Source organism: Pseudoalteromonas sp. PPB1, assembly GCF_015356275.1.
GTDB classification, from domain to species: Bacteria; Pseudomonadota; Gammaproteobacteria; order Enterobacterales; family Alteromonadaceae; genus Pseudoalteromonas; species Pseudoalteromonas rubra_D.
Genome location: NZ_JACEQV010000012.1, coordinates 115,343 through 173,013 on the forward strand (window position 1 = coordinate 115,343; position 57,671 = coordinate 173,013).

Consider the following 57,671-nt stretch of genomic DNA (forward strand, 5'->3'; position numbering starts at 1 on the left):
CTTACTTTCTGTGGTACCCCATGTGGCGTACCAGGCGCCTTACGACCCTATTTCCAGTTGGCCTGACAAGGTACGTTTGCTGGAAGCTCAGCAAGGTATTTTGGCCGCCGCCCCTGAAATATCTGTCACTGCTATGGTCCAGTTTCGTGGTGAGCTAAAAGCGGCTGAAGTGAAGGGAATAGATTTTCTCTCTCATCATAAGGTGTCAGATGTGGGCCAGTTTATCACTGACACTTCACTAAGCGAGTTGACCGACAATGATATCGTTTTAGGTCGGCATATTGCGACAGAGTTGGGTTTAGAGCGCGGGGATAAAGTCACACTGTTAGTGGCAAATCCACAAGCCGCTTCTCCTCTGGCTGCCCCAAAGCGGCTTAACTTTGTGTTGGCGGATGTGATTAGTATGGGAGGACCTATTGATCGGTCGTTGGCTTTGGTTTCTGTGAAGAGGTTGCAGCAGGCAATGGGCCTGTCGGACGATGAAGTGACCGGGCTCCGTGCCAAAGTTGAGGATGTATTCTCTGCTCATCAGGTCGCAATGGCAGCAGGCCGGGCTTTACCTGATCTGGTCTACGTCAATAGTTGGTTTCGTACGCAGGGGAGCCTTTATCAGGATATTCAAATGGTCAGGACGATAGTGTATCTGGTCGTGTTTCTGATCATCGCTGTCGCCAGTTTTAATATCGTGTCGTCTATGGTAATGGAAGTGAAAGAAAAGCAAGCGGATATTGCGATTTTAAAAACCATGGGTACCAGAGACAGCACTATTTTTGCGACCTTCGCGATACAGGGGGTCAGCTATGCCCTAATAGGTGCCCTGGTTGGTCTGTTTGTCGGCATTTTGTTGGCGCTGAATATTTCCGACTTATTCCGTGCCTGGATTGAGCTTGATGGTGATAATCCATTGCAGGGCGTTTATTTTATTGAATTTTTGCCCAGCCAGTTGGATTGGATCGACGTGGTTTCAGTGTTGTCTATTACGCTTGTTATTTCGGTACTATCTTGCCTTTATCCGGCCTGGCAGGCCGTAAAAGTAGATCCAGCCAGGGTTTTGGGTGGTTAGCTTAGGTAACGCATACCACGGTGTATGCGCTACTCTTCAAAATGCAGATAGCTGGATTTGTCGGCGACAACATACTCGACAAAATCGTTAATACTCAGCGGCTTGCTATAGTAATACCCCTGTATATATTCAACCCCTTTGGCTTTGGCATAGATCATCTGGTCTAATTGTTCTATGCCTTCTGCGACCAGCGGTTTATCGAGATTTTTTGCCAGCGACACAATGGAATTGAACAGCGACTGCATTTTTCCATCACTGACGACATTGGTGACAAAGGCACGATCAATTTTAATTTCATCAAAATGCAGTTTACACAAGTAGCTCAGGCTGGAGTAGCCGGTACCAAAATCATCAATCGATATCATCAGTCCTTCGCTTTGTAGTTTTTGCAGTATCTCATTAATATAATTAAAGTTATCGATCAGGGCTGATTCAGTGAGCTCCAGCTTAATTTTGGCGGGGTTAAGCGACAGCTTTTCCAGCGTTTGCAGCAATCGGGTGGTGAAGTTAACATCGAGAATTTCAACAACACTAATGTTGATTGCAAAACGAAACTGGCGCGCCTCAATGTGCTCTTGTGCAAGTAAACTCTTTAACTTATTAATCTGACTGAGCGTAAATAGCGTTAGCTTGTTAATCTCTCCCGTACTTTCAATGATTGGAATAAATTCGGTAGGAGGAATAGGCTGACCGTCAAGCTCCCAGCGCATCAGGCACTCAGCCCCAATCAGACGTTCTGTTTTGGTGTCATGAATTGGCTGGAATACTACTTCAAAGCTATCCGCCAGGTTATCCTGGTAAAGGGCGCTGCGCAGACCGGTTTCAATTTTATTCTGTCGTTCAATTTGCCTGGCCAGCGTTTCTTTGAATTCGACCAGACGATTGTGGTCTGATAGCGCATCAAAAGTTGCCATTTCCGCTTTGTTAAGACTTAATTCATGGTCGTCATTGGGCTGTTCTTTATAGTAGCCCAGTGAGACATTGCTGTAGAAACTGTTGCCGTTAAAATTAAAAGGCTCATTCAGTTGCTTGTATAAGGTTTCGATGTTCAGTGGAACCGTATCGGGAATAAACACGCAGTAACAGTCGGAAGAGTGTTTAGAGAATATCCCTTTATCAAATTCTCCCTGGAATCGTGCCAGGATCTCCATAAATACCAAGTTGGCAACACCAATATTCCAGACTTCGGAAATACGCTGAAAATTGCAGATCCGGACACAGCAAATAGTGCCCTGATGAGGTTGCTCTTTAATTTTGTTAATGAAGGCATCCCGATACAGTAATCCGGTGTGGGGATCACGGATTGCGAGCTGCTTATTAAGGCGCCTGACGGAGATCAGCTCTTCGACAGGCTCAAGCCTGATGTAATATTGGTCATCTTGTCTGAAGCTGTAGAGTCTGACCCAGGTAACGCTGCTATTATCGATACTGACGCCCAGCTCAATTTGGTCAAATATAGGATCGAACAGAATTTCACTGAGATTGAGCTCAATAAAGTCCTCATCAATAAAAACCAGCTTTTGTGATAGTATGTCGCCGGACTTTAGGCCTAGCATGCGCTCGGCAGCATCCGAGATGGAGATGATCTGCCCCTGCTTGTCATAGCTAAGATAAGCAATGTGCAGTAGTTGACTCAGTTGGTTTTTCATACAGATCACCCAAGCGCTTTTTGGATCTGGTAAGGGAGGTTACTCAGCGCATAGATTTTATCGACGGCCCCCCTCGCGATGGCTTCTTTTGGCATACCAAACACCACACAACTGGATTCACTTTCTGCAAAGGTCACAGCCCCCTTTTGCTTCATTTCCAGTAAACCACTTGCACCGTCATTGCCCATGCCAGTTAGAATAATACCAAGGGCATGATTGCCTACCGACTGGGCTACGGAGCGAAACAACACATCAACCGAAGGCTTGTGACGGCTGACAAGTGGTCCATCGCGTATCTCTAAATAGTAGTCCGAGCCTTGACGTTTTACCAACATATGCTGGCCTCCCGGGGCGATATAAACATGGCCGTGGCGGATGCGAGTGGCAGTTTTTCCTTCTTCTACCTTGTGTGGTGTGATGTCATTGAGGCGTTGGGCGAACGCAGCCGTAAACTTACCTGGCATATGCTGTACGATAACAATCGGCGGTGAATGGGCTGGCAGCTGCTGTAAAAGCCGGGCGATTGCCTCTGTACCGCCTGTCGAAGCACCAATAGCAATCACTTTTCCCGCACTGTCAGGTGGCTGCGCTGTTTTGTGGGCAGGTAGCACTTCTTCTGTCGTATGTAGTTCACGAAAGGTGCCTTCTTCGAGGTATTTGAGTTGACGAACTTTGGCTTTAGTCGCCCCTTTGATAGCGTCAATGATTTGTGATACTGAGTCACTGTGTAAAAAGTCTCCCAGCCCGTGAGTGGGTTTGGCAATCACATCTACAGCGCCACAAGCAAGCGCTTCCATGGCGGTGGTGGTTTTTTCCTGCGCCAGTGCCGAGCAGATGATCACCGGCGTAGGGCGTTCCTGCATAATTTTCTTCAGGAAAGTGATGCCATTCATTTTGGGCATTTCCACATCCAACAAAATGACATCCGGCCAATTCAAATTCATTTTTCGTTCTGCAATGATTGGGTCAGGGGCTGTACCGCTGACAATTAAGGTACGTTCATGGGCTATGATCTCACTCATGACTTGGCGCATCAGGGCGGAATCATCGATGATGAAGACGCTGGTCATAAGGTCACCTTTTTGTATATGCAGGGGCTCAGAGTTTGCAGACAAGCAGGCTTATCTCGCATGGCTTCCGAATGTCCCAAAAAGAGTAAACCGCCATGGTTTAAACGTTTGATGATATTATTCAGGATGGCTTGTTGTTTGGATTTGTCAAAGTAGATGAGTACATTACGCAGAAAAATCACATCAAATGAAAAATCAACCGTGGTCAACTTCAACAGGTTGTCTTCCTGAAAGCTACATTGTTTTTTTAGCGTCGAGATCAGCGTGAAGTTATCGGCATTTTTGCCCGTTCCTTTCATGCAATACCGGATCCGGTAGCGTTTGGGAATTTTGCCTACGGTAGATATGGCATAGCGCGCATCTCTGGCCATCAGCACAGACATTTCAGAAATATCTGTGCCGATAACATGCCATGGCCGGTTATAGAATAAATCGTCCAGTATCATCGCCAGTGAGTAAGCCTCTTCTCCGCTCGAGCAGGCGGCGCTCCAGGCCCGAATGGGAGAGTGTCGTGGACGATTGTGCTGATAATAGTGATAAAGAAACTCAAACTGGGCCTGTTCCCTGAAAAAGTAGGTCTCATGTGTGGTGAGTTTATCAATAAAGACTTGCAGCTCATCTTGTCCCTCGGGTGTCATTAACAAGCGATAATACTTGCTGAAAGAAGAGCAGCGTTTAGCGCGCAGGCGACTGGCAAGGCGACTTGCCACGATATCCGCTTTGTTTTTACCCAGACTGATCCCGGTATGCTGCTCAAACAGACGATTAAGTTGCTGAAACTCCACAGTTGAAATCGCCATTGCTGCCTAACGCTGACAAAATCGGGTGAAGAATTCAGTCTGAGAGGACTTCAGTTGCGTATTTATCTCACTGATATTGAGCACACTGTTCATGTCCAGCAAAATAGTGAGCTGATTATTAATTTTAGCCATTTTCCAGACAAAGTGACGGGGGATATTGGCCCCGAAAGAGGGGGAGTCCTCCAGCTGAGTGCAATTGATAAACTGAATAGACATCACGCTGCTGACTAGCATGCCGAGGGTCATAACTTCGTCCAGACTGGGATCATAAAAGTCATATAACACGATACAACTGTATTTGTTGTAAGGCTGAGGATTTTTCAGCATCAGGCGGCGCTGCATATCCAGAACCGGGATAACACTGCCCCGGACGTTGATAACGCCCCGGATCACCTGATTGCACATAGGGACCATCGTCGTGTCGGTCAGCTCAATGACTTCTTTAACGGATTCTATTGGAATGCCAAAGGTATCATAGCCGATCGATACTAACAGTGAATGAAGTTCTTCGTTGGTCTTATTGTTGTCCGTCAGAGTGGGCGCTGAATTCATATCACCTTTCCTCGTATGAGTGTGCGGGGTCAGAGTCGAGTGTCAGTTCCAGTGCAAGTTGTTTATTATGTTGCTGTAAGTCGTCAAACAACTGCACATCATCTAGCGTCAGTATTTTGGTTATGTCCAGTATTGTCATCAGATTGTCTGTTAGTTTTGCCAAACCATACACAAAACGGCTATGAAACTGACCAGCAATACTAGGCACCTGGTCAATTTCATGTGCAGGAATATCCAGCACCTTAGTGACCATATCGACTTTCAGGCCGACAGTAATATTCTGCGCTTTATAGTTGCACTCAGCAACGATAATACAGGTACGATTGGTATTAGGTTGTGCAGGTTTGTTCAGTCGAACGGATAAGTCAAAAACAGGTATGACTAACCCTCTGAGGTTGATGGCACCGATAATGAAATCAGGTGCCATGGGAATTTTATCCACTTCGATATATTCCATGATCTCTCTGACAATGGAAATACTGATTGAATACGATGCGCCATTGAGCTCAAAAGCCAGATACTTATCAAGATCATAGGCTGCGGTGACTGGGTCATGGATCAATTCACTCATCGCACATTACTCATCAAATGGGGTGTAACCATCTTCGCGGCTATGGCTACTGTCGTGAATGACATGAGACTGACGCCCTTTGTGGCTGCGGCCATTGTTACTCAATTTAAAGTAACCTACGGTCGAGCGAATATCTCCGGTTTGATCCTGAACCATTTTGGCAGTTGAGGCGAGCTCCTCTGATGCGGATGCATTTTGTTGCGCAATTTCATCAAGCTGAGCCACGGTACGATTAATCTCAGCCACACTGGTACTTTGTTCCGTCGATGCAGCGGTGATCTCCTGTACCAAATCTGCGGTCTTGCCAATGTTGGGTACCATTCTGTCCAGCATGGCGCCTGCGTGTTGTGCGATTTTAACGCTGTTGTCGGCAAGTGTACTGATGTCTTGTGCGGCCACCTGAGAACGTTCTGCGAGCTTACGTACTTCATCAGCCACCACCGCGAAGCCCTTACCGTGTTCACCGGCTCTGGCCGCTTCAATGGCGGCATTCAAAGCCAGGAGATTGGTTTTATATGCGATGTCTTCGATGATGCCGATTTTCTCTGCTATCTGGGTCATGGCCTGAACAGTGTCTTTTACAGCCTGGCCACCATCGTTTGCCTCGCTGCTGGATTGCTTGGCAATGTCATTGGTCATTTTAGAGTTTTCGGTATTCATTGAAATGGACGAACTCATTTGTTCCAGTGATGCTGAAGTTTCTTCCACACTGGCTGCCAGTTGATTGGAAGTGGAACTGAGCATGCGAGAAGTGGTGCTCACTTCATTAGTACTGTGGGCAATGGACTCTACAGATTCCTGGATATCCAGCAGGATATTTTGCAGTCGTTCGATAAAGCCATTGAAGCTTTGTGCGGTTTGGCCTATTTCGTCATTACCAAAATCCGGTATACGACGGGTCAGATCGCCTTCGCCTGAACGCAGGTCTTCCGCTGCTTCTGCCAGCGCATTGATAGGCAGCACTATGCCTCGTATCAAAAAAGCGGCGGTGGCGACGGCGAGGACGATGGCAACGATAAGTAAGCCCCAGACAAGCCTAATACTGTCCCGGGCGGCAGACATAAGATCGTTGAGTGAAGTGGTGCTCTCTGCTATCGCTTCGTTGGAGATCTTTTCCAGTATCTCTTCTATTTTACTAAAGATATCGTGCTCCAGTCGGTCCACATCTTTGGAAGCCTGGATCTTTTGTTTTGGGTCATACATAGCGAAAATTTCTTTACCACCGTTGTAGAGACCCAGATACATACGCTCTATGTCACCAATGGCTTTAATTTCCAGTGGTTTTCTTTCCAGAGGTTTGAGCTCTGATAGAAAATTAGAAAAGGTACGGGCGTCTTTTTCAAAGGCAGCGGTTGCACCAACTCGGCCACGCATATAAGCATTCAGTGACCCCATCATGTCGCCTTGTTCGTCAATCAGCTCCAAATAGTAGCGTACCCCGGGCAAATCATCGTTGACCACTTCGGCAAAGTCGCCACTGCTGCCGGCATCAGCCACTTCGGCCTCTTTTTGGGAGTCAAGTAAACTTTCAAGCGGCTCCGCGAATTCGCGATTGATGTACTCATATTTTTCGACTGCTTTTTCTTCCTGAAGGGGGTCAAATCGGTCAAAAATCAGCTCCTGATTCTCGCTGGCATAGCGACGTACTAAATCTTCCAGCTGACGAATGTAGCTGGTATCAACAGAATTGAGTCGCTTAAGATCTTCAAGGTAGTTAGTGAATTCACTGTAGTTTGACAAAAAATCTGCTTTTTCGTCGGCCTCACCGGCAATGTATTCCAGCACATTGCTGTTCATGTCCCCCAGTTCATCCAGCATATTCAGCGCATAAATGGCTTCAGGTATGTCGTATTGCCCGACATTGGTGGCAAATCCTTCAATCCGGCCGTTTTTCATTTGCACAGACATGGCAATCACCAGCAACAGCAGCCCCATGGTAAACATGGCCAGAATGATCTTGTTTTTAATGGTCAGATTTTTAAACATCTTTACGCTCCGGTTTTATCTGACTAATGCTTGAGCTCTAATTGCTCATACATCGTAATTGCGGTGCGGATCAGGGCAGATACATCCAGAATAATGGCAACTTTGCCACTGCCGAGTATGGTTGCTCCGCTGATACATTTGAGGCCTTCGAACAGCCTCCCCAGGGGTTTTACAACGGTCTGAAACTCTCCTTGCAATGAGTCGACGACCAGACCGGCTCTGAGCGTGCCAAACTGGACGATAACCAGTGATTCCTTCGTATGTTCAATTTGCTGCTCTATCCCAAACAGGGAGCGCAGACGAATAAAAGGCAGGACCTCAGTTCTGAGGTTGATGTAGTTTTTATCCTGAATGTCGGACTCGGAGACCACCTCGTGGAGCTCCAGGCACTCAACCACAGTATCTAGGGGGATCACGTAATCCTCGTCGCCAACGGTAAACATAAACCCGTCAATAATGGATAAAGTCAGCGGCAGGCGAATAATAATTTTGGAGCCCAGCCCTTTGGTACTGTCGACTTCCACGCTGCCCCGCAAGCTTTCAACATTGCGTTTTACCACGTCCATGCCCACGCCACGACCCGAGATACTGGTCACGGCTGCAGCGGTTGAAAAGCCAGGTTCAAAGATGAGCAGGTTAATTTCTTTGTCCTGCAAAGAGTGCTCTGCGCTTATTAAACCGTTTTCGATTGCGCGAGCCAGGATTTTGCTCTGATCTAACCCCTGACCATCATCCTGGATCTCTATCACAATTGAACCAGAGTCATGATAGGCCTTCAGCGTTAGCTGGCCACAGGCAGGCTTGCCTGCGGCGACACGCTCGTCAGGTGTTTCGATACCATGGTCTATAGCATTGCGGATGATATGCATAAGCGGATCGCTGACTTTCTCAACAAAGGTTTTATCCAGCTCGGTATCCGCGCCAATAATATTGAGCTCCACCTCTTTACCCAGTTCGTCAGATACATCCCGGACAACGCGTTTGAATTTATTAAAGGTTTCGCCAATTTGCACCATTCTGAGTTTAAGTGAGCTGTCACGAATGTTCTCAACTAACCTTTCAAGTAGTGCCATGGCTTCTATCAGGGTTTCGTTGCCTGTTTCGTGGGCAAGCAGATTCGTTCTGGCACCGGTAATGACCATTTCCCCGACTTGATCAATCAACCTGTCGAGCTTCATTGCTTCGACCCGCAAGGTTTTGCTGCTGTGTACTTTGTTTTTCTTCTTATCTTTGGGGGAGGTTATAGGGTTATCATCCAGTGCTGATGCGGGCGATTCTTTCGGTAAAAGTGACTGAGTGAGCTGTGACAGGGTTGACTGGAACTGAGATGGTTCCGGAAAGTACCGTGCGCATGCCTGGATTGCGTCGTAACTGCACTGATCAGGCGGTAAAATCTCTATAGCTGCATCGTTTTTGATAAACTCGAAGACCTCTTCTATCGCCTCTTTGTTTTGACTTGTACGAAACAGCATCAGGAACGCCAGGTAGCAGGACTCGGGGTCATAAGGGGTTTGGGCATTCAGAGGAATAACATTGGTGGCGACTTCAAGTTCGGTCACTTCGTTATTAAGAAAATGAATAAAAGGGAAGGGGTCGAGGCCATTACGCAGTACATTTTCGTTTGGAACAAAGCAGATAAACCAGATGCCATTTTGCGGCTGCATGTGGATGTCTGAGGTGGCAATGTTATCCTGGGGAAGAGCAGCATCGTCGATAAACTCACTGAACTGGCCGCTCAGAGCAGCAAGTTGGGTCAGCTGGTGTGCACTGGGTTCATTGTCCGACGCGGCGAGCAGGATCAGTTCCTCGCATAAGTCACCCGTTTCGAGGTATAGAGAGAGCAGAGGTTTGCTCATTTCCCGATTGCCGTTTCGAACATCGTCCAGTACTGTTTCTGCAATATGGGTCAGGCTTACGACGTAGTCAAAACCAAACAAGCCTGCACTGCCTTTAATGGTGTGAATGGCGCGGAAGATGGCGTTGATGGTTTCTTCCTGATCGGCACCAGCGTCACTGGCTTCCATATCCAGCAGAGAGTTTTCCATGTCGGCCAGAAGCTCTTTGGACTCACTGACAAAGGTGGTAATGGCCGCGCTTAAATCAACAGACATAGTTAAGGTTCGCTTTTATTTGGAGCGGCCAGGGACACATTCAACAGGGTTAGCCTGGCTGTTAGCAGATCTGACAGGGTGAGGGCATTAATCTGTACCCCTGTTGTCCGACAGTGATTCACCAGCCAGACTGTCAACTGGATCCCTGCGCTGTCGAGCTCTTCGACCTGGCTTAAGTCGAGCTCTACCGTCTGTTTGCCCTCTAAAAACGCACTGAGCTCGATATGCACATCTTGTACTTCGTAGATGGTTAATTCTGCTGGGAACTTAAAACACTCAGACATTACGATCACATCATCAATAACTTAGAGACGGCTTGAAGCATTTGTGCTGGCTTAAATGGTTTGACCATCCAGGCTTTTGCGCCTGCTTTTTTGCCTTCTTCCATCATGCTCTGTTGATTTTCAGTGGTCAGCATAATGACGGGTGTAAATTTGTATTGTGGCAGCTGTTTGACATTTTTGACGAACTCAATGCCGTTCATATTGGGCATATTGACGTCACTGATTATCAGGTGAACTTTGCTACCGGTGAGTTTACTGAGTGCATCTTTGCCATCGCAGGCTTCAATAACCTGATAGCCAGCCCCTGTCAGCGCAATATTTACGACCTGTCTTAAAGAATCAGAATCATCTACAACTAAAATGGTTTTACTCATAATGTACCCTCAGGCTGCATGTCAGAAAAAAGTAAGGTCGTCCACAGTGTCATCGTCCTTGCGATTGTTGCCGCTATGGCTAGATGCCAGAATATGTCGTTGCTCTCGGGTCGCAGCAGTACGAGACAGTGTGTCACTGATCCGCTGATGATTAAATCGGGCGGTGTCGCTTTGGCGGCGCTCTTCAATGAATTTATCCAACTCTTGTGTCATGATCTCCAGCGCAATCGTCACGCTGTCCTGGATCTGATCAACTCGGTCCTGAAACTGCAGGTCAACCAATATCTCCGAGATTTTTTGTCGATTATCTTCGTTAGAGGTCTGAAGTATTTGTGCCTGTTGCTCTACGTTTTGAGATAATGTGAGCCAGGTATCAATCACCTCGTTAATTTGGCGCTGATACTTTTCCGTCAACGCCTGGCGTTCGCTTAATTCACTTTCCATCATTGTCATGGAGCTTTGCATTGCCTGCGCGATAGACTCGACCATTTTGTTTATTTTGACCCCAGTGTCTCCACTTGAATTGGCCAGCGCGCGTACTTCATCTGCTACAACAGCAAAGCCACGACCATTGTCTCCGGCACGCGCTGCCTCTATGGATGCATTCAGAGCCAGTAAATTGGTTTGCTCTGCAATTTTCGCAACATCGATAGACATTGCTTGTAATTCTTTGCTCTGCTCGACCATGGTTTTAAATGTTTCGGTTCGTTGCTGTTGGCTGGTATTGGATTGTTCAAGATAAGCCAGGATTTGATTTAACTGGTCGCGGCTGTGTTGAGAGGTTTGCTGCAAGGTATTGGCACTGCTGTTATCCAGGTTGCTTAAGGTTGCAGTGATATTGCTCACTAACTGGGAGAACTCACCAGACATATTGTCAACCGCCTGCTTGGTTTGCTGACGGGCACTGTTGATTTGCTCCCGCAGCTGCGGGGTAATAGTATGGCCCAATTGCTCCAGGCAAGTGAGATCCGATTGCTGCCCGAGAGCTTGATCTGGTTGTGGTTCTGTTACTGGAGAGGCGTCTGCCCTGGCGGCTCGGATGCTCACATACATGGCTAGTCCAGATAGAGCTGTGATGACTAGCGCAAAGACCAGGTTTGACCCATACCAGGCGATGGCAAAGATGACTAACTGAATAGCAATGGAAAGTGGGATCATAGTTACGACCACTTTGACCTGTTAGATGATCCTTTAATCCTAGTCGAGTCTATTTATTGTGCAAATGCAAATAGTCACCTTGGATATTCCCGCGCTTTTACACCTGCCAGAGTGGGGTCGTACTTGCATCCTGTTCATTTAATTCATACAGTAGGGGAAATTTTCTCAAGAAGTACCTAGAATGACGAAAGACAACACACAAATGAGTAAAGAAGAACAACAAAAAATGCTTGCCCAGTGGCAACACACTTCTTTGCAGGCTGCTCAAAAGTATCTTGCAGAAAAGGGCATAGTAGGTATTAATATTCAAGCCAAAGAGTCCCGTATATTGCCGCCGATCTGTGGTGTCTGGAAAATTAAGGACAACCAGGGTAAAGGGTATTGGGTTATTTCAGGTAAAGTTCCAACAGATGCGATGCCAGTGAGCGGGGCTGCAGATGCCCGCGCTGCACTTAAGCACTTTTCTTATCAATGGCAAATTAAAGCTGATAAAATCTTGGGTGCAGAGCGTCCAGATCCAACCCAGACTGAGTATGCCAACTTTCTTATTCACCATGCCCATGGCGTGTATGATTTGGCCAACAAAGACCAGTTATGGGCTAATGTAGCATCGTAAAAGGCTCAGAGTTCATTTCTTTTACCGGGCATTTCATCCGCTGTCTTGGAATGCCTGCTTCCATAAACACACCGCCTTGTTTGGAAAAGCCGGACTTCAAAAAGGTGGGTACCTCGTCTAAGATGCATTGTACGAAGACGTTTTCATAGCCTTTTTGTTCCGCCAGGGTACTAAGAAAGCTGATCAAAGATTGGTAGGCCTCGCGATTTCTGTGAGCCCGAATGATCGCAATTCGACTGATCAGACCATCACAACATAATCTGCCGGTTCCAATCGGGCACTGATTTTCATCCCGCACGAGAACATGTTCCGCAGTTTTATCGTGTTGATCAAACTCTACTTCCCTTGGAAGGTGAAGTTCGCAAACAAAGACTCGTTCGCGGATTTGGCGCAGTTGTCCCTGAGTTTTTTGCCAACTCACTCTATCGACGTGGTAATTCATGATTGCCTCGCATCAAACATCATAATCACGCCTGATTAGGGGATCAGCCTGTGCTCTTTATTATTGTGGCATCGAATTTATCGATGCCTTATTGTGTGACTAACCCTCAGATTCAGGTAATTACACCCAGTCCTCAATGTAAAAGGACCCATCGTTAATAAGCGTAGTTAATGTTTGTTTAAATTCCAAACATGTAAACTCATCTAATAATGAAGATACGGGCGTACAACTCTGATCTGTCAGCTTTTTAACAGCTGGTAAGACCTCAAGTGGAAGTGTAAAATTTTGCCCATTCACACTCAGTATCACTGCGTGTGTCGTTAATTGATACAGTGCTCTGACGCCACCTGAGCGCACCAGGGTATCTTCGCTTGAAATATCATCTTGTAAGGAGTCAGCATTCAGTGGCGGATCGAGTGGGGCCAGATCCATTTCATGCTTAGGTTCACTGAGTGTCTGCCCCAGCCATTGGTCGAAGATCTCGCTGTCATGCAGTATTGCTTCCAGCATGGTGCGGATCTTCCCTTTGTCCTGACGACTGACCTCGCCGAGAGAATCTCGTAGCGTGAGGTCAGGGTCACTGTAACGGGTTGTACCTGATTCTGAGTCTATCAGGTGATCAGCTAGGCTTGAGAGCAGATCTTTTTGATCAGGGGCCCGAAAACCAACAGAATAGTTCATTGCATTTTCAACGGCATAGCCTTCATGAGGGCAGCCAGGTGGAATGTATAAGATATCACCTGGTTCCAGCTCTGCATCTATGCAGGCTTCAAATTGCTCTACTTGCAGCAGGCTTTTGTTCTGGGCAAATTGTTTTAGGCTGGCATCAGGCATGCCGACGCGCCAGCGCCTTTTCCCCTGGCCTTGAATAATAAATACGTCATATTGATCAAGGTGCGGACCAACGCCGCCCCCTGGCGTAGAAAAACTGATCATCAGATCGTCAATACGCCAGTTTGGAATAAAGCGAAAGGGTTCTAGCAAGCTGGCAGCCTGAGGGTGCCAGTGATCAACGGCTTGTACCAGCAAAGTACTGTGCTGCTCTGTCAGTAAGGAAAAATCTTCAAACGGACCATGGTGCGCATCCCAGTGATTGTCATGGTTGGTGACGATCCTAGACTCAATATTGTCTTCCATTGCCAGGCCAGCCAGTTCTTCTGGTGACAGTGGATCGATAAAATCCTGAAAGCCTTGTTTGATAAGTAAAGGTTTTTTTTGCCAGTACTGGGCGAGAAACGCAGCCTCAGTAAGGGCATTGATAGATAGCTGATACATAAAGTGACTCCAATAAAAAAGCGAAAGTCCGGCACTATGCCACGACTTTCGCTTCTCAGGCTTATATCTGAGTTATACCAATTTGCATAATTAAGCCGCCAATGCTGAGGTCAGGACACCTCGCTTGTCACCGGTCAAAAATGTCTGAACATATCTCTGAAGTATAGGTTCTGAGCGAACATTTTTAACACTATGAGCGGCAGATTTTATCTCTCAAACTGGTTTTTAAAACTTGGTATTAGTTTAGTTCATCAATGAAAGCTTCGGCGCGGCCAATGTAGTTGGCTGGCGTCATTAGCTTCATGTCAGCTTTTACGTGCTCTGGCAGATCCAGGCCATCGATAAACTCAGCCATAATTACCTGATTAACGCGCTTACCGCGAGTCAGCTCTTTGAGCTTTTCGTACGGCTTTTCGATACCGTATTTACGCATGACAGTTTGAATTGGCTCAGCCAGCAGCTCCCAGTTGTCATCCAGTTCAGCCAACAGGCGATCTGCATTCACTTCTAATTTGCTGATCCCTTTAAGGGTGGCTTGGTAAGCAATCAGGGTATAACCCATGCCAACACCCAGGTTACGTAGTACCGTAGAATCGGTCAAGTCACGCTGCCAGCGAGAAACCGGTAGTTTTTGTGCAAGATGAGTGAAGATTGCATTCGCAATACCTAGGTTGCCTTCAGAGTTTTCGAAGTCGATAGGGTTCACTTTGTGTGGCATGGTTGAAGAACCGATTTCGCCAGCAATGGTTTTTTGCTTAAAGTGGTTGAGTGCAATGTATCCCCACACGTCACGATCAAAGTCGAGCAGAATGGTGTTGAAACGTGCAACCGCATCAAACAGTTCCGCAATATAGTCATGCGGTTCAATTTGCGTGGTGAAAGCATTCCAGGTCAGGCCCAGGCTGGTCACAAATTGCTCAGCATGATTGTGCCAGTCGTAATCAGGGTAAGCGCTCAGGTGGGCGTTGTAGTTACCCACGGCACCATTGATTTTGCCCAGCATCTGAACGTTGGCAATTTGCTCACGTTGACGTTGCAAACGTACGTATACATTTGCAAATTCTTTGCCCATAGTCGAAGGAGAAGCGGGTTGACCGTGGGTGCGGGTCATCATCGCAACAGACTTATATTCAATCGCCTTTTCTTTGATAGCAGCCAATAGCTTATCGCAGTATGGCAGTAATACCTGATCACGTGCTTCACTCAGCATCAGACCATGAGAAAGGTTGTTGATATCTTCAGATGTGCAGGCAAAGTGAATAAACTCATTAACAGCCTGAAGCTCAGCGTTGTCTGCGACTTTCTCTTTTAACAGATACTCGACGGCTTTAACGTCATGGTTGGTTGTGCGCTCAATCTCTTTAACTCGTGCGGCATCCGCTTCACTGAAGTTATCAACAATGCTGTCTAGCAGGGCATTCGCCTGCTCACTGAAGGCTGGAACTTCGTTGATTGCAGCTGCGTTGGCCAGGGCTTGTAGCCAACGTACTTCAACCGTCACGCGATACTTGATCAGGCCGAACTCACTGAAAATACTTCTCAGCTCACTGGTTTTGCTACCATAGCGGCCATCTACTGGAGAGATAGCGGTTAACGCTGAAAGCTCCATAACTTCTCCTAACTAATTGGTTTTTGAACGATATTTAAATATAACTTTGTGCAGCAGTAATGATTTTTTTCTTTGCAAAGAAAAATTGACGACGCTTACCACCAAGCTGACGCCATAGTACTGCGCTGCGGATCCCGGCCAGTAACAGGGCCCGGATCTGATGTTGTACATGAGATTGTTTGAGCAACTCGGGCTTACCAAAAATCTGGATTTTTGGACCCACCGGACTTACAACCTGGCTATAGATATCAGCCAGAGCGGCAATGATTTGTTCGTCACCGATATCAAAATGCTGTAGTTGCCTGTCGAGTTGCTCAATGCGCTTACCCAGTTCAGCCAGTGCTTTATCATTGGCTGATAATGCGCGCTCTAACTGCATCAGGCTGCCCACATATTTGACCATTTCCACGTCTTTTTCACCTTGCGCACTCAGCTGATCTGCGAGTGCGCGACAGCCTTGCTTGACGGCACTGGGGTCTTCGTAGACATCCTGAGGGTTTTGCGGTGAAGTAATAGTGATACTTTTTAATATACTGTCCGTTTCGTGGCTGTTAAAAGTGCCATATCGAGCGCATTTCTGAACGAGTTTGGCAATGTGACACATTGCTGCCAGTGGGATCACGACTTCACGTTGCATTATTTGATCACCGACTCAATGATACCACCACCAAGACACACATCATCCAGGTAAAAGACCGCAGATTGTCCTGGTGTCACTGCTTTTTGCGGTTCATCAAATAACACACGTGCCATGCCATCCTGACCCACTAGTAATGTACAAGGGATGTCTTCCTGGCGATAACGGGTCTTGACTGTACAGCGCGTTGTGCCTTGTGGGCCAACTCGGTCAACCCAGTGGAGCTGATTGGCGTTCAGGCCATTGCTGAACAGGCGAGGGTGGTTTTTACCTTGCCCAACGATCAACACATTGCGTTCAACGTCTTTGTCGACTACGTACCAGGGTTCACCGGAGCCTTCTTTCATTCCCCCAATCAATAACCCCTTACGCTGACCCAAAGTGTGATACATCAGGCCTTCATGTTCACCAACATGGTTGCCTTCGCTGTCTTCGATATTGCCAGGTTGAGCAGGCAGAAACTTTTGTAGAAAGTCTTTAAATTTGCGCTCACCAATGAAGCAAATACCGGTACTGTCTTTTTTATTGTGAGTAATTAAATCTTGTTCTTCTGCAATACGGCGTACTTCCGGCTTTTCGATATTACCAACTGGGAAAAGTGTTTGTGCCACGTGCTCGTGACTGAGTGTATAAAGGAAGTAACTTTGATCTTTATTGTTATCCAGCCCACGTAACATGGCAAACTTACCATCTCGTTCCTCACGACGTACGTAATGGCCCGTTGCGATGTAGTCTGCACCCAGTGCTTCGGCGGCAAATTCAAGGAAAGCCTTAAATTTGATCTCTTTGTTGCACATGATGTCCGGGTTTGGCGTACGACCCGCTTTGTATTCGGCAAGGAAATACTCGAATACGTTATCCCAGTATTCTGCAGCAAAGTTAACGGTATGCAACTCAATGCCCAATTTATCGCATACTGCCTGAGCGTCTTTTAAATCTTCAGCGGCGGCACAGTATTCGTCATTGTCGTCTTCTTCCCAGTTTTTCATGAACAGGCCTTCAACCTGATAGCCTTGCTGTTTAAGCAGGTAGGCCGAAACGGAGGAATCTACGCCGCCGGACATACCGACGATGACTTTAATTTGACTGTTATCGCTCATAAACTCGCTGTGTATTTTGATTACAAAAAAGTGAGCTGCATTATAGCATGTAAATCAAGGTGCCCGGAAGTCGCGGGCTGATTAATCCCAAGTTTTTCATCACCGGGTTAAGTGGTTTTCATCACGCGATACTGGCCATTTTCAATCCCATCCAGGGTGTAGGGACCGATCTGGTAACGGATCAGTCGCAAGGTCGGGTAACCAACATGCGCTGTCATGCGCCTTACCTGACGGTTACGGCCTTCAGATATGGTGATCTCCAGCCAGCTAGTGGGAATGTTCTTACGCTCGCGGATAGGGGGGGTGCGTGGCCATACATCGGGAGCTGTGATCACGCGCACTTTGGCTGGTCGTGTCGGACCGTCTTTAAGTATGACACCTTCACGCAATGCCTCCAATGCGGTGTCATCTGGCTCACCTTCTACCTGGACCCAGTAGGTTTTGTAGGTTTTTTTCCCCGGTTCAGTCAGCTTATGTTGTAAGCGGCCGCAATTGGTGAGCAACAGTAGGCCTTCGCTGTCCCGGTCGAGTCGTCCAGCGGCATAAACATCTTTTATGTCAACAAAGTTGGCGAGTGTTTGGCGGTTCTGATCGTCGGTAAACTGGCACAGAACATCAAATGGTTTATTAAACAGAATGACTTTAACCTGATCTGGCGAGAGTTTGGGTTTATTCGTGCGTTGTGTGCCGGGGCGTTTATGAGTAGTGCGCTTGGCAGTGTGTGTTCGGTTTTTTGTGCGCTGTGCAGGCATAGTCACTAGTATAGCTGAGTTGCAATGGCGCGAGTGTAGCAAAGAATGGCGGCAAATAAAAAAGGTGGCTGTGAGGCCACCCTTTTTTTAGAGCAATTAACGCATTAAGCCATGTTAGCTAATACGTTATTCAGTGTTTTGCTCGGACGCATGGCTTCTGCTGCCAGTACATCGTTAGGCTGGAAGTAACCGCCAATATTCATTGCCTGGCCCTGAGCATCGTTCAGTTCCGATACGATTGTTGCTTCATTGTCTGTTAGACCTTTTGCAACGTCGGCAAATTTAGCCTGTAGCTCTGCATCTTGAGTTTGCTCTGCAAGTGCTTGTGCCCAGTACATAGCAAGATAGAAGTGGCTGCCACGGTTGTCGAGTTCTTTCACTTTACGTGAAGGAGACTTGTTCTCATCAAGGAATTTACCTGTTGCTGCATCTAGCGTATCTGCCAGTACTTGTGCTTTGCTGTTACCAGTTACCTGGCTCAGATGTTCAAGAGAGGCCGCTAGCGCCAGGAATTCACCCAGCGAATCCCAACGTAAGTGGTTCTCTTTTTCGAACTGTTGTACGTGCTTAGGCGCAGAACCACCAGCACCTGTTTCAAACAGACCGCCGCCGTTCATGAGTGGCACGATAGACAGCATTTTTGCACTGGTGCCCAGCTCAAGAATTGGGAACAGATCTGTCAGGTAATCACGCAGTACGTTACCAGTCACTGAAATCGTGTCCTGACCATCTTTCATGCGAGCAAGTGAGAATTTAGTTGCTTCAATAGGCGCCAGAATGTGAATTTCCAGACCCGCAGTGTCGTGCTCTGGCAGGTAGGCATTTACTTTTTTGATTAGTTCAGCATCGTGCGCACGGTTTTCGTTCAACCAGAATACCGCAGGTGTGTTAGTTGCGCGTGCACGGTTAACTGCCAGCTTAACCCAGTCTTTGATAGGTGCGTCTTTCACCTGACACATACGCCAGATATCGCCCTGCTCAACATCGTGTTGCAGCAATACGTTTCCTGCCTGGTCAACAACACGGATTTGACCAGCTGATGGTGCTTCGAAAGTCTTGTCGTGTGAACCGTATTCTTCGGCTTTTTGTGCCATCAGGCCAACGTTAGGGATAGTACCCATAGTCCGAGGGTCGAACGCACCGTGTTCTTTACAGAACTCGATGGTTGCCTGATACACGCCAGAGTAACAACGATCAGGAATGACGAAGCTAGTATCTTGTTGCTTACCTTCCGCATTCCACATCTGACCACTGGTACGGATCGCCGCTGGCATAGATGCATCGATAATAACATCGCTTGGTACGTGCAAGTTTGTGATGCCACGGTCAGAGTCAACCATTGCAATACTTGGACGCAGGTCATAAACGGCTGCTAAATCTGCTTCAATTTCTGCGCGCTTTGCATCGTCCAGGTTAGCTAGTTTGTTGTAAACGTCACCAATACCATTGTTTACATCTACACCCAGCTCTTCGAACGTGTCGCCATGCTTAGCAAATACTTCTTTATAGAAGACTTTAACAGCGTGACCGAAGATGATTGGATCAGAAACCTTCATCATGGTGGCTTTCATGTGCAATGAGAAAAGTACGCCTTTCTCTTTTGCAGCTTCTACTTCTGCTTCCAGGAAGCTACGTAGTGCACTTACGCTCATACGAGACGCGTCAATAATTTCGCCTGCCAATAGTGGCGTGCTTTTTTTCAGAACTGCAACCGTGCCGTCTGCGGCAACGTGTTCAATACGAACGTCAGTTGCTTGTGCAACGGTAGTTGATTGCTCAGAACCGAAGAAGTCGCCTTCGCTCATGCTGGCAACATAGGATTGTGAGTCTTTAGACCATGCACCCATTGAATGCGGGTTTTTACGTGCGTACGCTTTAACAGAAGCTGGCGCGCGACGATCTGAGTTACCCTCACGTAATACAGGGTTTACTGCACTACCTTTGATCTTGTCGTAAGTCGCTTTGATTTGGGCTTCTTTGTCGTCTTTTGGCTCTTCAGGGTAGTCAGGAAGGGCATAGCCTTTTTCTTGCAACTCTTTAATTGTCGCTTTTAGCTGCGGGATAGACGCACTGATGTTAGGGAGTTTGATGATATTGGCATTTGGCGTTTTGGCCAGTTCACCTAGCTCAGCCAGAGCATCACCAATGCGTTGCTCTTCGCTCAGAAATTCTGGGAAGTTCGCAATGACACGGCCTGCCAGTGAAATATCACGAGTTTCAACTTCAACACCAGCCGCATTGGTGTAAGCCTGGATAACTGGCAATAAAGAATAAGTTGCCAGAGCCGGCGCTTCATCTGTTTTAGTGTAAATAATTTTTGATGTCATCATCATTCCTAGATAGTTTAGGGCTAAACAGCCGTTCAACAAAGCAAAAGCTTGCTATTCAAGGACGTATCCGCATACACGATCTTTATTCAGCCATCAGCTTGGTGACCTGATAAGGGATCATCAAGCTGATGGCTGAGCTCGGCATATAGCAAGTTTGTTAGGTATTGTTACTCGTGGGCACAATAAAAATATCTAACACACCTGACGCGCCCTGAGGCATAACAAATTGGTTGGCTTGTTTGACATCGGCGGGGATTGTATCAACCAAATGACTAAGTCGCTAATGCAATTTAATAAACATATAAAATTTTATGAACTAAGGTGGAAGAAATGAGACTAATTAACGAAGGGGATTAAGCGAGAAACAAACGTAACCCGCTTTGAGTGTGCCAAAATCTTGCAATGCTACACAACTTCCTCCGCTATCGGCGCGATGTTGGTAGCGTGCAGGCCTTTGGGACCTTCTTGCAGATCGAATGTTACATCCTGACCGGCTTTAAGCGTTTTGTATCCATCCATTACAATCGTGGAGTAATGGGCAAAGATATCTTCTTCGCTGCCGTCTTCTACGATGAAACCAAACCCTTTGGCATTATTGAACCATTTGACTTTTCCGCAAGCCATACTTCTACATCCTTCTATAAGTTGACTAAATTAAGTTAATCTAACCTTTGAAATTTGCTAAGCTGCCCATATGATTAATATGTCCAGCTAGGTAAAGACTGTAGTTTATTTGGCCAGACAGTCAAGTTTTTAAAGCGATTTTTTAACAATTTATTTATTTTTCAATTCAAGTTGCTTGAGTTGATAAGACAAGACTATATTTTATTATGAGTGGGACAAACGAATCTGGTGTGGTTGACGCGGTCCGCGAGGAACAGAAGCAAAAGTTGCAACCGCCGCGCAAGTACAAAGTGATTTTAAACAATGACGATTACACACCAATGGATTTTGTCATTGAAGTTTTAATGACATTTTTCCGTATGGATAGCGAAAGAGCAACTGAAGTGATGTTGAAAGTACATCACGAGGGAAAAGCGGTATGTGGACTGTATCCTGCCGACATTGCCCATACAAAGGCTGAGCAGGTAAATCGATATGCTCGGGATCACGAGCACCCGCTGCTCTGTAGTTGTGAGCAGGAATGACCTTATATATTCTCGTTGGGGGTTGCCAATGCTAAATAAAGACTTAGAAATTACTCTGAATACCGCGTTTCGTGAGGCAAGAAATCGCCGTCACGAATTTATGACGGTAGAACATTTACTGCTCGCATTGATCGATAACCCGTCTGCCAGTGAAGCATTGAATGCTTGTGGCGTTGACACAGAGGGGCTAAAAAAGGAGTTATCCGAATTTATTGATGAGACGACGCCGGTCATTCCAGATTTGGAAGAAGACCGAGAAACACAGCCGACACTTGGCTTTCAGCGCGTATTACAACGTGCCGTTTTCCACGTGCAGTCTTCTGGTCGTAATGAAGTGACTGGTGTCAATGTGCTAGTGGCGATTTTCTCTGAGCAGGAAAGTCAGGCTGTGTATTTGCTGAAAAAAGCAGATGTCAGCCGATTGGATATTGTTAATTATATTAGTCATGGTATTTCGAAATCGGACGACGAAGTTGAGCCGGAAGATAACGAAGAAATCCATGAAGAGAGTCACGAAGCTGCGTCTGAAGAAAAAACCAAATTGGAGAACTTTACCGCCAATTTGAACGTGCTGGCCAAAGCGGGTCAAATTGATCCTTTGGTTGGGCGCGATCAGGAAGTAGAAAGGACCATTCAGGTCCTATGCCGCAGAAAGAAAAACAATCCACTGCTGGTTGGTGAGGCAGGTGTTGGTAAAACGGCGATTGCTGAGGGCTTGGCGTATCGGATTGTTAATGAGCTGGTGCCAGAAGTGATTGCCGATGCTGTGGTGTATTCACTGGATATGGGCGCATTACTTGCCGGGACTAAGTATCGGGGTGACTTTGAAAAGCGTTTCAAAGCATTGCTGAAGGAATTACAAGCAAAACCGAATGCCATCTTATTCATCGATGAAATTCACACAATCATAGGAGCTGGAGCGGCGTCTGGTGGTGTGATGGACGCCTCAAACTTGATTAAGCCTTTACTATCAAGTGGTCAGCTCCGTTGCTTAGGGTCAACTACGTATTCTGAATTTAAAAACATTTTCGAAAAAGATCGTGCCCTGGTGCGGCGTTTCCAGAAAATTGATGTAGTAGAGCCGAGTGTAGCTGATACCGCGAAAATTCTTAGCGGTCTGAAAGAACGTTACGAAGAACACCATGGTATCCGATATACCCAAAAAGCGTTGAAGGCAGCTGCTGAGCTGAGCGCAAAGTACATTAATGAGCGTCACTTGCCTGATAAAGCCATCGACGTGATTGATGAAGCGGGTGCAAATCAGCGTCTGTTGCCAGCTTCTCGACGTAAAAAAACGATTGGTGTTGCTGATATTGAGCAGATAGTGTCTAAGATTGCACGCATTCCTCAGCAGAATGTGTCATCAAGCGACAAAGAAGTGCTTAAGAATTTGGATCGTAATCTGAAGATGCTTGTCTTTGGTCAGGATGAATCCATTGATGCGCTGACTTCTGCCATTCGTTTATCACGCTCAGGGTTGGGCAGTGAGGATAAGCCAATTGGTTCATTCTTGTTTGCGGGCCCAACTGGGGTTGGTAAAACGGAAGTGACTAAGCAACTGGCGAAGTGTATGGGCATTGAGTTTGTGCGCTTTGACATGTCTGAGTACTCTGAGCGCCATGCGGTGAGCAGATTGATTGGTGCGCCTCCTGGATATGTTGGCTTCGAACAGGGCGGTTTGCTGACCGATTCGGTGATTAAGCATCCACACTCTGTAGTGTTACTGGATGAAATTGAAAAAGCGCATCCGGATATCTACAACATCTTATTACAGGTTATGGACCACGGTACACTGACCGATAATAACGGTCGTAAAGCCGATTTCCGCAACGTAATTGTGGTGATGACAACCAATGCGGGTGTTCAGGAAACCGTGCGCCAATCTATTGGTTTCCAGCAGCAGGATCATTCGCACGATGCTATGGTTGAGATCAATAAGGTGTTTACGCCTGAGTTCAGAAACCGTCTGGATAATATTATTTGGTTTAACCACCTTGAGAAAGACGTTATCTTGCAGGTCGTCGATAAGTTTATTGTTGAACTACAGGCGCAGCTTGATAAGAAATCTGTCTGTCTTGATCTGACCAATGAAGCGAGAGATTGGCTGTCAGACATCGGTTACGACAAGTCCATGGGCGCGCGTCCAATGGCCAGGGTGATACAGGACAACCTTAAAAAGCCGCTTGCTAATGAGATTTTGTTTGGTGAGCTGGTTGATGGTGGGACTGTCACTATATCTGTTAAAGATAAGAAGCTGTCGTTTAAGTTCGAGTCTAATGTGGTTGAACCTGCTTAACCTCGACTTAAGATGACAAAAAGCCCGGCAATCGCCGGGCTTTTTGTTTTAATCGTCTCTTTGCATCCGCTTAGTGTGGTAAGCGTTACTGAGCTGGGCGAATTAACGCGCGCGGAAGACGATACGTCCTTTGCTCAGATCATAAGGTGTCATTTCAACAGTCACCTTGTCACCGGTCAAAATACGGATGTAGTTTTTGCGCATTTTGCCAGAGATATGTGCCACAACTACGTGACCATTTTCCAATTCAACACGGAACATAGTATTTGGTAAAGTGTCAAGGACCGTGCCTTGCATTTCAATAACGTCTTCTTTCGCCATGGGGAGCGTATCACCTCTTTGATAAGTTTAACGGTGCAGATTTTGCCGAAAAGCGCGCGATAAGTAAAGGCAGGAGCGCTTATTTTTGTAATCTAAATGTTTACCCAGACATCGCTTTTGAACTGTTGTGCAGGTAAATATTGTTGCTTATAGCGCATTTTGGCGCAGGCATCTATCTGGTAACCAAGATAGAGGTACGCTTTATCATGTTGGCGGGCAAAGTCTAATTGGGCCATGATCATGATAGTCCCCAGGCTCAATTGAGCATATTCGGGGTCAAAAAAAGTATAGATAGCCGATAGAGCGGTGGGCATGGTATCCGTGACTGCAACGGCTATGAGCTGGTCTCTGTGCCACAGCTCTATGAAAGTGATGGGCAGCCAGCGACAAAACAAAAAGCTCTCGTACTGTAGCCGGTTGGGCGGATACATAGAGCCATCGCTGTGGCGCATAGTGATATATTTTTCGTATAACTGATAATAGTCAGGTTGTTCCTGAGTACTGTATTCAAAGCGAAACTCTGGGTTTATTTTATTCCACTTGCGCTTTTGTGAGCGCGAAGGGGTATAAGCATCTGCAAGTACACGTACTGACTGGCAGGCATGACAGGCAGGGCAGTGTGGACGATATATCTGATCGCCACTCCGGCGAAAACCAAATGAGAGCAAGGTCTCAAATCGGGATGGTGTATAACAGTTGCTATCCAGGATAACTAACAACTGCTCTTTTCTGTCTGCGAGGTAACTGCAATCAAACTGTTGGCTCAGTCCAATTTTTGAAGGGAAATGTTCAGTCATATATCGCCCTCAATGGTTGCGGATGCCACATCGATTCAGGCACTTGATAATGGCTTGCTGCTTTAAGTTTAGCTAAAAATTCTCTTCGTGAGATGACTTTTGCACCTAAAGACACCAAATAAGGGTTCTCCAGCTGGCAGTCTATGAAATGGGCATCATGGCGCTTGAGCCAGTTGACCAATGCCCACATAGCCAGTTTGGATGCATCGGGTTTGCGGTAAAACATTGACTCACCGCAAAAAACACCATTTAACATCACTCCATATAAACCGCCAATCAGGGTGCTCTCGTGCCACACTTCAACGCTGTGTACGAACCCTTCATCATGGGCTCTCAGATAAGCATCGAGCATGGCACTGTTAATCCAGGTACCTTCTTTATCAAGCCGTTGTTCTCTACATGCCTTAATAACCTGCTCAAATGCTGTGTTAACAGTAACCTGCGGCGCAAGTTTTCGCAGAGACTTTTTGAGTGAACGGCTGACATGGAACTCATTTAAGTCGAGGATCCCCCGTTCGCTCGGCGTCCACCACATAATGGGCTCTCGTTCATTGAACCAGGGGAAAATACCTTGCTGATAGGCGCGACGCAGCCTTGTGGTACTCAGGCATCCACCTACGGCCAGCAGCCCATCTGGATCTTTGAGTGCAAAATGGCAGGGAGGAAAAATAAAATCGGTAGCAGACAGATGAAACAATTGCTGAGTCATATTCGCGGATCTGAATTACAAACTAAAAACCTCGGGGATGAAGTCAGTCTAACCTATTTTTGCTTAGGCGTGGGGATTTTATATTGGAAGACGTGCGTTAAGTCACACGTCTTCCTGCAGGCGTTACTTAAGGTTGTCTAAGTAACGCTCTGCATCCAGGGCTGCCATACAGCCTGTGCCCGCAGAGGTAATTGCCTGGCGGTAGATGTGGTCAGAGACGTCACCAGCAGCAAAAACGCCTTCAACACTGGTTTGAGTGGCATTGCCGTTTAGGCCTGATTGTACAACCAGGTAGCCGTCTTTCATTTCCAGCTGATCTGCAAACATGTCTGTATTTGGTTTATGGCCGATCGCAATAAACACACCAGCAAGGTCTAGCTGTTCAGTGGCGTCAGAATCGGTATCTTTAATACGGATACCCGTCACACCCATGTCATCGCCCAGGACCTCATCGAGCGTTTTGTTCAGGTGAAGTACAACGTTACCATTGTTTGCCTTTTCCATCAGACGGTCTGACAGGATTTTTTCACTGCGGAAAGTGTCACGTCTGTGGATCACGTGTACTTCTTCAGCAATGTTTGACAGATACAGCGCTTCTTCAACCGCTGTATTACCGCCACCAACAACCGCAACTTTTTGTCCGCGATAGAAGAATCCATCACAGGTTGCACATGCTGACACACCGCGGCCCTGGAAGTTGGTTTCTGATTCCAGACCCAGATACTTAGCAGAAGCACCTGTCGCAATGATCAACGCATCACAAGTATAAGTACCCTGATCACCTGTTAAAGTGAAAGGACGCTTAGTGACATCAACTTTATTGATGTGATCAAAAATGATCTCAGTCTCGAAGCGCTCAGCGTGCTCTTTCATGCGATCCATCAGTGCAGGGCCTGTCAATCCATGCGCATCACCTGGCCAGTTTTCAACTTCAGTAGTGGTAGTCAGCTGACCGCCTTGTTGCATGCCTGTGATCAGTACTGGGTTAAGGTTAGCACGGGCTGCATAGACCGCGGCAGTATAGCCTGCAGGTCCTGAGCCTAAGATCAATAGTTTGCAGTGTTTTGCATCACTCATGTAAACAATTCCTAAAAATAAATTTTATCTTCTCTAGTTAGTGCTGCCGATTCTATGAATTTCAAGCCAGAAGTAAAATAAATTGCAAAAATCGATTTTTTATAAAATGACAAGCTGTCAAATATACTGTACTTGCTGAGAATTTGCGCCACAAGCGTGTAAATGAACGGTATTTCATGACCTGAGAGTTTTTTTTTGCTATGTTCTAGGGAATTTTTCTCTGTCTATTTGACGTTAGTCTGTTTTTAAAGGTAGTTATGGCATTTTGGCAGGATAAACCTGGGTTTTCACTGGAAGCGGAAAGTTGCAGAATACTCACTGACGCGAAACAGTATCATACACAGCTTTTGACACTCATTCGCGGTGCACAGCAACGCATTTATTTAACCGCGTTGTATTTGCAAGACGATGAGGCGGGTCGTGAAATACTCTCTGCTTTACATAAGGTAGCAACAGAGCGGCCACAACTGGAGATCCATGTGCTGGTCGATTTTCATCGTGCTCAGCGTGGTCTGATAGGCGAAGCCAAATCAGAAGGTAATGCGAAGCTGTATTGTGATATGCAAGCACAGTTTGGCTCACAGGTTAAAGTTTACGGTGTGCCGGTCAAAGCAAAAGAGCTATTTGGGGTACTTCATCTTAAAGGGTTCGTGATCGATGACACTGTACTTTACAGTGGCGCCAGCATTAACAATGTCTATTTGCAGTATGGTGATAAATACCGCCTTGATCGCTACTTTGTGATTAAGAACCCCGCACTTGCGGCAAGCTTCTGCCATTTCCTGGATACTTATTTGCTTTCCAGCGAGGCGGTTCCGAGGTTGGATTTACGCCCACTTAAACCGTTTTCAGAGTTAAAGTTGGCGCAAAAGCAGCTGATGAAGCAGCTCAAAAAAGCTCAGTACGACATGAGTGCGGCAACCGCGGAAAAGGGCTTAAATGTGCGTGCTTTTCTGGGGTTTGGTCGCCGTACTAACAAGCTAAATCGACTTATCAAAGCCTTGTTCGACACTACAGAGCGTGAGCTGTTGTTATACACACCTTATTTTAATTTTCCGGCTCCCTTACTGCGCTCATTGCGAAGGTTGCTCAAAGAAGGTAAGACCGTCACCATAGTGATTGGTGATAAAACCGCAAACGACTTTTATATTTCGCCTGATCAGCCGTTTAGTCGTATTGGTGCTTTGCCTTATTTGTACGAGACCATTTTGTACAAGTTTCTTAAATCGCAAAGACGTTATCTCAATGCCGGTCAGTTGAATGTTTACTTGTGGCGCGATGGCAATAACTCATTTCATCTGAAGGGGATTAACCGGGATAATCAGGTACATCTGATGACCGGCCATAATCTCAATCCGCGTGCCTGGGGCCTGGATATCGAAAATGGTATTCTGATAGAAGACCCTGAGCAGCAACTCGAGCAGGCCATTAATCAGGAACGTGATGCTATTCTAGCTAACTGCACCAAACTGGCCGGTCCGCAGGATCTTGAAACTGTGGATGATTATCCATCACCAGTGAAGAAAATACTTGGCCAGGCAAAGCGGGTTAAAGTTGACTTTATTATCAAAAAGTTCATCTAAATAAAAAAGGGCCTGATGGCCCTTTTTTATACGCCACTGTTATGAGTTGGTATTGTCATAGGCATGGCTGTGGACATTGGCTGCACGACCTGAAGGATCCGCGTTTTGCTCAAATGACGCATCCCAGGCCAGTGCTTCGGGCGTGGAGCAGGCGACTGATTTACCGTGAGGCACACATTTGGCTGCCGCATCCCCAGGGAAGTGTGATTCAAAAATACAACGATAGTAGTAAGCCTCTTTGCTATCCGGGGTGTTGATAGGAAAGCGGTACTGGGCGCTGGCTAGCTCCTGATCGCTGACCTTCTCGTCAACATACTCTTTTAGCGAGTCTATCCAGGAATAACCAACACCATCGGAGAATTGCTCTTTTTGACGCCAAAGCACATCGTCTGGCAGGTAGCCATCGAATGCTTCACGAATGATGTGTTTTTCAATGCGTCCTTCTTTACACATTTTATAATCCGGGTTAGTACGCATGGCTATATCCACAAACTCTTTGTCGAGGAAAGGTACTCTGGCTTCCACTCCCCACGCAGCCATGGACTTGTTCGCACGCAGGCAGTCAAACATATGCAGTTTAGAAACTTTACGGTTAAGCTCTTCATGGAATTCCTGGCTATTGGGGGCTTTATGGAAATACAAATAACCCCCAAACAACTCATCAGCTCCTTCCCCTGAAAGCACCATTTTTATCCCCATGGCTTTGATGTAACGTGCCATCAGATACATCGGGGTAGATGCCCGAATTGTCGTGACATCGTAGGTTTCTAGATGATAAACCACCTCTTTAAGTGCATCGATACCCTGCTGCACGGTAAAGTGGATTGGGTGATGAACTGTGCCTATCTGATCGGCGACCTTCTGCGCAGCTGCCAGGTCAGGTGATCCTTCCAGGCCGATGGAGAAGGAGTGTAGTTTGGGCCACCAGGCTTCAGTCGCATCATCGTCTTCAATGCGTCGCGCCGCAAATTTTTGCGTTATGGCCGAAATAACGGATGAGTCCAGGCCCCCAGAGAGTAACACGCCGTAAGGCACATCACACATGAGCTGACGTTTTACGGCAGCTTCTAATGCCTCTTTGACCGTACCAGGTTCCGCCTTATTATCCTTAATCGCATCAAATTGCTGCCAGTCTCGCTGATAATAGGGTCTCAGCGTGCCTTCTTTTGAGTACAGGTAATGTCCTGGCGGAAACTCTTCAATTTGATTGCAGATAGGAGTGAGCGCTTTCATTTCACTGGCGACATAGAAGTTACCATGCTGGTCACGACCTGTGTATAGCGGAATAATACCAATATGGTCGCGACCAATCAGGTAGGCATCCTCTTGCTCATCGTACAGGCAAAAGGCAAAAATCCCGTTCAGATCATCCAGAAATTCAGGGCCTTTTTGCTTGTATAGTGCCAGTAATATTTCACAGTCTGATTGGGTTTGAAAGGTGAAAGGGACGCTTAGTTGCTGCGCCAGTTCCTTGTGGTTATATATTTCACCATTTACGGCAAGAATATGCGTCCGCTCCGGGTTGTACAAAGGTTGTGCGCCACTGGATACGCCAACGATGGCGAGTCGTTCGTGCACCAGGATTGCTTTCTCACTGGCATAAACACCGGACCAGTCGGGCCCGCGGTGGCGTAAACGCTTAGACATTTCTATTGCCTGCTCACGCAGAACGCTTGGGTCGGATTTAATTTCCAACACACCAAAAATTGAACACATAATGGACCTCATTCCTGTTAGCTATTATTGTCGAGCACCTGTATTTTCGGTGTCTCGTGCTCATAGTACTATCAGAAATGGGGTATCAAGTCACATAAAAAACTGTGATTTTGGTGAGTAAATGCCGCCCTATTTTGGTGCAAAAATGAACCAAAATAGGGCGGTGTGGCTAGTGAGTGGTGCCCGCAGCAATCTGCAGGTCAGTATCATGGGTCAGCGCAGAGGAAATCATGACTTTGAGCGCATCAACGACCTGAGGAGCACTCATACTGGGTGCACCGATTTGGTGCGTGGCTTGTTCGGGTAAGTAAGGGATATGAATGAAGCCACCACGACAATTGAGCTGATGCTCATTGATATAGTGAAGTAATCCGTACATGACATGGTTACACACGTAAGTGCCGGCGGTATTCGAAATACTGGCCGGGATCTGTGCTTGTCTGAGGTCATTGAGCATATGTTTAACCGGGAGTGCAGCAAAGTAGGCGGCAGGCCCTCCCGCTAATACCGGCGTATCTATCGGCTGAGCACCGGCATTATCCGGAATACGTGCATCGTTAATATTGATAGCAACACGTTCAATAGAAATATCCGCGCGGCCACCTGCCTGGCCCACACACAGAACCAGCGCAGGGGCATATTTATCTATGGCTCTGTTCAGTTGTGTTAAGGCATGATCAAACTCGCAAGGAAGCTCCTTGGTACGGATTGTGTGTCCTGCTACGTGGCAACCGTCGAGCTGGTGTACAGCCTGCCAGGAGGGATTAATCGATTCACCGCCGAAGGGCTCGAAACCCGTCAACAATACGGTTTTATGCGTTCCTTTAGTCATTGAAGATGACTCCATACATGAGCAAGATGTTAATGATTAACAGCGACAAAGCTGTCGGAATTTGAACTTTGATAACCTGATATTTGTCTTTCAGATCTAATAGTGCTGCCGGAACTATATTAAAATTGGCGGCCATAGGCGTCATCAAAGTTCCGCAATAACCTGAATACATACCGATGGCAACTAACGGGGCCGGACTTGCGCCATGACCCTGAATTAGAAATGGCACGGCAATGCCGGCTGTCATAACAGGGAAAGCAGCAAATGCATTACCCATGACCATTGTAAACAGGGCCATACCGACACAGTAAATAACAACCAGCATGAAGCGGTTGTCGGGAGAAACAAATAATGTGACCAGATCTTGAATGGCAGTGCCGGTATTGGCGACGATGAACACCCCTCCCAGCATCGCGAGCATTTGCGGCAGAATTGCGGCCCAGCCTATGGAATCGACCAGGCGTCGTGATTCCCCCAGAGCCTGAAACGGGCTGCCACCGGTAAACTTCCAGCTGACTAACAGTGCGACTGTACAGGCCAGCGTCAGTGCTGCAAGGGTCACATGACTCTGGTCGAATACAAACAACCCTGCTACCTGAATATCTTTGAGCAGGATAGTACACACCACAGTTACTATGGGGATAAGCACTGCGGGAATAAACAGCTTATTACCGATCCGTCGGGCACTGGCAGTCTGCACTTCGTCACTGGGTACATCGTAGCTGCCCATGGAGACCTTGCCCATTCCGGCCAGTATTGCGATGGCGATGACAAAGCTTCCTACCCAGCGATGGGTCAGGTTTTCTCCCAAATAGGCGGCAGATAAATCACCAAACAGAAACACACTACCAAATAATCCCCAGAACAAGGCGGTAGTTAGTCGTTTTGGGTGGTGTTTATCTTGCAGTGTTTTGACCACCAAAAATAACACCACGAAGCCGATTAGCAGATATATATTATCAATCGACAGGATAGCAGGCTGCGCACTGGCAGAGGAGGCTATTGTGCTCATGCCAATTCCTCCCGGGCAACTGAATTGCTTGTATTGGAGCCGTTTTGCTCGGCATGCAGGGCAATTTGCGTTCGTATCTTGGCTTCCAGTCTGGCCAGTCGAAACAGGTGGACAATCAATGCCGCAATGGCTGTCGGAATAGCCCATAAACCAATATGAAGAGGTTCAATTCCCGTAATGCCATTTTCTCTTAAAAAGGCATCCATCAGTAATACGGCACCAAAGGCGATGAAAATATCTTCACCAAAGAAGACGGCAATATTATCACACGCTGCGGCATGCGCACTGATCATATCCCGGACAGGTTTTGGCAAATCGCCATGCATGTTACTTGCTGCACCAAGCGCCATAGGCGCTAATAAAGGACGCACTGTTTGAGGCTGACCTGCAAGGTTGATGAGCCCAAGTGCGGCACTACATTCACGCACAACAAAATAGACGCTGAGGATCCGCGCTGTGGTGGCACTTTTGATACTGGCTATCCAACTTTTGGCATGCTGCTGTAAGCCATAGCGTTCTAAGATAGCAATCACAGGCAAGAGTAATAAAAAGCTCGCTAACTGGCGGGAGTTAAGAAATTTTTCTCCAAAGGTTTCCAGCAAAGTCAGGTAATCTAAATCGACTGCCCAGCCGGTGACGAGCCCGGCACAGGTCACGACCAGCAGAGGGTTAAAACGAAAGGCAAATCCGAGGATCACCACCAGTATCCCTGTAAGGGGTAAAAAATTAAGTTCGCTCACGAAATACTCCTGTCGCGATGTGTCAGCGCAATGCGCAGTTGGTTGAGATGATATTGTTGTTGTTGTATCTCTTGGTATGCCTGAGCTGGGGTGACGAGCGTGAAGCTAATGCTATCTCCGGCACTCAATTGAGCAAAGTATCTCAGATCCGCCGCAATCACCTGAGCGACCATTGGGTAACCGCCTGTGGTTTGACAATCATTCAGCAATACAATAGGCGCGCCGTTTGGCGGTAGCTGAATGGTGCCAGGTAATACGGCCTGACTGTTGATAGAAACCTGATGAGTGACTAGCTCAGAGCCCGAAAGTCGCATACCCATTCTATTGCTATCTGGCGATACCTGCCATTGCTGAGTGCACAATAGCTGCTGTGTTGTAAGGGATAACCGTTCGCAATGTGGGCCCTGCAATATGCGTATTTTCTTGTGGTAGGGAGGTTGAAGTGCGCCAGCACTGCTTTTTTCTATACAGCTTTCATAGTGCAGCTGATCGCCGGCGGCCAATGCTGAACCATTTATGCCACCAAATCCCGCCTGAATATCGGTCGAGTGTGAGTCCAACGTGGCTTTCAGGCTGAACCCACCTTCGACACTCAGATAGGCACGCAGTGCCTCAGAGCTCGAGGCGAAGCTCAGGATCTGACCTGGCTTGCTAAAATAGCGCCAGCCGGGTGTCAGTGGTGTATCGTCAAGGCGTGCACTCAGGTCTCCCCCGGTCAGTGCAAAATTGGTGGCTGTCGTGAATTTTAGCTGGGCTAGTCCGACCGTGATTTCAAGTACCGCGGTATTTGGCGGGTTATCCAGTAACAGGTTGGCAATCTGCAGTGCCATGGGGTCCATCGCACCACTTTGCGAGACCCCCAGGTGACGATGCCCATGTCGTCCTAGATCCTGGATACATATTTGCACGCCGGGCTTAATGACTTCTAGCATAGGCCCTCCTTCTGTGGCACAAATTTGACGTTATCACCTGGCTGAAACAAGCTGGGGGACTGCGCATTGGCATCGAATAAGCGAGTAATGCTGTTACCCAGCAGCCGCCAGCCGCCGGGAGAGGCGCTGGGGTAAATCGCACTTAAATCTTCAGCGATGGCGACAGAGCCGGCTGGCACATGTGTTCTGGGTGAGCTGAGACGGGCAACCTGAAGCTGCTCTGGCACACTACCCAGATAGGCAAAACCAGGTAAAAAACCCAGAAATTTGACCTGATAAGTCGGTGAACTATGCAGCTCGACGATGTCTTGTTGCGATAAGTTCAGCTGTTCGGCCAGTGGTGCCAGATCTGGGCCTGCTTCTCCTCCATATATAACCGGGATTTTGTGAGTGTTGGGTTGAAAGTCTTCTGCACTGAGTGCATGCCATTGGCTGAGTAATGCCTCTAGCCATTTAGTACCCTGTGTAGGGTCTTGCAAAACCAGGGTAAGAGAAGTTTTTCCAACTACAATATCTGTGTACCCGGCCTGTTTTTGCAGGTAGCGATGTAGGGCAAACAAACGGTTCTGTTGTTCGTTGTCGAGTCGGGCGCAGTTAAGGTCGAGTACAACAGCTTGCTCGCCGAGCAGATAAGTCTGTTCTTGTGTCATGGTTTCTTATTTTCATTTCATTGTCTTCACATGTGGCGGCCCATAAGTGTCGGTTCACTCAGAGGGACACCCGGGCAAAGCATAGCAAGCTTATTGTTGGCTGTCTTGCCAAACCTGTCCAGCGTTGTCAGTCTGAGAGCTGACCACAGCTAAAAAAAAGCCATGCAAGGGTTGCATGGCTCTCATCGGTTGGGATTGAGTTAGTTGCTTAACAACCATTCACTCAACAGGCGTACACCAAACCCGGTGCCACCTGGAGATACTTCACCTTTACCTGTGGTAGTTAGTGCATTTCCGGCAATATCAATATGTAACCAGCGCGTATCACCGGCAAAGTGCTGCAGGAATGAGGCCGCGGTGGTTGCGCCAGGGCCACCGGAACCAATATTGGCAAGATCCGCGATATCGGATTTCAGCATATCTTTGTAGCCCAGAGGAAGTCTCCATAGCGGCTCATTGACGGCTTTGCCTGCAACCGTAAACTCTGTGACCAGCTGGTCATCATCTGAGAAAACTGCTGCATAGCGGTTACCGACTGCACGGATTTTTGAGCCTGTCAGCGTCGCAAGGTCAACCATTACCTCTGGCTTGTAGTAGGTGCGGGCGTACCACATAGCATCACTCAATACCAGGCGGCCTTCCGCATCGGTGTTGAGGATTTCGACACTCAGACCTTCTGCTGTACGCAGTACGTCACCAGGCGCGATAGAGTTTTCAGAAACCATGTTCGCGGCCATGCCCATCACAGCAACAACGTTCACATCTGCTTTTGCCAGTGCCATGGCCTTCACTGTACCCAGTACCGCAGCAGCGCCAGCCATATCTGATTTCATGCGGGCGATAGATTTACCTGTTTTGATGCTATAACCGCCTGAGTCAAACGTGATCCCTTTACCAACCAGTGCGATTGGGGTGTCGTTATTTCCTTTATAATGGGCTACGACCAGGCGTGCGCCTTCTTTACTGCCTCTGCCAACACCTTCTAACGCGTTCATTCCCAGAGACTTAAGTTGCTCAGGTTCCAGGATTTTAACTTCAACACCATATTGCTCAAGTTGTTTTGCGGCATTTGCAAAGTCAACTGGCGTCATTTCAGTCGGGACCTCTGAGGTCAGGTCACGCGCCAGAAAAACACCTTGTTCGATATAGCTTAAAGTTGTGTACTCGGCCTGGGTCTGACGCTGGTCATCAACACTCAGGCTATAGGTCATGCTGTGTGTATTTGGTTCTTTTTTGTATAGTTCAAAAGTGTGGTCGCGCAGATTTGCTCCATGTGCATATTGTGCAGCAAGCGCATGATTGCTTAGCTGACCATTAACGCCTTTAAATGCGACACTAACGGTACCAGCTTCTTTTTTCTCAAGCTTGGCATGCAGGTTACCACCAAGCTTGGCCATTTTTGCGCTATCCAGCTCATCACGCTCGCCAAGACCAACGACCAGAATGCGCTTGTGTTTTGAGTCCACTGGCGCCAATACTTCTACAACCTTGCCGTAATCACCTGTAAATTTGTCTGCTTCAAGTGCTTTGGTAAGCTGTTTACGGGTATCTCTGTCAAGAAATTTAAATGCATTGCTTTGCTCACTATCCTGAAACACAACCAGTGCATCGGTTTTTTCGTTCAGTTTACTGGTGAATTGGATGTCAGCGGCCAAAGCCGAAGCTGAGCCGAAAAGTGCGACGCTGAGTGCGCAAAGACGAGTAGATAATGACATTGATTAAACCCTCAATAACTAATTTGGGTTTTGTTTTACCCTAAACGCTCAGATTAATTAATTAAATGTCGTTGAATGACACAGAATCCTAGTTAAAGTGCGGGATGGTAGGTTTTTTCCCCGAAAGTGAAATTGCAGTTAGGGTTTCGCGGTCTCAGTAGACAACAGATATTTATTTAAAGGATACCGGAGTGAATAAACGACTAATTCTGGGATTTACGCTGATAAGTGCAGTGAATCTGGTGAATGCTGGTGAAGTCTCTGTCAACAGTACGACACCTGAGCAAGCTAGCTCGCATATTAAAACGTTGGTTTTGGGATCTGGGTGTTTTTGGGGGGCAGAAAAACGTTATGAGGCTTTACCCGGTGTGATAGATGCCGAGTCTGGCTATGCTGATGGCCGCGGGTTTAAAGCAAGTTACAAGGCAATTACGGCACCCAGCAGGCGTTTTGATCCTAACAACTATGCTGAAGTAGTACGGGTCACTTACAATGCCAGTCGGCTTTCGACCGCGTCTTTGCTTAAAGCTTATTTTGAAAGCCATGACCCGACTCAGAAAAACCGTCAGGGCAACGACATAGGTACACAATACCGCTCGATAATACTGTACACCGATGAAGCGCAAAAAAAGCAGGCTATTTCGTTAACAGAGCAGTATCAGGTGTTGTTGACGGAAGCGGGATATGGCCAAATTCAGACTGAGCTTAAACCGCTTGCAGCTTTTGTTCGGGCAGAAGAATATCACCAGAATTACCTAGTGAAAAACCCCAATGGGTATTGCCCGGATCACAGTACAGGTGTCACTTTTGTCGATGTGGCAGAGCAGCAAGTTGACAATGACGCTTTGCTAACGGGCAAGCACGTGGTTGTGATTGATGCGCCTTACTGTCCCTATTGTGACAAGTTTAAGCAGCAAGTTGTGAACGACTATCAGGGCAGCATTCCTTTACATTATCGCCGTGCCAGTCAGTTGCAGGGGCTGAGTATCATGTCTGCAACTTGGGCAACACCTACCATTTTATTTCTTGAAAATGGTAAAGAAGTTGCGGGCTTTCAGGGCTATATGAATCGTAAGGAATTCTATCAGGCGCTGGGTGCATTTAAATTGGGTGACAGCGACGCTTTTAAAACCGCATTTGAGCAGGGCACAGACAGGCCGTTTTGTAAGCAATATGACTTGTTCAAGAAAACAGGGGATGGGGTCTTTGTTGATAAGCTCAGTGGTCAGCCTTTATTTGATACGAAAGATAGGTTTAATTCGGGCACTGGCTGGTTGTCATTTAAGCATCCGGTCGCTGACAGTGTGACTTATCATGAGGATAATAGCCATGGCATGCAACGCGTTGAGATCCGCTCCAGTTCATCCGGAATTCATCTGGGTCATGTGTTTGCTAAGGAAGGGCCCGGTGGAAGCGATCGCTACTGCATTAATGCGACCGTATTAGAGTTTAAATCAAGACAAGATTATCAGGCAAATCACGCTTCATCTGACTGAGTAACTTGGTCTGAGCTAAAGGACTAGCACCCGATAGCCTGAGACAGCGGACAATTGTTGATAGACTCTTCCCAGCAAAAGCGGTTTTCGGTAGGCGCACAGTTATTGAAATAGCTTTTTGGACGACCTCCTGCAACCTCTGGCGTCGCTTGCATTGCCAGTGCTTTGTCTGTACTGAGTTTTTTGATGCTCTTTTTGTTTAAATTGAGCTTCATTTTGATATTCCTTTTAAAAAATGCGGGTGTTCATTTGTTGAATAATACTCGCGTTAGTACAGTTGTAATAATATTGTAAAATTGTTTTTCATGTATCTTTGTAAATAATTATGTCACAAAAAAGACATGTGATGAGGAGGTACGGCGGAACGATTTTATAACTATACTGAGAAGACCTGTATTTTGACTTCGGTCTTACTATGCATCGTTTGCTCTGTGTTTTGACTTTGGTGTGGTCGCTATCGCTAAGGGCCGTGCAGCCCGTGCACATCCTCTACAATGACTGGACCAGTCAGCAGGTTCTGTCCCATATTGTTGCAGATATATTTACGGAGCTGGGCTACCAGACTGAGTTTATCGAGGCTAAAACGGATGGCCAATGGTTCTTGCTTAAAGCGGGTATGGCAGACGTACAGGTTGAAGTGTGGGAAGGCACCATGGCGGATAAGTATGCGCAACTGATGCAAAGCCAGGTCATAGTCGACCTGGGGGATTATGCGCTAAAAACCCGCGAAGATTGGTGGTATCCATTGTATGTCAAGCAACATTGCCCCGGGCTTCCCCATTGGCAGGCATTGATCCAGTGTGCAGAAGTATTTGCCCGTCCTGGTTCTCAAGGTAAAGGGGTGTACATTGCAGGGCCATGGGAAAAACCAGACAGAGCCAGGATCCGGGCATTGAAGCTGCCATTTGTTGTGGAGCAAGTCGAAAGTGGGGAGGCCCTGTGGAAAAAGCTGGCCATTGCACACAAAATTAAACAGCCCATTCTCATGTTTAACTGGACGCCTAACTGGGTGGGTGCTGTGTATCCTGGAGAGTTTGTCGAATTTCCGGACTTTGATGAACGCTGTGAAACTGAGCCGGGTTGGGGCGTAAATCCGAAGTTTTTGTTTGACTGCGGCAACCCCAAGTCTGGCTGGTTAAAAAAAGTCGTCAGCACGCCATTTTTTGAACAATATCCTTGCCTGGCAGAAGGCTTGCGTCAGTTCAATATGGACGGCGCAACGCTTGAACAGCTTGCTGCTATGGTGAATCTGGAGAATTTCACCCCAACTTTGGTTGCCAAGCACTGGATCGAAAACAATCAGGCACAATGGCGTAAATGGTTTGCCAGCTGCCGTTAACCTGCGTGATTGAATAAAAAGGCACAACACAACAGGTATTCGTCTAGACTTATAAAACCTGTCGGGATTATAAGTCAGGATGACGCTGGAGGTGCCATGAGCATCAAGTTAAAACTGATCGTAAGCGTCTCAGCTTTGGTAACTGTTGTACTCATCATATTGTCGGTTAGCGTGGGTATCATTACACAAAAAGATGTAGCCAGCACACTAACTATGCAGATCCAACATCGATTAGTTGGACTCAGGGACGCAAAAAAAGAACAGTTAACGGCGTATTTTGATTTTATCAATGGTCAGCTACTGACTTTGGCCCAGAATGAGGCTACCCGCGATGCAGCCGAGCGTTTCACCAGTGCTTTTAAGCAAACAGGAGAAATGCCAGATGAGCGTGTACTTGAACGCTATTATCGTGAAGAGTTCGGGCAGATCTTTGAACGAAGAAATGGTACTCCGATTGATACACGGCGTCTTTTGGGGGCATTGGATACACCAGCCAGATACTGGCAGGACAAGTACATTGCGCAAAACAATCATCCTCTGGGTAGCAAAAATGCCCTGACCAGTTTTAATGATGGCAGTGAGTATGACAATGTTCATCGTCTTCACCACCCCTTCTTTAATCGATTTTTAGCTCAGTTTGGTTACTACGATATTTTTATTGTAGATGCACAAAGTGGCCATGTAGTTTATTCCGTATTCAAGGAGTTGGATTACGCAACGTCGTTGTTGCGTGGTCCATACGCACAAAGCGGACTTGGGGCTGTTTTCAGAGCTGCCAGAACATTGCCAGAGGGCGAATTGGCCTTTGTTGATTTTGAGCCTTATTCACCATCCTATAATGCGGCTGCTTCTTTTATTGCGACACCTATTGTAAGAGAAAATGAAATATTGGCGGTGCTGGTTTTTCAAATGCCGATCGACAGACTTAACGATATCCTCACTTATCAGCAGAACTGGCGGGCGAGGGGATTGGGAGAGTCGGGTGAAACCTACCTGGTAGGGAGTGACTTTAAAATGCGCAGTATGAGCCGTTTTTTATTGGAAGATAAAACGAGCTATTTACGGGTATTGGAACAAGCTAGAGTCGATTATGAAGTTATCGCTGCGATAGACAGATTTGATACATCGGTCGGCTTGCAGAGTGTACGGACGCAAGCAGTAGAAGCGGCATTGTCTGGACAATCCGGGTTTGCCATTATTCAGGATTATCGCAATGTGCCGGTGGCATCAGCCTATACAGACGTTGATATTAATGGCAAAACCTGGGCATTAGTGAGTGAACTGGACCAATCCGAAGCGTTTGCTGATGTCGCAAAAATTACAGGGCAGATCACAACGATAGCCATAGTTATTACAGTTGTGTTGATCGCCATTGCATTGGTTATTGCCTGGGCGATGGGCAATGTCATTGCGACGCCTATACAAAAGATGAGCCGTTTTATTAATCAAGTTGCGACCTCTTTGGATTTAACCAAGCGATTTGATGAATCAGATAATCAGGATGAAATAGGACAGGTAGAGCGTGCGTTAAATTCCATGTTTGAGACCTTTTCAGATACTTTAAATCAAGTTAATACCAATGCAGAAACATTGTCCGACCAGATGGCACAACTTCAATCGAACTTCACTGAATTGACAAACAAGAGCGATAATCAAACGGATCTAACTGTACACATAGCAGCAGCGATGGAACAAATGGCCGCAACGTCAGAGGATGTCGCTAAAAATGCGCAATACACCAGCGAGGCCAGTCATGATGCAGTCAGTGCTTCCCAACAAGGTAAGAGTAATGTGGATAAGAACATGCAATCGTCCCAAAGTTTGGAGCAAGCGATGGAGCTCACCATGCAACAGATGTCCAGTCTACAGGAACAGTCAAACAACATTAGTCAGGTACTTGAGGTTATTCAGACAATTGCAGAGCAAACTAATTTGCTGGCATTAAATGCTGCAATAGAAGCGGCCCGGGCGGGTGAGCAGGGGAGAGGGTTCTCTGTCGTTGCGGATGAGGTTCGATCTCTGGCACAGCGGACACAGCAATCGACTGAGGAAATTAACCGAATGATACAGAGTCTTCAGAGTGGAGCCGCGAGTGCGATGTCAGCAATTCATGAGGCACATGCTTTGACGGAAAATAACCTATCATCGACGGATTGCACACGTGACTCGTTGCAACAGATTAACGAGCAAATTTGCAAAATTGAGGCGTTCAATGAGCAAATGGCCACGGCCGCTACCGAGCAAAGCGCAGTGGCTAAAGATGTCACTCAGCAAATATCGGACATTACAACTTTAGCTCAGGCGAACTGTACCATTCTCACTGAGGTTAATGCAATGGCAAGTGCTGCCGATGAAGGTGCACTATTACTTAAGCAGCAGATTAGCAAATTCCATCTGGAATAAAGGTCATTATGCGGATCGCCGGACAATCAGCTTTGGTGGTAATAGGGTATCTGTGACGGCTTCTCCTTTAATTAAAGAGAGCAGGTTATTGACCAGCATCTGGCCAGCCAGCGTTGTATTCTGCTGTACGGTTGTCAGGGCGGGTGAGATAAAGTTGGCTGCAGCGATATTGTCGAAGCCAATAACGGCAACATCCTCAGGCACGTCTTTACCGGCCTCTTTGAGTGCTTTCAAAGCGCCAATAGCAATGAGATCGCTGGCTGCAAATAACGCATCAAATTGAATGTTGTTAGCTAACAACGAGCGGGTTGCATGATAGCCAGACTCTTCGGTTGAAATCGCATTGGCGATTTGGCGTTCAGACAATGTACAGTTATTGGCTGTCAGGGTGTCTCTAAACCCCTTAAAGCGTGCGAAAAATTCAGGGCTGTGCTCTGACGCGTCGCCTATAAAAGCATACTGTGAGCGATTTTGTTGTAGCAGATGTTCCGCTGCCAGTTTACCTCCGCCATAGTTATCACAGCTGACCGTTAAATCTTCACGCCCATCGACAGTCGCTCCCCAGCAGACAAACTTGGTATTCTGGGTGAGCAATTGCTGAAGGCGAGACTGGTAGTCCATGTAGTCGCCATATCCGAGCAGAATGATACCGTCGGCACGGTGGCTATCCTCATAGTCCGCACGCCAGTCCTGACTGGTGGACTGAAAGGATACCAGCAGATCATAGCCTTGCTTTGCGCATGCACGAGTGATGCTACCCAGCATATTAAGAAAAAACGGGTTTATCTGTGATTCATCTCCGGTGGGGTCTTCAAACAGCAATAAGGCCAGTGTGCTGCTTTGCTGAGTGCGCAGGTTACTGGCATTTTTGTCGACCTTATAATTGAGCTCCTTTGCTACCTCCCAGACGCGACGACGCGTTTCTTCATTGACCAACGGGCTGTTTCTCAGCGCTCGCGATACGGTAGACTGGGAAACACCCGCAAAATGGGCGATATCAAAAGAGGTAGCTTTGCCTTTAGGTTTCATAGTGCACTGGTTTTGAGTGATAACCTGATTATTGTCAGCAAATGAATAAAATTTGCAAGTCTAATATCTCTGTTACTGCTTTGGTAACATATTTGATTGGTTGTTTTTCCACAACATTGTATATGGCAAATAGAATTGACGCGAAAACACGCAGTTGGCAGACGTAGCACTGATCTGGAGAAAATTTTTATTGCCTCCATCTGACACCGGTGTCATAATGTCACTGTTTTATCATTTTGTTGTCAAAACGTATTTAGCTGTCCTTTCGGGGACAGCCTTTTTTCAGCTGAACGTGCAAAGTTATCTAGCTGAATCTTGGCATCATCACCAAGCCAGTTACCTTGGAAGTTGTGCACTCAGTGCACCCAGATAAAAGAGAAAAACAACATGAGCCAGACAACACCTCATAGCTCGAATCACGCAGGACAGGCCTTTGAGCCAATTGTCGTTGCAGATATTGGCGGTACCAATGCCCGCTTTGCTGTCGTAACCCATTACGAATCGAGCAACAATCAGTTTGTTATTAGTCATCAGTCTACGTATCCCAGCGCCGAATTCCCCTCTTTTGAAACTGCCATTAGCCGTTATCTCAATGAACTACCTATAGCTAAGCCAACACGCGCGTGTTTAGCCGTTGCGGGTCCGGTTAAGGCGCAGCAGGTTTATCTGACGAATCTTGGCTGGCAGTTTAACAGTCAGGATATTAAACAGCAGTTTGGTTTTAATGAACTGGCTGTGATCAATGACTTTGCGGCCTTTGCTTACGCTGCGCCTTATTTAGACCCGAAACAAAATATAGAAATTAAATCGGGTCAGGCTCAGGCTGGCGCCAATATCGCGGTAATGGGGCCTGGCACAGGCTTTGGAGCTGCGTGCCTGGCCAGAGACATTAATGGTAGTGCTGTGATGAGCTGTGAGGCTGGTCATATCAGCCTGGCCGCAGTAACCGAATTGGACCAACAATTATTGGCGGCTTTGAAACAGGAAATAGCACATGTCTCTGTTGAAGAGGTGTTCTCGGGTCGCGGATTGGCACACCTGTATCAGGCCATGGCCAAAGTAAAAGGCCAAACAGCAGAAAGGTTAAGTGCCGCACAGATCAGTGAGCGCGCATCAGAGTGTGAGATCTGCGATGCGACGTTGAATCATTTTTGTGACTGGATCGGCAGTGTAGCTGGCGACCTGTCATTAACGTTTGGTGCGCTAGGTGGCGTATTTATTGGTGGTGGGATATTGCCGCGAATGGCAGAGCGACTCAAGTCAAGTCAGTTTGTTGAGCGTTTTGTGACTAAAGGGCCTATGAGCCAGTACGCAGGCCAAATCCCAGTCACCTTAGTCGTGCAGGAAAATATTCCTTTGATTGGTGCCGCAGCCTGTTTACATGAGCGTGCGAGCATCAGATAGTCAGGATAAGTGTAATGAAGAAAGTGACCATTAACAGTGTCGCACAGTACGCAGGGGTCTCGAAAAAGACCGTTTCTCGTGTGCTGAATAATGAACCTAACGTCAGCCCGGCGACCCGTGAGAAAGTACTTAAGGTATTCAAAGAGCTGGACTATCGGCCAAACCCGATAGCTCGGGGGCTAGCGCGCAATAAGAGCTTCATTATCGGCTGTCTGTATGATAATCCGAGTAAAAGTTACATTACCCGGGTACAAAGCGGTGCGTTAGAAGCGTGTCATAAACACAATTACAACTTACTGATCCACCCGTGTGAGCTCAGGGGAGAGGCGTTAATTGACAACATAGATCAATTGCTGACGACGTCTCGCCTCGACGGGTTGGTGTTGACGCCGCCATTTTCTGATTCAAGGGAATTGATAGAGTTTCTTAAGCAGAAGCAAATCAATTATGCGCTGGTGGCCTCTGCGATCCAGGATGATGACTCCATCTCTGTGTGTAGTAACGACGAGCAGGGCGCGTATGAGCTGACCGAGCACCTGATTGCGCTTGGGCATACAGACATTGCATTTATTAAAGGGCACCCGGATCACAGTGCCACCGAAAACCGGTTTAACGGCTATAAACGGGCGCTCGAACAGCATAAAATTCCTTTGCAAGAACGGCTTGTCGCGGAGGGCAACTTCAGTTACCACTCGGGTGCAGACAGTGCCAAGGCAATACTCGACCTGACACCACGTCCCTCAGCAGTGTTTGCTTCGAACGATTACATGGCGGCTGCTGTGCTTAAGCTGGCAACCCAACGGGCGTTGCGAGTGCCTGAGGATTTGTCTATTGCCGGGTTCGATAATGCACCTATTGCTAGGCATATCTGGCCGGGCCTGACGACCATTGCACAGCCAGTTGAAGAGATGACCCGACAGGCGGTTGAGCAACTGATACTGCAGATTTCTGAGCCTCAGGAAGAGGTTTATCATCGTGTGCTGGAAGCGCGTTTAATCACTCGCGAGTCAACAGCGCAAAACCACTAAATCCCATTTTTATACTTGCCCAAAGCCCGGCCGTTACTGGTCGGGCTTTTTTGTTTGTTATTTGTTCATTTGTGAATTTTAGACTAAATTTAATGTAAGGGTTGACACCGGTGTCAGAAACGTGAGTAAATATAGTGACACCGGTGTCAGGTTGGGGTGAGAGACAACCTGATAGCGTACCTTTGAACGGGTAAATCAAAGCTGCTCAGTACAGGGAGAGCTGTACTGAGCCTTTTCCTCTAACAATAGAGAGTTGAATTATGTTGCATCCTCGAATTCATGAAGTCACTCAACGCGTTATCACTCGCAGTCAGCAATCTCGTCATGCCTATCTTGAGCGTATCGAACAAGCAAAAAAACAAACTCGAGTCAGAGCTGGACTAGGCTGTGGTAACCTGGCACACGTGATGGCGGCCTGTTCGAGCAGTGACAAAGCCAGATTAAAAGCCGATGAGCAGCCAAACCTGGCCATCATCAATGCCTACAATGATATGTTGTCTGCCCACGTACCATACAAAGAATATCCGGATCAAATCAAAGCGATTGCAGAAAAATACGATGCGACTGCGCAGGTTGCGGGTGGTGTACCCGCAATGTGTGACGGTGTAACGCAGGGTCGCGACGGCATGGAACTGTCTTTATTCTCACGTGACGTCATTGCGATGTCGACAGCAGTTGCACTCTCACACGATGTGTTTGATGGTGTGTTCTGTCTAGGTGTGTGTGACAAAATCGTTCCGGGACTGTTGATTGGCGCACTATCATTTGGTCATCTTCCCATTTATTTCCTGCCAGCAGGTCCGATGCAGTCGGGTATTCCAAACAAAGAAAAGGCGCGAGTCAGACAAAAGTTTGCACAAGGCCTGGTGAGCCGCGAAGAATTGTTGGAAGCGGAAAGCGCGTCTTACCATAGTGCCGGTACCTGTACTTTCTACGGTACCGCTAACTCAAACCAAATGCTCATGGAAATCATGGGTTTGCATTTACCGGGCAGCTCATTCATTAACCCTTACACTGAACTGCGTGAAGGGCTTACAGCCAGCGCGGTAGAAACCATGCTGAAGCAGCTTCAGGGTGATGGCAAAGTCAATAGCCTCGCGGATGTGGTCAGCGAGAAAACAGTGATTAACGGCTTAGTTGGCCTGTTAGCGACGGGTGGTTCGACTAACCACGCGATTCACTTGGTTGCGATGGCTAAAGCGGCTGGCGTTGACATTACCTGGAAAGACATGGCTGATTTATCGGAAGTCGTGCCATTATTGACACGTATTTATCCAAATGGTTCTGCGGATGTGAATCACTTCCAGGCTGCCGGCGGTATGGGATTCCTGATGCGTGAGTTACGTGATGCGGGATACCTGCACAATGACGTGAAAACCATTGTTGGTGAAGGTTTAGATGCGTACACCAAAGAACCTGTACTGGATGTGGATCCTTCACTCATCATGACGGACAGCAAGGGTCCGGCAAAAGTGAAGTGGATTGATTGCCCTGCAGATTCTTTGGACGAAGAGGTACTCAGACCTGTTTCTAATCCATTCAACAATCAAGGTGGCTTACAGCTACTGAGTGGAAACCTAGGTAAATCAGTGATTAAAGTGTCGGCCGTTGCAGAGCAACATCAAGTGGTGTCGGCACCTGCCAAGGTATTTAGTTCACAAGCCGCATTGCAAGAAGCTTATACGCGAGGCGAACTTAATCAGGACTTTATTGCGGTTATCAAAGAACAAGGTCCTAAGGCAAAAGGGATGCCGGAATTACACAAGTTGACGCCGGTCATGGCGAGCTTACAGGATGAAGGCTTTAAGGTTGCCATTGTGACAGATGGCCGTATGTCAGGTGCGTCCGGTAAAGTGCCTGCGGCTATTCACTTGGCTCCAGAAGCCGTTGAAGGCGGGCCAATTGCCAAAGTACGAGAAGGTGATTTGATCACATTAGATGCACCAAAAGGTGAGCTGTTACTGCATGTGAGCGACGAAGAGCTTGCACAGCGTGAGATTGAACTAACGGAAGTTGGTCCAACATTTGGTACGGGGCGCGAGTTATTTAGCGGCTTCAGAAATATTGTCAGCAGCGCCGATTTAGGTGCGAGTGCATTCGGCATAGAAGAATAATAGCAACTGGGAATGAGGACATTATGAGCATTAAAGAGATATTATCAGCGGCACCGGTAGTACCCGTTATTGTTATTGATGATTTAGAAGATGCAGTGCCATTAGCACAGGCATTATATCGCGGTGGTCTTCGCGCATTGGAGGTGACATTGCGTACGCCAGTTGCTGCACAAGCAGTAAAGGCGATGAAAGAAGCGGTACCTGAGGCTTATGTAGGCACAGGTACTGTGGTTGACAAAGCGTCATTCGACGCTTCTGTTGAGGCTGGCGCCGACTTCATGGTGAGCCCGGGTGTCAGCTCAGAATTGCTGGCGCTGGCAAAAGAATCTGATATTCCGTTTCTGCCTGGTGCGGCAACACCTAGCGAAGCGATGGAACTGGCTGCGCAGGGCTTTAAGTTTCTTAAGTTTTTTCCGGCAGAAGCCGCAGGTGGTACGGCGATGCTGAAATCAATCGGTGGTCCTTTACCTCAGGTGACGTTTTGCCCAACAGGTGGGATCAGCTTAGCAACAGCACCCAGCTACCTGGCACTGAATAATGTGATATGTGTAGGTGGGACCTGGATGCTCGATAAAACACTTATCGCAAACAAAGACTGGCAAGCCATCGAAGCGCTTGCTCGACAAGCAAGTGAAGTAAACTAATTTAGGGGAATAGGGTTATGATTAATATTGCAATTAATGGCTATGGCCGTATCGGTAGAAATGTACTGAGAGCACTTTACGAATCAGGTCAAAATGACCAGATCAAGATTGTCGCGATCAATGATCTGGCACCAGCACAAACTAACGCACACCTGACTCAGTTTGACTCTGTACATGGACGCTTTAACTTCCCTGTTGAATTAAAAGACAACACGCTGATTGTAGGTGAAGATGAGATCACACTGACTCAGGAGCGCGACCCTGAGCAATTACCGTGGCGCGATCTGAATGTTGACATCGTCCTTGAATGTACTGGTTTGTTTACTTCGCGTGAAACAGCGGGTAAGCACATCACTGCGGGTGCAAAGAAAGTTATTGTGTCTGCGCCTGGCACGGATATGGATGCCACAGTGGTGCACGGTGTGAACAGCGATGTACTAAACGCAGATAGCACTATAATTTCAAACGCGTCATGTACAACTAACTGCCTGGCGCCAGTGGCCAAAGCGTTGAACGATACCATAGGTATTGAGCAAGGCAGCATGACCACGATTCATGCTTATACCAATGACCAAAACCTGTGTGATGTATATCACAAAGACCTGTACCGTGCGCGTAGCGCAACACAGTCGATGATCCCGACGAAAACCGGTGCTGCTAAAGCGGTTGGTCTGGTATTGCCAGAGCTGGCAGGCAAATTAGATGGCATGGCAGTACGTGTGCCCACCGTAAATGTCTCTGTGGTTGACCTGACCTTTATAGCTAAACGAGAAACATCTGCTGCGGAAGTTAATGAGATCCTTCAGGGGGCCGCAGAAGGTGCAATGGCAGGTATCCTTGAATATAACACTTTGCCGCTGGTATCTGTGGACTTCAATCATAACCCGGCCTCTTCTGTCTTTGATGCGACTCAGACTAAAGTAGATGGTAAATTGGTGAAAGTCATGGCCTGGTATGACAACGAGTGGGGCTTCTCAAATCGTATGCTGGACCAGGCAAAAGCATTGGCTGCGTTCCTATAAGTAGCACGCTTAGCAGAAATTTAAATTCTTTCGTCATTTTAGCCCCACACCATGTGGGGCTTTTTTGTGCGTGCTTTTTTAATCCAAGCCGTGTGTTTACCTTTTTTAACGCCAAAGTTGGTTTATTAGGCGCGTGGTGTTTGCACCTTAGGGTTGATTTTTATTACACTGCGCACAATTTTAATTAACGACAAAGAAATAACATGAAAGAAGGGTTTAAAGTACCTCATACGCTCATCCTGCTGTTGTCTATGATGCTGGTAGCATATATTGCGACCTGGCTGGTTCCGCAAGGTTTCTTCGACACCGTCACGCTCGATAATGGCCGTCAGGCTGTCGTGCCCGGCACTTATGCACTGGCTGAAGCACAAACTCATTTAACACCGATGGATTTCCTGGTTGCTATTCCGCGTGCATTTGCGGCTGCACAAGACGTTATTTTCTTTGTTTTCATTGTTGGTGGTGTTCTGTCAATTGCACGTGCAACGGGCACCATTGATGCTTTGATTGGCCGCTTGCTCGAGCGGTTTGGTCATAAGCCAAATATTCTGATTTTTATGGTGGTGTTTTGTTTTGCACTGGCATCCGGTGTGATTGGTACTGCGGGCGAATATATTCCCTTTGTTCTAATTCTGGTGGGACTGTGTAAAGCTATGCGGCTGGATGCGATGACCGCCGTGGGTATGGTTGTGGCAGGGTATGGGATTGGCTATGGTGTATCAGCCTTTAACCCCTTTACAGTGATGGTGGCGCAAAAGGTTGCTGACATTCCGGTTTATTCAGGTATTGAGCTACGTCTGGCGATTTTCCTGCCGTTTGTTTTAATTGGCTTTCATCATGTATGGAGCTACGCCAAAAAAGTACAGGCAAATCCTGAGCTATCCCTGACGAAAGGCTTGCCTTGCCCGCTAGCAGGCTCAGCGGAAGCAAATTACCCGGTGCTTAATAAGCGCCATCAAATGATCCTGTTCGGCCTCGTTGCCACCATCATCACGGCAGTCTGGGGTATTTCCCAAAAGGGCTGGTATTTGTATGAACTCGGCGCGGTGTTTATCTCCTGGGGTATTTTCACTACGTTAGTGGGCCAGATCGGTGCTGATCGTGCTGCAAATGAGTTTATCGAAGGGGTGAAAGACCTGGCAACCACAGCTATTCTGATTGGTGTTGCAAGGGGCATTGCGTTAATTATGGAAGATGGCCAGATCTTGCACACTTTGGTTTATGCGATGTCATCGCCGCTTTCACATTTAGGTGCTGAGCTGGCTGCAGTTGGCATGTTTATTATGCAAACCTTGTTGAACTTGTTTATTCCTTCGGGCAGTGGTCAGGCGTATGTAACTATGCCGCTTATGGCACCGGTTGGTGACATCATTGGTGTGTATCGTCAGGTTGCGGTGCTTGCATACCAGTTTGGTGATGGTTTCTCTAATATGATCATTCCGACCAACGCAGTACTGATGGGTATCATCGGAATGGCCGGTGTACCTTATCATTTATGGTTCCGATTCTGTCTGCCGTTATTCGGCAAGTTGATGCTGGCTGCGTCGGTGGTATTGGTGCTTGCGGTTACTTTTGGTTATGGTGAAGATGTACAACCAAAAGTGAATGCAACGACACAGGTTCACTCGTAATATATCCGCTCGCAGAGTAAGTGCTCTGCGAGCAATTTCAGCGTCGACGCTCAGCCTTATCTTCCTCTCGTTATGCTCGTGACATAGATCGTTGTCAATCCGGGTTTTCACCTTGTTGCATGCCAAAGCTTATTGTTTTTACGACTCAGTTCACAAATTGGGGTTCTGGGTAGTTTTGTTACCTTTTTTGTTTGATTGTAAATGAGTTCTGTTTTTTTTGTGCTTGACAGTTTGAAAGTTGAGGTGCTAGTAATAGATTTGAACCCATAAAAGGAACTGTACAATGAACATAAAGAAACAGCCTCTTGCTTGTCTTATAGCTTCACTGCTCAGTGTAAGTGCTTTCGCAACAACCGATCGTGACTATCAACACCGTTGGCTTGATCCAAATGGTGATCCTATGCTCGCATTACAGTGGAACTTATTGAATTCGGGCGTATTGGCAAATACTCAATCAGGAATTGATCTGAACTTATGGCAGACGCACATCTGGGGTCACAAAGGACAGGATATTCTCGTTGCAGTCGTGGACTCTGGCGTGGACATGGAACACGCAGACTTAGATGCCAATACGATTGACGATCCTTTAATTGATCCACAGCCCGATTTGGGCGCCGATCATGGCACTATGGTGGCCGGAATAATTGCAGCGGTTCAAAACAACATCGGTGTGCGTGGGGTCGCGCCAATGGCGAAGGTCACGGCATTTACCAATTATGGCGGAACCTTTGAAAGTCATGAACAGTGGAAAATAAGCCATGGCTATGATGGTGACCTTACGGATAATTCAACTTCAGATCAGATCCGCATTTTTAATAAAAGTTATGGTATGAGCCCGTCAGTGAGCCTGCCTTATACCTTTTCAAAAACCATTCAGGATAGCCAGGGTAAAGATATCCTGATGTTCAGCCAACCCGAGCAGGAAAAGATTTATGAAGCGGTTTCTCTGTCTACTGAACAGGATCCTCGCACCGCAGTCTATGTACAGGCAGCCGGAAATTCATATCGCGATTCTCGCGTTCACTATTTTACAGACACTGGACTAGGCTTTTTAGGTTATAGTTTTCCGGTTGGTGGCAATTATGGTTTGCCCTGGACAAACGGCAACTCACTTTATACTCCAGCGAACTTCTGGAACCTGACCGTTAGTGCGTTGAGTGCTGATGGTGTGTTGTCAGACTATTCGACGGTTGGAAGTAATGTGTTTCTGACCGCCCCTGGTGGACTGGACAGAGGCACCCCAGGTCATGCGACAACGCGTATTTCATGTGCCTGGTATCTGGAAAACATTGATGCAAATTTCGCTTGTAATGGCGAGGATGATTTTACTGTACGAATGAATGGTACGTCGTCAGCGGCACCGAATACGTCGGGCGCTATTGCGTTACTACTTTCTGCTGCGCAGCAACAGAGCCACGATCTGACACCGCGCGACATTCGTCATCTCCTGGCACGCACAGCGACAAAAGTGGATCCGACACGCGCCGACATCGATGTGAATGGTATTACAGCATTTGAAGGGTGGAGCACTAACGCAGCAGGGCATCTATTTTCGCCTTACTATGGTTTTGGCTTGATCGATGTAGACAAAGCGACTGAGCTGGTGCGCCGTTATGCAATCGAACAACTCCCATCTGAGTTGGTTAAGACGCCCTGGTATGGGCTGAATGACGTTGTGAACGCAACCATTGCGGATGATGCCAGCCAGACGACAACAGCAAGCATTAATATAACCGATGATTTGTTTATTGAAGGCGTTCAGATCCGACTCAATGCACGACATGCACGTATTTCAGATTTGAAAGTAGAGCTGGAATCACCGAGTGGTACCCGCAGTATCCTGATGTCACCCTTTAATAACTTGATAGGGCAGCATTTAGGCTTGCCAGAACAGTCACCCGGTAGTCAGGATGGCTATACAGATCACTTGATGCTCAGTTACAAGTTTTGGGATGAGAAAGCCAATGCAGGCAATGGCCAGTGGAAGTTACACATCACAGATATGAGTGATGAAACTCGGACTTTTGGGCTCTTCGATTTCGTCAATGGGGGTCAACTTCGTGAGGTAGAGAACAATCCTGAGGCTGGTGTGTTACAGGGCTGGTCTATCCGTATTCTGGGTCATAAAACGAAACTAACGAAGAAAAAAACGCTGTAAACCCTTGAAGTGGTTGCAATGGCAACCAATAAACCAAAACGCCGTGTCTCATTGAGATACGGCGTTTTGAGATGAGTCGTGATACAACGGCTAGTCTAATTTAAGCTCAAAACTACCTGTCACCTCTTCGTTTTTGAACGTGCTTATTGGCAGCGTAAAGTCAAAATCCGCTTTGATATATGTGTCCGTGTTCTCGCTCGCCAAATCAATGCTTCCCCAGCTGCTCTTAAGATCATTGATCTCCGGGAATACAAGCGTACTGAGTTGCGCATATTCTTGGTCTAAACCCTGTATATTGCTAATTGAAGCAAATGGAGCGTTTGGCGCGTTATTCATAACGAATTTCAATAAAAATGGGCTGCCTTCGTATTCGCTGGCGAGTCGCAAAATCGTCGCTGTGGCACTGTCCACTACGTTAGTACCGCCGATTTCAAGTGCTTCGACAGTCGTCGTCGCAATGATACCGCAGACTTGAGCTGTTTCACTCAACTCAGGGTAGTTAGTGAAGTTGACAGATAACTGACCAAAACTGTCTTTTTGGGTGTCGCTGACGTGTTTGAATGTGCTGGTAGCCGCAACGTTTTCGCCACACATTCTGGTAATGGTAAAGCTGTTCTCATTCTGAGTGAGTACTGTTGAGCCTGTCCCTTCTGTACAGTCAATATCCGTGTAGAACTCGGCAATCTTGACGCTGCTGTTTTGCTGCTCACCACATACACGCGCAGTAAATGCCGGATCATTTTGGTCTACATTGATAATATCCATAGGGCGAGTGAGCTTAACCACCACATTGTTAAACCCACCGTCATCACGCTGCGTTTTGATATATTGGTGTGCTGTTTCTGTCCAGGTACTACCAAAAGTGAGCACGCTTAAATCAAGCGCCTCTACAACGTTGCTAGTATTTGGTTGAGGTGCAATGATGTTAGTATCTGTATCAGCAACTGACACAGAGCTAAATTGATTCACAAACCCTATCACGTTAGAGGAATCTTCCAGTTTTACGGAGATACTCAAAGAGGATTGTTGGCTGACTTCCGGGGCGGTGAATTTAATGGTATCACTGCCTTGGCCTGTGAATGGCACATCGCCATTTACGCCACGTACTGTCCAGGTAAAAGTGAGGTTTTTAGCATTGTTGCCCGTGGTATTTAATGAGAGGGTGACTTCCTCACCTTCGTTCACATCGATAAAAGAAGGAAGCTCTGTATAAGTCACTCTGTTTTCATTGAGTGAAGTGCTTGGAGTATCGCCAGCGTCGGAACCGCCGCCGCATGCAGCAAGGGACAGGGCCATAGTGACACATAGGAAGAGCTTTTTATTGGGGAAGAATCTCATATTGAAGTTTACTCACATTCGTTCAAAAAGCCGGCATGTTAGTGCTTATTAGCTATGAAAACAACAGTGATTGATGAATGATTGTAAACAACGGAAGGAAGGCAGGCTACCAGTCAGTAACTGGCAGCCTGTATGAGGTTATTTTGGTTAGAATGTTGCGCGGTAGCGAACACCAAACTCGCTGGCATCATTGCTCTTGATCACCAGGATATAGTCACCGGTATTCAGGCGTGCATCATCATAACGCTCATCAAAGATGTTACGACCATACAAAGAAATATCCCAGTTGGTGTTGGCTGGTGCGTAAGAGATATCAAAGTTGACTGTGGTACGGTCATCGATTTGTGTCATGCGACGCGGATCTGAGCTTGGCTCACCATACATGCTGTCGCGGTATGAGATATCAAAACGCGTGTTGACGGTTGCATTGTTGCTCAGTTCAAATTCATAAGATGGGCTGATAGAAGCAGTCCACTCAGGCGTGAGCGGGGCAACCGGCTTAATGCCATTTTGTTCTTCTACATCTACATCCATGAAGCCGAAGCTTGAATGCAAGGTAAAGCGGTCTGTAACATAGTAGGTGCTTTCAAATTCGATACCGCGTGAAGTTTGCTCAACAATCAGGTTGTTTGTGTCGAATCCTGAGTCCGTTACTACATTCACCTGGTATGGCAGGTCTTCATATTCTGTATTGAAAAACGCCACACTCATGCTGAAGTCGTCAGTCAATTGACCTTTAAAGCCGGTTTCATAGTTGATAGCACTGATGTTTTCACTTGCCATGAAAGCATTATTAGCACGTACAGCGGCCGCGGCATTTGGGTTGTCAAAACCGCCTTCGCCGAAGAATTGACCGATCAGGAAATACGGACGAGCAGGGTACTGACCAGACTGATAACCCGTTTGAACCGTACCGTACCAGTTCAGACCATTTTCAAAGGTATAGTTGGCAGCGGCTTCCCATGAAATCTCATCCCAGTCTTTGCTTGAAGAAATGGTGCCGACAGGGTCAAACACGTTAGTTGATGCTTCTTTCTCATCTTCTGTGTAACGTACACCACCGGTCAGACGCAGATCATCTGTCAGGTCATATCCCAGGTTGAAAAATACGGCGCGGCTAGTGGTTTCCTGATCCAACTCGAGTTTAGTTGGACCACCGTCAAAGCTTGCTTCATCTGAACTCTGGCGGTTGCTGCCCTCTTCGTTAAACCAGTACAGGCCAGTTACGAAATCCGCGCGGCCCAGGTAGCCAGTTAGTTGAAGTTCCACAGAAGTCTGATCTGCTTCACCACGTTCTGGATAGTGATCGAGCGCGATAGCTGTACCATCGTCATCCAGGCCCGCTTTATACTCAGAAGAGCGCTTACTGAAGATGAATTTAGTGCCAAAATCGGCATTGATGTCGTATTCGGCAGTCAATGAGATACCGTTTGCTTTGTTTGAAACGGTCGCTGTCTCTATGTTGCTGGTTGCATTGTCATACGGGTCGGCAGCGACCATAGAGTTGCGCAGGCCTGCTTTATATAAACGGCCTTCCGGCATTTCATCAATTAAAACAGTAAATGGACGTGTACCACCTTCACCGTCATTGGCGTCAGCAGTAAGAACTAAACGCAGATCATCGGTAGGTGTGTATTTAACGGATACACGACCATGGAACTCCTGATTCTCACCCACATCGTATTCAGCATTTGGCAGGTTAGTAAATTCACCCAGTCCACCGCGGCGGTTAAAGCCCATATTAAAGTTGAACGCCAGTTCATCAGTCACAGCCTGGTTAGTGAACATGCTTGCTTTAATACGGCCACGTGTGCCTGTTTCTGCGCTCACCTTAGTCACAGCTTCTTGATCTGGTTGCTTGGTGATGATGTTAATGGCGCCACCGATTGAGTTACGACCATACAGAGTACCCTGAGGACCACGCAGTACTTCAATGCGCTCGATGTTAGCCAGGTTCCAGTTTTGACCTACCTGGCGACCCAAGTAAACACCATCTACATAGACGCTGACGCCTGGATCTGTGGTGATCAGGTGGTCTTGCAAGCCGATACCACGAATAAATGGGTTTGCAGATGAGTTATGACCTGCAGAAAACCCTGTAATATTCAGGTTTGGAACAAATTTGCCCACATCAGTGATGTCAGAGATACCTTGCGCATCCAGATCATCTCCTGAGAATGCACTCATAGCGATCGGTACTTCATAGATAACCTGTGAACGTTTGGTCGCGGTTACTGTGATGGCTTCGATTTTTGATTTCTCAGCTTGTGCTTCTTCTGCAAGAACTGGGGCAGAAGATAAGCCGGCCATTGCCAGTGCCATGGCGGTTGCGATCGGAGTAAGATTGCGTGCTGTGGTGCTCATGTATGTTCCTCAAGTTAGAAACGGTTAATTTTAAATCTCGTGTGTGTTGGTTTCTGCGAGGGAAGTCGCCAACCGGGTTGAATGGCTATCACTGAGCTGGCTTTTGACATTTATAAAATTGACGCGCACAAAAAAGCAATCACCATAAGGGGACTGCATGACTTTTATTAACAAGAATTTTAAAAATGAAAGGCCAGCAAAAGCTGCTATTCGGTTGGGCGTGCATTCTACAATGTAATGAAATAATTTTGCAATAAAACTTGGTTAAAAATTTTTATTTTGCTTGATTTTTGCATAGCATTGTCGTTGTATTCGGTAATTTTACATGAATGTACCTTTTTAGTAAAAACTCGCGACAGTTAGGTTTATTGTTCTGTTAGTTGCAATTATGTGCGCCAACCCATTTTGATTTTCTTTTAGAAGCTGTGCTAGCGTTGTAGTTTGGACCCGAAATAGGGGAGGGGCGTCTCAGGTGCAGGAAGGAAGTATGGATTTTAAAAGTATCATGTGTGCACTATTAGTGGTGACAGTGTGGGGGGTTAACTTTTCAGTGATCAAACTGGGACTGGAAGAGTTGCCACCTATTTTATTCTCCGGTTTGCGCTTTTTGATTGTGGCAGTTCCAGCCGTGTTTTTTATTCCCTTTCCAAAGACCTCTGTGTGGCATGTGTTTGGGGTTGGCTTGTTTCTCGGTGTCATCAAGTTTGGCTTGTTATTTGTTGCAATGGAAAGTGATGCCTCAGCAGGCATTGCCTCCTTATTGCTTCAGGCACAGGTGGTGTTTACGATTGTACTGAGCGCACTGGTACTGAAAGAGCAAGCTAGTCGGTTTCAGATTGTCGGCGCCGTCATTGCGTGCGGTGGGTTTGGCATGTTCTTTATGAGTCAAACCGGTAGTGTGACTTTGCTGGGGATAGTATTAATCCTGTGCGCGGCCTTAAGCTGGGCGGTGTCGAATCTGATTATGAAGCAGTTACAGCAGGTTAACTTATTACATTTCATGGTCTGGGTCAGTGTGGTGGTCCCTTTACCTCTGTTTGCCTTGTCCTATTATCTTGAAAACGATACGCCGATAAACCTTGTTTTAAGCAGCAGTGGACAGACCTGGCTGGCGTTACTTTATGTGGGGCCTGTTTCAACTTTGTTGGCATTTGCACTATGGGGCTGGCTGCTTGGCAGGCATCGCGCTGCCGCAGTTACCCCGTTTGCGTTACTCATTCCTTTGGTTGGCATCGTGAGTGCCAGCGTGATCCTGAACGAGCAGGTCGACACATTTGAGTTGATTGGTGGGGCTGTGATCCTCTGTGGTCTGACATTTTCCGTATTAGGCGAGCGGCTATTTCAATTCTTTTCAAACACAGCACCAGTAAAACGAAAAGTCAGCTGACAAATTTACCAGAGCGGGTGCAGTTAAATTGACCAGTTGCCTTTGCTAATCCGAATATTGCGACCTGGTGGACGAATTTTGTTCGTCCTGCAGCAATCAGCGCTAGACAATTGGTCTAAGTCCCTTGAGTATCCCAGCTCAATGTGAAAAAATTCGACACAATTAAAATCCAGTTAACTCACATACGAGGAACACACTATGCGCATTATTTTGCTAGGCGCGCCGGGTGCAGGTAAAGGCACTCAAGCTCAATTTCTAATGGAAAAGTACGGTATTCCACAAATTTCAACAGGCGATATGCTACGCGCTGCGATCAGCGAAGGTACACCGCTGGGTCTGGAAGCCAAAAAAGTGATGGATGCAGGTCAGCTTGTATCTGATGACATCATCATTGGTCTGGTAAAAGA

Annotated in this window: 50 protein-coding genes (2 of these 50 running past the window's edge); 17 read left to right on the forward strand and 33 right to left on the reverse strand. The window is 47.0% G+C overall.

Annotated features, from left to right (window positions below):
* On the forward strand, positions 1-1,063 hold the 3' portion of the coding sequence (locus IY568_RS13780) for a lipoprotein-releasing ABC transporter permease subunit (protein ID WP_138538843.1). Its footprint begins 164 nt before the window's first position; 1,063 of the gene's 1,227 nt are visible here — the last part of the coding sequence; its start codon lies beyond the left edge, outside the window; its stop codon occupies positions 1,061-1,063.
* 29 nt (positions 1,064-1,092) lie between these two features.
* Here IY568_RS13780 and IY568_RS13785 read toward each other — a convergent pair whose 3' ends face one another.
* The 10 genes from IY568_RS13785 to IY568_RS13830 are packed head-to-tail and all read right to left on the reverse strand — an operon-like array spanning position 1,093 to position 11,618.
* Positions 1,093-2,712 (reverse strand): EAL domain-containing protein, encoded by a 1,620-nt coding sequence (locus IY568_RS13785; protein ID WP_194867883.1) that lies wholly within the window; start codon positions 2,710-2,712, stop codon positions 1,093-1,095.
* Positions 2,713-2,717: 5 nt separating this feature from the next.
* On the reverse strand, positions 2,718-3,782 hold the full coding sequence (locus IY568_RS13790) for a protein-glutamate methylesterase/protein-glutamine glutaminase (RefSeq protein WP_125561361.1): 1,065 nt from the start codon (positions 3,780-3,782) through the stop codon (positions 2,718-2,720).
* Positions 3,779-4,582 (reverse strand): CheR family methyltransferase, encoded by an 804-nt coding sequence (locus IY568_RS13795; protein WP_194867884.1) that lies wholly within the window; start codon positions 4,580-4,582, stop codon positions 3,779-3,781. The genes IY568_RS13790 and IY568_RS13795 overlap by 4 nt, the downstream gene beginning before the upstream one ends.
* Before the next feature lie 6 nt (positions 4,583-4,588).
* The gene (locus IY568_RS13800; protein ID WP_194867885.1) at positions 4,589-5,134 is read right to left on the reverse strand and encodes a chemotaxis protein CheW; all 546 of its coding nucleotides are present in this window, start codon (positions 5,132-5,134) and stop codon (positions 4,589-4,591) included.
* 1 nt (position 5,135) lies between these two features.
* The gene (locus IY568_RS13805; RefSeq protein WP_138538839.1) at positions 5,136-5,705 is read right to left on the reverse strand and encodes a chemotaxis protein CheW; all 570 of its coding nucleotides are present in this window, start codon (positions 5,703-5,705) and stop codon (positions 5,136-5,138) included.
* 6 nt (positions 5,706-5,711) lie between these two features.
* Positions 5,712-7,691, reverse strand: coding sequence for a methyl-accepting chemotaxis protein (locus IY568_RS13810; protein ID WP_194867886.1), 1,980 nt, complete (start codon positions 7,689-7,691; stop codon positions 5,712-5,714).
* Between the two features lie 23 nt (positions 7,692-7,714).
* On the reverse strand, positions 7,715-9,802 hold the full coding sequence (locus tag IY568_RS13815; protein ID WP_194867887.1) for a chemotaxis protein CheA: 2,088 nt from the start codon (positions 9,800-9,802) through the stop codon (positions 7,715-7,717).
* Positions 9,803-9,804: 2 nt separating this feature from the next.
* Positions 9,805-10,086 (reverse strand): STAS domain-containing protein, encoded by a 282-nt coding sequence (locus IY568_RS13820; RefSeq protein ID WP_125561351.1) that lies wholly within the window; start codon positions 10,084-10,086, stop codon positions 9,805-9,807.
* Between the two features lie 5 nt (positions 10,087-10,091).
* The gene (locus IY568_RS13825; RefSeq protein WP_010385407.1) at positions 10,092-10,460 is read right to left on the reverse strand and encodes a response regulator; all 369 of its coding nucleotides are present in this window, start codon (positions 10,458-10,460) and stop codon (positions 10,092-10,094) included.
* 21 nt (positions 10,461-10,481) lie between these two features.
* Positions 10,482-11,618, reverse strand: coding sequence for a methyl-accepting chemotaxis protein (locus tag IY568_RS13830; protein ID WP_194867888.1), 1,137 nt, complete (start codon positions 11,616-11,618; stop codon positions 10,482-10,484).
* 181 nt (positions 11,619-11,799) lie between these two features.
* On the opposite strand from IY568_RS13830, the gene IY568_RS13835 reads away from it, so the two are divergent.
* On the forward strand, positions 11,800-12,234 hold the full coding sequence (locus tag IY568_RS13835; RefSeq protein ID WP_125561347.1) for a DUF4826 family protein: 435 nt from the start codon (positions 11,800-11,802) through the stop codon (positions 12,232-12,234).
* Here IY568_RS13835 and IY568_RS13840 read toward each other — a convergent pair.
* From IY568_RS13840 to cspD, 8 genes are all read right to left on the reverse strand, one after another.
* Positions 12,218-12,676 (reverse strand): GNAT family N-acetyltransferase, encoded by a 459-nt coding sequence (locus tag IY568_RS13840; protein WP_125561345.1) that lies wholly within the window; start codon positions 12,674-12,676, stop codon positions 12,218-12,220. The genes IY568_RS13835 and IY568_RS13840 overlap by 17 nt on opposite strands.
* Positions 12,677-12,796: 120 nt before the next feature.
* The gene (locus IY568_RS13845) at positions 12,797-13,951 is read right to left on the reverse strand and encodes a cupin domain-containing protein (protein ID WP_125561343.1); all 1,155 of its coding nucleotides are present in this window, start codon (positions 13,949-13,951) and stop codon (positions 12,797-12,799) included.
* A gap of 238 nt (positions 13,952-14,189) precedes the next feature.
* Entirely contained in the window at positions 14,190-15,560 is a 1,371-nt protein-coding gene (purB, locus tag IY568_RS13850; protein WP_010385395.1) for an adenylosuccinate lyase, read from the reverse strand.
* A gap of 34 nt (positions 15,561-15,594) precedes the next feature.
* Positions 15,595-16,197 carry a high frequency lysogenization protein HflD gene (gene hflD / locus IY568_RS13855; protein ID WP_125561341.1) on the reverse strand — a complete coding sequence of 201 codons (603 nt, stop codon included), beginning with the start codon at positions 16,195-16,197 and terminating at the stop codon, positions 15,595-15,597.
* Complete coding sequence (mnmA, locus tag IY568_RS13860; RefSeq protein ID WP_010385392.1) at positions 16,197-17,297, reverse strand: tRNA 2-thiouridine(34) synthase MnmA; 1,101 nt, start codon at positions 17,295-17,297, stop codon at positions 16,197-16,199. The genes hflD and mnmA overlap by 1 nt, the downstream gene beginning before the upstream one ends.
* Positions 17,298-17,404: 107 nt before the next feature.
* Positions 17,405-18,049 carry a pseudouridine synthase gene (locus IY568_RS13865; protein WP_194867889.1) on the reverse strand — a complete coding sequence of 215 codons (645 nt, stop codon included), beginning with the start codon at positions 18,047-18,049 and terminating at the stop codon, positions 17,405-17,407.
* Positions 18,050-18,153: 104 nt separating this feature from the next.
* A complete protein-coding gene (locus IY568_RS13870) occupies positions 18,154-20,376 on the reverse strand; it encodes an NADP-dependent isocitrate dehydrogenase (protein ID WP_194867890.1) in 2,223 nt (740 codons plus the stop codon).
* A 408-nt stretch (positions 20,377-20,784) separates the two neighbouring features.
* Positions 20,785-21,003 (reverse strand): cold shock domain-containing protein CspD, encoded by a 219-nt coding sequence (gene cspD / locus IY568_RS13875; RefSeq protein ID WP_010385386.1) that lies wholly within the window; start codon positions 21,001-21,003, stop codon positions 20,785-20,787.
* A gap of 206 nt (positions 21,004-21,209) precedes the next feature.
* Between cspD and clpS the strand changes: the two genes are divergently transcribed.
* Positions 21,210-21,527 carry an ATP-dependent Clp protease adapter ClpS gene (gene clpS / locus IY568_RS13880; protein WP_010385384.1) on the forward strand — a complete coding sequence of 106 codons (318 nt, stop codon included), beginning with the start codon at positions 21,210-21,212 and terminating at the stop codon, positions 21,525-21,527.
* A 28-nt stretch (positions 21,528-21,555) separates the two neighbouring features.
* Positions 21,556-23,823, forward strand: a complete 2,268-nt coding sequence (gene clpA, locus IY568_RS13885) for an ATP-dependent Clp protease ATP-binding subunit ClpA (protein ID WP_010385383.1) — start codon at positions 21,556-21,558, stop codon at positions 23,821-23,823.
* Between the two features lie 102 nt (positions 23,824-23,925).
* Here the strand turns inward: clpA and infA are convergent, their stop codons facing one another.
* From infA to trxB, 4 genes are all read right to left on the reverse strand, one after another.
* Positions 23,926-24,144 carry a translation initiation factor IF-1 gene (gene infA / locus IY568_RS13890; protein WP_002962494.1) on the reverse strand — a complete coding sequence of 73 codons (219 nt, stop codon included), beginning with the start codon at positions 24,142-24,144 and terminating at the stop codon, positions 23,926-23,928.
* 92 nt (positions 24,145-24,236) lie between these two features.
* The gene (locus IY568_RS13895) at positions 24,237-24,941 is read right to left on the reverse strand and encodes an arginyltransferase (protein WP_138536845.1); all 705 of its coding nucleotides are present in this window, start codon (positions 24,939-24,941) and stop codon (positions 24,237-24,239) included.
* The gene (aat, locus tag IY568_RS13900) at positions 24,934-25,650 is read right to left on the reverse strand and encodes a leucyl/phenylalanyl-tRNA--protein transferase (protein WP_125561333.1); all 717 of its coding nucleotides are present in this window, start codon (positions 25,648-25,650) and stop codon (positions 24,934-24,936) included. The genes IY568_RS13895 and aat overlap by 8 nt, the downstream gene beginning before the upstream one ends.
* A 123-nt stretch (positions 25,651-25,773) precedes the next feature.
* Complete coding sequence (gene trxB / locus IY568_RS13905; protein WP_194867891.1) at positions 25,774-26,727, reverse strand: thioredoxin-disulfide reductase; 954 nt, start codon at positions 26,725-26,727, stop codon at positions 25,774-25,776.
* A 257-nt stretch (positions 26,728-26,984) separates the two neighbouring features.
* Between trxB and pssA the strand changes: the two genes are divergently transcribed.
* Positions 26,985-28,310 (forward strand): CDP-diacylglycerol--serine O-phosphatidyltransferase, encoded by a 1,326-nt coding sequence (gene pssA / locus IY568_RS13910; protein WP_194867892.1) that lies wholly within the window; start codon positions 26,985-26,987, stop codon positions 28,308-28,310.
* 39 nt (positions 28,311-28,349) lie between these two features.
* Here pssA and asnB read toward each other — a convergent pair whose 3' ends face one another.
* The 7 genes from asnB to IY568_RS13945 all read right to left on the reverse strand — a co-directional run bounded on the left by asnB (position 28,350) and on the right by IY568_RS13945 (position 35,907).
* The gene (gene asnB / locus IY568_RS13915) at positions 28,350-30,026 is read right to left on the reverse strand and encodes an asparagine synthase B (protein WP_194867893.1); all 1,677 of its coding nucleotides are present in this window, start codon (positions 30,024-30,026) and stop codon (positions 28,350-28,352) included.
* Between the two features lie 169 nt (positions 30,027-30,195).
* The gene (gene pcp, locus IY568_RS13920) at positions 30,196-30,858 is read right to left on the reverse strand and encodes a pyroglutamyl-peptidase I (RefSeq protein ID WP_138536853.1); all 663 of its coding nucleotides are present in this window, start codon (positions 30,856-30,858) and stop codon (positions 30,196-30,198) included.
* Positions 30,851-31,870 (reverse strand): DUF979 domain-containing protein, encoded by a 1,020-nt coding sequence (locus tag IY568_RS13925; protein ID WP_058795165.1) that lies wholly within the window; start codon positions 31,868-31,870, stop codon positions 30,851-30,853. Before IY568_RS13925 ends, pcp begins: the two co-directional genes overlap by 8 nt.
* Positions 31,867-32,610, reverse strand: a complete 744-nt coding sequence (locus tag IY568_RS13930) for a DUF969 domain-containing protein (RefSeq protein ID WP_194867894.1) — start codon at positions 32,608-32,610, stop codon at positions 31,867-31,869. Before IY568_RS13930 ends, IY568_RS13925 begins: the two co-directional genes overlap by 4 nt.
* Positions 32,607-33,542: a biotin-dependent carboxyltransferase family protein gene (locus IY568_RS13935; protein ID WP_194867895.1), complete on the reverse strand. Its 936-nt coding sequence runs from the start codon at positions 33,540-33,542 to the stop codon at positions 32,607-32,609. Before IY568_RS13935 ends, IY568_RS13930 begins: the two co-directional genes overlap by 4 nt.
* On the reverse strand, positions 33,536-34,192 hold the full coding sequence (pxpB, locus tag IY568_RS13940; protein WP_194867896.1) for a 5-oxoprolinase subunit PxpB: 657 nt from the start codon (positions 34,190-34,192) through the stop codon (positions 33,536-33,538). Before pxpB ends, IY568_RS13935 begins: the two co-directional genes overlap by 7 nt.
* Positions 34,193-34,392: 200 nt before the next feature.
* Positions 34,393-35,907 (reverse strand): leucyl aminopeptidase, encoded by a 1,515-nt coding sequence (locus tag IY568_RS13945; protein WP_194867897.1) that lies wholly within the window; start codon positions 35,905-35,907, stop codon positions 34,393-34,395.
* Between the two features lie 242 nt (positions 35,908-36,149).
* Between IY568_RS13945 and msrA the strand changes: the two genes are divergently transcribed.
* On the forward strand, positions 36,150-37,403 hold the full coding sequence (msrA, locus tag IY568_RS13950) for a peptide-methionine (S)-S-oxide reductase MsrA (RefSeq protein ID WP_416365167.1): 1,254 nt from the start codon (positions 36,150-36,152) through the stop codon (positions 37,401-37,403).
* 23 nt (positions 37,404-37,426) lie between these two features.
* Here msrA and IY568_RS13955 read toward each other — a convergent pair whose 3' ends face one another.
* Positions 37,427-37,618, reverse strand: a complete 192-nt coding sequence (locus IY568_RS13955) for a hypothetical protein (protein ID WP_194867898.1) — start codon at positions 37,616-37,618, stop codon at positions 37,427-37,429.
* Positions 37,619-37,881: 263 nt separating this feature from the next.
* Between IY568_RS13955 and IY568_RS13960 the strand changes: the two genes are divergently transcribed.
* Complete coding sequence (locus IY568_RS13960) at positions 37,882-38,742, forward strand: ABC transporter substrate-binding protein (protein ID WP_323744747.1); 861 nt, start codon at positions 37,882-37,884, stop codon at positions 38,740-38,742.
* A 96-nt stretch (positions 38,743-38,838) separates the two neighbouring features.
* The gene (locus tag IY568_RS13965) at positions 38,839-41,145 is read left to right on the forward strand and encodes a methyl-accepting chemotaxis protein (protein WP_194867900.1); all 2,307 of its coding nucleotides are present in this window, start codon (positions 38,839-38,841) and stop codon (positions 41,143-41,145) included.
* Between the two features lie 6 nt (positions 41,146-41,151).
* Here the strand turns inward: IY568_RS13965 and IY568_RS13970 are convergent, their stop codons facing one another.
* The gene (locus IY568_RS13970) at positions 41,152-42,174 is read right to left on the reverse strand and encodes a LacI family DNA-binding transcriptional regulator (RefSeq protein ID WP_194867901.1); all 1,023 of its coding nucleotides are present in this window, start codon (positions 42,172-42,174) and stop codon (positions 41,152-41,154) included.
* Between the two features lie 387 nt (positions 42,175-42,561).
* Between IY568_RS13970 and glk the strand changes: the two genes are divergently transcribed.
* The 7 genes from glk to IY568_RS14005 all read left to right on the forward strand — a co-directional run bounded on the left by glk (position 42,562) and on the right by IY568_RS14005 (position 52,175).
* Positions 42,562-43,578, forward strand: a complete 1,017-nt coding sequence (gene glk, locus IY568_RS13975; protein ID WP_194867902.1) for a glucokinase — start codon at positions 42,562-42,564, stop codon at positions 43,576-43,578.
* 14 nt (positions 43,579-43,592) lie between these two features.
* On the forward strand, positions 43,593-44,606 hold the full coding sequence (locus IY568_RS13980; RefSeq protein WP_125561313.1) for a LacI family DNA-binding transcriptional regulator: 1,014 nt from the start codon (positions 43,593-43,595) through the stop codon (positions 44,604-44,606).
* Positions 44,607-44,866: 260 nt separating this feature from the next.
* Positions 44,867-46,720: a phosphogluconate dehydratase gene (gene edd, locus IY568_RS13985; RefSeq protein ID WP_125561311.1), complete on the forward strand. Its 1,854-nt coding sequence runs from the start codon at positions 44,867-44,869 to the stop codon at positions 46,718-46,720.
* A 23-nt stretch (positions 46,721-46,743) separates the two neighbouring features.
* Entirely contained in the window at positions 46,744-47,364 is a 621-nt protein-coding gene (locus tag IY568_RS13990; protein ID WP_125561309.1) for a bifunctional 4-hydroxy-2-oxoglutarate aldolase/2-dehydro-3-deoxy-phosphogluconate aldolase, read from the forward strand.
* 17 nt (positions 47,365-47,381) lie between these two features.
* On the forward strand, positions 47,382-48,386 hold the full coding sequence (gap, locus tag IY568_RS13995) for a type I glyceraldehyde-3-phosphate dehydrogenase (protein ID WP_194867903.1): 1,005 nt from the start codon (positions 47,382-47,384) through the stop codon (positions 48,384-48,386).
* Between the two features lie 203 nt (positions 48,387-48,589).
* Positions 48,590-50,017, forward strand: a complete 1,428-nt coding sequence (locus IY568_RS14000; protein ID WP_125561304.1) for a YfcC family protein — start codon at positions 48,590-48,592, stop codon at positions 50,015-50,017.
* Positions 50,018-50,300: 283 nt separating this feature from the next.
* On the forward strand, positions 50,301-52,175 hold the full coding sequence (locus IY568_RS14005) for a S8 family serine peptidase (protein WP_194867904.1): 1,875 nt from the start codon (positions 50,301-50,303) through the stop codon (positions 52,173-52,175).
* Positions 52,176-52,265: 90 nt separating this feature from the next.
* On the opposite strand, the gene IY568_RS14010 is transcribed toward IY568_RS14005, so the two are convergent.
* Positions 52,266-53,471 (reverse strand): hypothetical protein, encoded by a 1,206-nt coding sequence (locus IY568_RS14010; RefSeq protein WP_194867905.1) that lies wholly within the window; start codon positions 53,469-53,471, stop codon positions 52,266-52,268.
* 189 nt (positions 53,472-53,660) lie between these two features.
* The gene (locus tag IY568_RS14015) at positions 53,661-55,877 is read right to left on the reverse strand and encodes a TonB-dependent receptor (RefSeq protein WP_194867906.1); all 2,217 of its coding nucleotides are present in this window, start codon (positions 55,875-55,877) and stop codon (positions 53,661-53,663) included.
* A 487-nt stretch (positions 55,878-56,364) separates the two neighbouring features.
* Here IY568_RS14015 and IY568_RS14020 point away from each other — a divergent pair, with 487 nt between their 5' ends.
* A complete protein-coding gene (locus IY568_RS14020; protein ID WP_194867907.1) occupies positions 56,365-57,264 on the forward strand; it encodes an EamA family transporter in 900 nt (299 codons plus the stop codon).
* A 198-nt stretch (positions 57,265-57,462) separates the two neighbouring features.
* A protein-coding gene (adk, locus tag IY568_RS14025; protein WP_010385354.1) for an adenylate kinase crosses the window boundary here: on the forward strand, positions 57,463-57,671 show its 5' end (the start). 436 nt of this gene lie beyond the right edge of the window; the window shows 209 of its 645 coding nt (coding positions 1-209); the start codon lies at positions 57,463-57,465; the stop codon falls past the right edge of the window.

Coding starts and splice junctions, on each gene's coding strand:
- IY568_RS13785 (WP_194867883.1), bottom strand. CDS start 2,712: ATGAAAAACCAACTGAGTCAACTACTGCACATTGCTTATCTTAGCTAT.
- IY568_RS13790 (WP_125561361.1), bottom strand. CDS start 3,782: ATGACCAGCGTCTTCATCATCGATGATTCCGCCCTGATGCGCCAAGTC.
- IY568_RS13795 (WP_194867884.1), bottom strand. CDS start 4,582: ATGGCGATTTCAACTGTGGAGTTTCAGCAACTTAATCGTCTGTTTGAG.
- IY568_RS13800 (WP_194867885.1), bottom strand. CDS start 5,134: ATGAATTCAGCGCCCACTCTGACGGACAACAATAAGACCAACGAAGAA.
- IY568_RS13805 (WP_138538839.1), bottom strand. CDS start 5,705: ATGAGTGAATTGATCCATGACCCAGTCACCGCAGCCTATGATCTTGAT.
- IY568_RS13810 (WP_194867886.1), bottom strand. CDS start 7,691: ATGTTTAAAAATCTGACCATTAAAAACAAGATCATTCTGGCCATGTTT.
- IY568_RS13815 (WP_194867887.1), bottom strand. CDS start 9,802: ATGTCTGTTGATTTAAGCGCGGCCATTACCACCTTTGTCAGTGAGTCC.
- IY568_RS13820 (WP_125561351.1), bottom strand. CDS start 10,086: ATGTCTGAGTGTTTTAAGTTCCCAGCAGAATTAACCATCTACGAAGTA.
- IY568_RS13825 (WP_010385407.1), bottom strand. CDS start 10,460: ATGAGTAAAACCATTTTAGTTGTAGATGATTCTGATTCTTTAAGACAG.
- IY568_RS13830 (WP_194867888.1), bottom strand. CDS start 11,618: ATGATCCCACTTTCCATTGCTATTCAGTTAGTCATCTTTGCCATCGCC.
- IY568_RS13835 (WP_125561347.1), top strand. CDS start 11,800: ATGACGAAAGACAACACACAAATGAGTAAAGAAGAACAACAAAAAATG.
- IY568_RS13840 (WP_125561345.1), bottom strand. CDS start 12,676: ATGAATTACCACGTCGATAGAGTGAGTTGGCAAAAAACTCAGGGACAA.
- IY568_RS13845 (WP_125561343.1), bottom strand. CDS start 13,951: ATGTATCAGCTATCTATCAATGCCCTTACTGAGGCTGCGTTTCTCGCC.
- purB (WP_010385395.1), bottom strand. CDS start 15,560: ATGGAGCTTTCAGCGTTAACCGCTATCTCTCCAGTAGATGGCCGCTAT.
- hflD (WP_125561341.1), bottom strand. CDS start 16,197: ATGCAACGTGAAGTCGTGATCCCACTGGCAGCAATGTGTCACATTGCC.
- mnmA (WP_010385392.1), bottom strand. CDS start 17,297: ATGAGCGATAACAGTCAAATTAAAGTCATCGTCGGTATGTCCGGCGGC.
- IY568_RS13865 (WP_194867889.1), bottom strand. CDS start 18,049: ATGCCTGCACAGCGCACAAAAAACCGAACACACACTGCCAAGCGCACT.
- IY568_RS13870 (WP_194867890.1), bottom strand. CDS start 20,376: ATGACATCAAAAATTATTTACACTAAAACAGATGAAGCGCCGGCTCTG.
- cspD (WP_010385386.1), bottom strand. CDS start 21,003: ATGGCTTGCGGAAAAGTCAAATGGTTCAATAATGCCAAAGGGTTTGGT.
- clpS (WP_010385384.1), top strand. CDS start 21,210: ATGAGTGGGACAAACGAATCTGGTGTGGTTGACGCGGTCCGCGAGGAA.
- clpA (WP_010385383.1), top strand. CDS start 21,556: ATGCTAAATAAAGACTTAGAAATTACTCTGAATACCGCGTTTCGTGAG.
- infA (WP_002962494.1), bottom strand. CDS start 24,144: ATGGCGAAAGAAGACGTTATTGAAATGCAAGGCACGGTCCTTGACACT.
- IY568_RS13895 (WP_138536845.1), bottom strand. CDS start 24,941: ATGACTGAACATTTCCCTTCAAAAATTGGACTGAGCCAACAGTTTGAT.
- aat (WP_125561333.1), bottom strand. CDS start 25,650: ATGACTCAGCAATTGTTTCATCTGTCTGCTACCGATTTTATTTTTCCT.
- trxB (WP_194867891.1), bottom strand. CDS start 26,727: ATGAGTGATGCAAAACACTGCAAACTATTGATCTTAGGCTCAGGACCT.
- pssA (WP_194867892.1), top strand. CDS start 26,985: ATGGCATTTTGGCAGGATAAACCTGGGTTTTCACTGGAAGCGGAAAGT.
- asnB (WP_194867893.1), bottom strand. CDS start 30,026: ATGTGTTCAATTTTTGGTGTGTTGGAAATTAAATCCGACCCAAGCGTT.
- pcp (WP_138536853.1), bottom strand. CDS start 30,858: ATGACTAAAGGAACGCATAAAACCGTATTGTTGACGGGTTTCGAGCCC.
- IY568_RS13925 (WP_058795165.1), bottom strand. CDS start 31,870: ATGAGCACAATAGCCTCCTCTGCCAGTGCGCAGCCTGCTATCCTGTCG.
- IY568_RS13935 (WP_194867895.1), bottom strand. CDS start 33,542: ATGCTAGAAGTCATTAAGCCCGGCGTGCAAATATGTATCCAGGATCTA.
- pxpB (WP_194867896.1), bottom strand. CDS start 34,192: ATGACACAAGAACAGACTTATCTGCTCGGCGAGCAAGCTGTTGTACTC.
- IY568_RS13945 (WP_194867897.1), bottom strand. CDS start 35,907: ATGTCATTATCTACTCGTCTTTGCGCACTCAGCGTCGCACTTTTCGGC.
- IY568_RS13955 (WP_194867898.1), bottom strand. CDS start 37,618: ATGAAGCTCAATTTAAACAAAAAGAGCATCAAAAAACTCAGTACAGAC.
- IY568_RS13965 (WP_194867900.1), top strand. CDS start 38,839: ATGAGCATCAAGTTAAAACTGATCGTAAGCGTCTCAGCTTTGGTAACT.
- IY568_RS13970 (WP_194867901.1), bottom strand. CDS start 42,174: ATGAAACCTAAAGGCAAAGCTACCTCTTTTGATATCGCCCATTTTGCG.
- glk (WP_194867902.1), top strand. CDS start 42,562: ATGAGCCAGACAACACCTCATAGCTCGAATCACGCAGGACAGGCCTTT.
- IY568_RS13980 (WP_125561313.1), top strand. CDS start 43,593: ATGAAGAAAGTGACCATTAACAGTGTCGCACAGTACGCAGGGGTCTCG.
- edd (WP_125561311.1), top strand. CDS start 44,867: ATGTTGCATCCTCGAATTCATGAAGTCACTCAACGCGTTATCACTCGC.
- IY568_RS13990 (WP_125561309.1), top strand. CDS start 46,744: ATGAGCATTAAAGAGATATTATCAGCGGCACCGGTAGTACCCGTTATT.
- gap (WP_194867903.1), top strand. CDS start 47,382: ATGATTAATATTGCAATTAATGGCTATGGCCGTATCGGTAGAAATGTA.
- IY568_RS14000 (WP_125561304.1), top strand. CDS start 48,590: ATGAAAGAAGGGTTTAAAGTACCTCATACGCTCATCCTGCTGTTGTCT.
- IY568_RS14005 (WP_194867904.1), top strand. CDS start 50,301: ATGAACATAAAGAAACAGCCTCTTGCTTGTCTTATAGCTTCACTGCTC.
- IY568_RS14010 (WP_194867905.1), bottom strand. CDS start 53,471: ATGGCCCTGTCCCTTGCTGCATGCGGCGGCGGTTCCGACGCTGGCGAT.
- IY568_RS14015 (WP_194867906.1), bottom strand. CDS start 55,877: ATGAGCACCACAGCACGCAATCTTACTCCGATCGCAACCGCCATGGCA.
- IY568_RS14020 (WP_194867907.1), top strand. CDS start 56,365: ATGGATTTTAAAAGTATCATGTGTGCACTATTAGTGGTGACAGTGTGG.